Here is a 54,808-nt window from a genome sequence, read left to right on the forward strand (position 1 = left end):
CGGATCAGCTTGTCCGCCCAACGGCCTTGCTGGCGCGCCGCAATCGTTGCCAGTGGCACCGCTATCAACAAAGCGAGCACCACGCTGCCCAGCACCAGCACCAGCGTCGGCTCGATCCGGGTGACGATCAGTTTGAGGGCGTCGACCTTGTACAGCAGCGATTGGCCGAGGTCGCCCTTGAGCAGGTTTTTCAGGAAGTAAAAGTATTGCAGCCACAAGGGCTGGTCGAGGCCGAACTGGGCGCGGATCTTCAGCAGCGCATCCGGCGTGCTGCGCGAACCCAGCAAGGCACGCGCCGGGTCGCCAGGAATCGAGCGCACCAACACGAAGGTGATCAGGCTGATGCCCAGCAGCACCGGCAGCAATTGCAGGGGCCGGGACAACACAAAACGGTAGCGCGCCAGGTCCATGCGTCAGCCTCGGTGGCGAGCGAGAAAGTCCAGCAGCACCGGGAAGTACGCCTGTGGCTCCTCGTAAAAAGGCATATGACTGCTGTTGGGGAACACATGCAACTCGGCGTGGGGGGCTGCAAGTTTCATGCGCATCGCACAGGCGGGGGTGAGTTCATCATGCTGGCCGGTGGTGATCAGGATCGGCATCGTGAACTCGGCCATTTCCTTGAGGCGGTTCCAGTCCTTGAGGTTACCGATATAGAGGAACTCGTTGGGGCCTTGCATGGTTTCGTAAGGCCCCATGTTCCAGTCACCCAGGGAGCGCTTGACGGGCTCTGGCCATTCGTCGAGCCGGCACACGTGGCGGTAGTTGAGCAAGGTGATGGCGGCCTGGTACTGCGGGTGGTCGAGGGTGCCCATGGCTTCGTGGCGTTGCATCATGGCCACGGTTTCGCTGCCCAGGGCGCCGCGCAGACGCTCCAGTTCCTGGGACAGGTGGGGAATGTCGCCGACGGTGTTTTCCAGGATCAGGCTTTTGAGCGCACCGGGATAATGCACGGCATATTCGATCCCCAGCCAACCGCCCCAGGAATGCCCGAGCAGATGCACGCGGCCCAGGCCCAGCGCCTGGCGCACGGTCTCGACTTCTTCGACATAACGGCGGATTTCCCACAGTGAGGCATCGGTCGGTCTGGCTGATGCGCCCGTGCCAAGCTGGTCGAATGCAACCACTCGCAGGTTATGTGCTTTGAGCCAGCCATGGGCGTCGCGCAGATAGTCACACGGCAGGCCCGGCCCGCCGTTGAGACACAGCAGCACCTCATCGCCTTCGCCAAAGCTGTAGACCACGAGGTTATGGCCGTCGACTTGCACGTTGTACTGCTGGTCGGGGGCAATTTCACGCCACATGCATACATTCCTTGTGTTGTATCGGCCTGGCGGGTAGCGGCCGTTTATCAGGTCAACACTACCGAGGATGCCGTGCGTCCATAACCTAGTATTTCTTATAGGTTTGGCCTGGCAGTCCTTCGCCGGGGCGTGGCATTCTACTTGCAGCAAGTCGAGATTCAAATGAATTCGGGAGCAGAACGGATGCTGGCCAAGCTGACCGCCTTCAATAATCGCCTCATACCGGGCAGGAGCCTGGATGAACAGATGGACAATACGTTTATCCTTGCCCAACAACTGGGCTTCGATGCCCTGGTGTATGACTACACCCCGGTGCCCATCGACCTCAACGGCGCACTGATCACGCCCTCGCTGTTGCAACTGCGCAACACACCGAGCGATTGGCACGCCTTATGGTGCAGCGAAGGGTTTTACCAGATCGACCCGGTGCAACACCTGGCGCTGAGCACAGTGTCGCCGTTTGTCTGGTCCTATGAGGCCAAGACTGAGACGGCCCTGCAAAAGATCATCGACCCCTGCCACGCCCCCGTTTCTTCTTATCTGCATGAGCGTCAGCTGACCTGCGGCGTCAGCGTGCCGATTCATCTGCCCCGGGGCGGCTTCGCCTCGCTGACCGGGTTGCGCACCGGCAAGGCGCGCACGGTATTGAAGGACGCCCAACATACGCTGGCCGATTTCAGCCTGATTACCCATGCCCTCCAGGAAGCGGCTTACCCGCTGTTCAGCAAGGAGGTGCGGGCTTATCCGCACATACGCCTGACCAAGCGCGAGCGCGAATGCCTGAAATGGGCGGCTGAAGGCCTGACCGCCGCCGAAATCGCCACGCAATTGAGCCGCTCCCTAGCGGTGGTCACTCTGCACCTGGCCTCGGCCATGCACAAACTGGGCGCCAAGAACCGTGTTCAGGCCGTGGTTCGCGCCACCCACTACCGCTTGCTGGAAGGTTGAGCTTTCGGCAAAAACCTATCTGTTTTGCTAGTTACCTAAACTTTTTGTTCAGACTATCGTAACCCTGATCCTTTTTTTCAGAGCAGGGTACGAAATGGAATTCATCGAAAAAGTTCGCGAAGGCTACGCGCCCTTTGGCGCCTATCAGACCTGGTATCGCGTCACCGGCGACCTGACCACAGGCCGCACGCCCTTGGTGATCATCCATGGCGGCCCGGGCTGCACCCACGATTACGTCGACGCCTTCAAGGACGTCGCCGCCAGCGGCCACGCGGTCATCCACTACGACCAGTTGGGCAACGGCCGCTCCACGCACTTACCGGAAAAAGACCCGTCGTTCTGGACCATCGGCCTGTTCCTCGACGAGTTGAACAACCTGCTGGACCACCTGCAAATCAGTGAGAACTACGCGATCCTCGGTCAATCCTGGGGCGGCATGCTCGGCAGCGAACACGCAATCTTGCAACCCAAGGGCCTGCGCGCGTTTATCCCTGCCAACTCCCCCACCTGCATGCGCACCTGGGTCAGCGAAGCCAACCGCCTGCGCAAGCTGTTGCCTGAAGGCGTGCATGAAACCCTGCTAAAGCACGAGCAGGCCGGCACCTACCAAGACCCGCAATACCTGGCGACCTCACGGATTTTCTATGACCAGCATGTGTGCCGGGTCAACCCGTGGCCCGAAGAAGTGGCACGCACCTTCGCCCAGGTGGATGCCGACCCGACGGTGTACCACGCCATGAGCGGCCCGACCGAATTCCACGTGATTGGCAGCTTGAAGGACTGGAATGTGATCGGCCGCCTGTCAGCCATCAAGGTGCCAACCCTGGTGATTTCCGGTCGACATGACGAAGCCACACCGTTGGTGGTCAAGCCATTCCTGGATGAGATAGCGGACGTGCGCTGGGCACTGTTTGAAGACTCCAGTCACATGCCCCATGTGGAAGAGCGCCAGGCGTGCATGGGGACGGTGGTGAAGTTTCTGGATGAGGCGTGTTCGTTGCCGCACAAAGCCCTCAAGGCCGGCTGAAATCCGCCCTCTGTAGGAGCGAGCTTGCTCGCGAAAAACTATCAGACGCCGTGTTTATTCAGGAAGCACGCGTCATCGTTGACGTTTTTCGCGAGCAAGCTCGCTCCTACCTGTTTAAACCTCAGTGGTTTCGGGTTTTGCGGCTTTCTTTGAGGTATCTGCTACCAGGGGAATTTCCTTGCCCTCGGCATCAAACAACTTCCCACCCCGGTAGTAATCCCCATCGCGCAACGCAGCCACGTCGCGAAAGCACAAGCTGCGCTCAGTCCCCGCCACAAACACTGACTGCTGGTCCGAGTTGCCGGCGGTGAAGTGGTTGAACGCCAGGTTCAGCAATATCGCCATGATTGCCGACGAGCTGATGCCCGAGTGGAAGATGGTCGCGAACCAGCTTGGAAACTGATCGTAGAAGCTCGGCGCGGCGATGGGGATCATGCCGAAGCCGATAGACGTGGCAACGATGATCAGGTTCATGTTGTTGCGGTAATCCACCTTCGACAGCGTGCGAATCCCACTGGCCGCCACCGTGCCGAACAACACAATCCCGGCGCCGCCCAACACGGAGGTGGGCACGGCCGCGATCACCCGCCCCATGAACGGCAACAGGCCGAGCACCACCAGGAACACCCCGCCAGTGGCCACCACAAACCGACTCTTGACCCCTGTCACCGCCACCAGGCCGACGTTCTGGGCGAATGCGCTCTGGGTAAACGAACCGAAGATCGGCGCAAACATGCTCGACAACATGTCGGCACGCAGGCCGTTGCCCAGGCGCTTGGAGTCCACCTTGGTGTCGATGATCTCACCCACCGCCAGGATGTCCGCCGACGTTTCCACCAGCGTCACCATCACCACGATGCACATGGAAATGATCGCCGCCACATGGAAGGTGGGCATGCCGAAGTGAAAGGGTGTGGGGAAACCGAACATCGGCCCCTGCATGACGCCAGAGAAGTCCGCCATGCCGAGCAGCACCGCGATCACGGTGCCGATCACCATGGCCAGCAGGATCGACAAGCGAGAGATCGTTGCGCTGCCGATCTTGCTCAGCAGCAGCACCAGCACCAGGGTCAGCGCGGCCAGGCCGATGTTGGACATGCTGCCAAAATCTGCCGCCCGGCTGTTGCCACCCATGGCCCAGCGCGCCGCTACAGGCATCAGGGTCAGGCCGATGGTGGTAATCACAATGCCCGTCACCAGCGGCGGAAAAAACTTGGTGATCCTTGAGAACACCGGGGTAATCAACAAACCGATAAAGGACGCGGCCATCACCGCCCCGAGAATCGCTGGCACACCACCGGCACCGTCGCTGCCGACAATCGCCACCATGGTCGCCACCCCCGCGAACGACACGCCCTGCACCAGCGGCAACTGACAGCCGAAGAACGGCAGGCCCAGGGTTTGCAAAAGCGTGGCCAGGCCACCGGCAAACAGCGATGCAGCGATCAGCAGACCGATATCCGCCGGCGACAACCCGGCGGCCTGGCCGACGATCAACGGCACGGCGACGATGCCGCCATACATGGTGAGCACATGCTGCAGGCCGTAAGCCATGTTGGCGGCGACGCCCAGATTTTCATCTTCGGGCCGCTGCGGTGACGCCTTCGGGATAGTCATGGTGAGGGGTTCTCTGTTTTTGTTGTGCGCTCACTGTATGCAATGCTCAGACTGTATGTCCATAGAGTTGTATACAATCAATCGAACAAGATACCCTCCAACGGCGTTACAAAAACAATCCGGCCGTCACGAGCCAGAACGCCAAAGGACAAAAATAATGAAAAAGGCACTACAGGGCGCCACCGTCGCATTGACCCTTCTCGGCGGCGGGGAGGCTGTTGCGGTGGAATGGATGAACAACAGCGTCGGGTTCCGCTACGGGCAGCACTTCACCAACCCGAACAACCCCGACGACTTCAGCAAGCGCATCTACAGTTTTACCCACGCCAGCGGCTACCGTTACGGCAGCAATTTCCTCAACCTCGACGTATTCCTGTCCGACAGCAGCGACCCGCGCAAAGGCACCGACCACGGTGGCAGCGAGGTGTACGCCGTGTACCGGCATCAGCTGTATGCCTCACGCGTGTTCGACTTGCCGCCGGGCACGGGGCTGATCAAGGATTACGCGCTGACCCTGGGCTTCGACGCCAACCGCAACAACAACTTCGCTTCCGCCAAGAAGCGCGCCTTGGTGATTGGCCCTACGTTGAAGTTCAACACTGTCGGCGTGCTGGACCTGAGCCTGATGTACTACAAGGAAAAGAACCACACCGGCATTCCCGGCGCGCAAGAGTCGAACCACACCTTCGACGCTACCTACATGCTCAACCTGACCTGGATGCGACCGTTCGAGGTGGGCAACCATGCGGCGAAATTCCAGGGGTTCATTAACTACGTCGGGGAAAAAGGCGAGGACTACCATGGCCGCGATACGGCAGCGGAGGCCTTGATGCGTACAGCGCTGATGGTGGCGGTGCGACCAGGTAAAAGCGTGAAGCCGAACCTGTATCTGGGGGTGGGGTATGAGTACTGGCATAACAAGTTCGGGGTGGACGGCGGCCGTGGCAGCCGCACCTCAACACCGACGCTGAACATGGAAGTGACGTTCTGACTGAAGAAGCAGGCTTTTTGTAGGAGCGAGCTTGCTCGCGAAAAACTCACCGACGCCGCGTTCATTCAGAAAGCCCGCGTTATCGTTGACGTTTTTCGCGAGCAAGCTCGCTCCTACCAGTTTGATCGTATTGTCAGCTCAGGCGTTGGCCAGTTCGGAAGAGTTGCCCTTCGGCCGTGCCAGCCAATAGCCCAACACCGCCAGTGGCGCCGTCGCCAGCATCACAATCACCGTGATCAACAGTGGTTGCTCGATCATCGACGACACCAACAGGCTGGCCACGAAGCACAAGCCCAATTGCAGGGTATTTTGCAGGGCCGCCGCCTTGCCGGAATTTTCCGCAAAGGGCATCAGCGCATTCGCCACCACAATCGGGTAGCTGGCGCCGTTGCACAGCGCCATCAGACAGAACGGGATCAACAAGGTGGTCAGGGTCGGCACACTCAAGGTGGCCACCAGGTACAACGCCACCATGCTCAAGCAATAGGCGACCAGCAACCATGGCAGCAGGGTTTTACCCGGCAGGCGCTGCAAGGCGCTGCGGCAACTGTAGCCGCCAACGAGAAACGCCAGGGTCGGCAGCACGTAGCTGAGGCCAATGTCATTCGGGCTGTAACCCATGCCACCGAGGATGAACGGCGAGGCGGTCAGCCAAGCGAAGAAGCTGGCCGAACAGGCGGCGAAGATCATCACATTGCCGGTAAACACCCGAGAAGTGAGCAATTGCCCAAACCCCAGGCGCACCGGGCTGCCCTTGTGCTCCGAACGCTTGGGCACATTGCGCAGGAACAAGGTCGGCAACAACAGCAACAACGACACCACCAGCAACACGCCGAAGATCGCCTGCCAGCCAAAGTGATTCAGCACCATGGCGCCCAACAGCGGTGCCAGGGCCGGCGATAGCGACATCAACGGCATGATGCTGGCGAAGACGCGGTGAGCCTTGTCGGCCGGGTAGCGATCAATCACCAAGGCCTGCCAACTGACGGCGGCGGCACACACGCCAATCGCCTGCATAAAGCGCAGGGCCAGCAGTTGCGGCGCGCTCTGAACCCAGAACATGCCCAGGCAACCGAGCACAAACAGGCTCAGGCCCGCGATCAGAATCGGCTTGCGCCCCAGGCGGTCCGAGAGCGGCCCCCACAGCAACTGCCCCAGCGCAAAGCCGGCAAGGAAAATACTCAAGCTGGCGCCCACCGCGCCAGCACCAATGTTCAACTGCTCGCCCATGGCGCCAAACGCCGGCAAGTACATGTCCATGGCGAGATAACCGAGCATGCTCAGCCCCGCCAGATACCAGGTAAAACCAAAAGAATTTTTCATCGAAGCCTTGTAGATACTGCCATCAAACTATTTGCTGACTGTCGCCCATTATGAGGCTGACAATATCTGTGTGAAGCGATAATAATTGGACACTCTTATCAATAATTTTGAAGGCAGTACCTATGTGGTCGGAATATTCCCTGGATGTGGTGGACGCCGTCGCCCGTCACAGCAGCTTCAGCGCCGCCGCCCAGGAACTGCACCGTGTACCGTCGGCCATCAGCTACACCGTGCGTCAGCTCGAAGAATGGTTGGCCGTGCCGCTGTTTGTGCGTCGGCATCGCGACGTGGAACTGACCCCTGCCGGCCGCCTGTTTATCGACGAAGCCCGCGGCGTGATGAAAAAAATGCTCGGCACCCGGCGCCTGTGCCAACAGGTGGCCAATGGTTGGAGCGGCCAGTTGAAGGTGGCCGTGGACTCCATCGTCAAACCCCAGCGCTGCCGGCAATTGGTGCTCGACTTCTATCGGCAGTTTCCCGAAGTGGAATTGCTGCTCGAATACGAGGTGTACAACGGCGTGTGGGATGCGTTGGCCGATGAACGCACCGACATCGTGATCGGCGCCACCAGCGCGGTGCCGGTGGCCAGCCACTTCAGCTTCCGCGACATGGGCCTGTTGAACTGGCTGTGCGTGGTCAGCGCCCGGCACCCGCTGGCGGCGGTGGAAGGTTTGCTCAGTGATGACCAACTGCGCCCCTTTGCCTCGCTGTGCATGACCGACACCTCCCGCAACCTGCCCAAGCGCGACACCTGGACCCTGGATAACCAGCGCCGCCTGGTGGTGCCCAACTGGGCGTCGGCCCTGGATTGCCTGCGCGATGGCCTGTGTGTAGGGATGGCGCCGGCCCATCAGGTGTTGCCATGGATCGAGCGCGGGGAGTTGGTGGCGCTGCAATTGAGCCGGCCATTTCCGGCCAGCCCGTCGTGTGTGGCGTGGGCGCAGAACAAACTGTCGCCGGCCATGGCGTGGTTGTTGGAGTACTTGGGGGACACCGAAACGATGAACCAGGAATGGCTGAATGGCCCCTCTTTCTGATCACTCCCACGCTGCTGATTGCTGATCGTTCCCACGCTCTGCGTGGGAATGCTGCCCTGGACGCTCCGCGTCCGCTCTTAACGCGTGACGCGGAGCGTCACAGGAGGCGTTCCCACGCATAGCGTGGGAACGAGCATCGTCTTTCAGTCCAGTAGGCGGGTGATGGCTCGCACGATCATCTCCACTTCCTTGCGCTCCAGCGTCAGTGGCGGCAACAGGCGAATGACCTTGCCCCGCGTGACGTTGATCAACAGCCCATGCTCCTGCGCTGCCCGTTGGGCCAGGTCGCGGTAAGGGCTGGCCAGTTCAATGCCGATCATCAAGCCCTTGCCACGAATCGCCCGCACCTGCGGATGTTCCTCCAACTCCATCCGCAACCGCGCCAGTAAGTGTTCTCCCTGGCACGCAGCGTTCTCGAGCAAGCCTTGCTCCTGGATAATCTCCAGCACCGTACACCCGACGCGACACGCCAGCGGGTTGCCGCCAAAGGTGCTGCCATGGCTGCCTGGGGTGAACAGCTCAGCGACGGCAGCGCGGGCCAGGCAGGCGCCGATGGGCACGCCATTGCCCAGGCCTTTGGCCAGGGTCATCACGTCCGGCACGATGCCTTCGTGCTGGAAAGCAAACCAGGTGCCGGTGCGCCCGATGCCGGTCTGGATTTCGTCGAGCATCATCAGCCAGCCGTGGCGCGTGCAGTGATCGCGCATGGCTTTCAGGTAGCCTGGTGGCGCCACCAACACACCACTTTCACCTTGGATTGGTTCAAGCAGTACCGCCGCGATGCGTGTACCGAACTGCGCGGTGACCGCCTCCAGAGCCGCCATGTCGCCAAACCCAATCTTGATGAAATCGCCGGGCAATCGCTGGAACCCCAGGCGCACCGAAGGCCCGTCGCTGGCAGCCATGGTGCCTAGCGTGCGGCCGTGGAAGGCGTTCTCCATCACGACCACCAACGGCTGTTCGATGCCTTTTTTCCAGCCATGCAAACGCGCCAGCTTCAGCGCCGTCTCGTTGGCCTCGGCGCCGGAATTGTTGAAGAACGCGCGGTCCAGCCCGGACAGTTGGGCCAGGCGCCGGGCCAATTGTTGTTGCCAGTCGATGCTGTAGAGGTTGGAGGTGTGCAGCAGCAAGCCGGCCTGTTCGCTGATGGCCGCCACTAACCTGGGGTGGGAATGACCAACATTGGTCACCGCCACGCCGGCCACGGCGTCCAGGTATTCGCGGCCCTGTTGGTCCCACAGGCGCGTGCCCAGGCCGCGGGTGAAGCTCAGGGCCAGGGGTTGATAAGTGCTCATCAGGCAGGCGGCGGTCATGGTGGCGGCTCCAGTGCATCGTTGGGGTGGATCAAGTATGGTTAACCACCCTCGCTGGATAAACGCAGAATTGCTGCAATAACTTTAAACCAGGGCTTGATAATGGATCTGTTCCAGGCAATGTCGGTGTACGTGAAAGTCGTCGAGACCGGCAGCATGACCGCCGCCGCGCAGGAATGCGGGATTTCGACCACCATGGTGGGCAACCATCTGCGAGCGCTGGAACAACGGCTTGGCGTCAGCTTGCTCAAACGCACCACGCGCAAACAAAACCTCACCGAATTTGGCGGGCAGTATTATCAGCGCTGCCTGGAAGTGCTGGGGCTGGTGGCCGACTCCGAGCTGCTGGCCGAGCAGGTCCACAGCGAAACCCCCAAAGGCAGCCTGCGCATAACCGCGCCCCCGGTGTTCGGCACCGAACGCCTGGTGCCGGCCTTGAGTGAGTTTTCCCAGCGCTACCCACTTATCGACCTGTACGTGGTGATGAGCAATGAGCGCATGGACCTGGTCGACAGCGGTTTTGACGTGGCGATCCGTCTCGGCGAACTGGAAAGCTCCAGCCTGATCGCCCGGCCTCTGCAGGCCTATACCCTTACCCTTTGCGCCTCCCCTGCCTACCTGGCGCGACGCGGCACACCGCACACCCCGGATGACCTGCAGCAGCATGACTGCCTGGCATTCGCCTACCCCGCGAACGACAACTGGCGCGATACCGATAAACTCTGGCGCATGACCGGCGATGAAGGTGAAGTGGAGGTGCCGGTGTCTGGCTCATTGACCATCAACAGCTCCCAAGGCTTGCGCCAGGCCGCCATCAACGGCATGGGCATCAGCATGTTGGCCGATGCCCTGGTGCAACCGGACCTGGAGAGCGGCAAGCTGGTGGCCTTGCTGACCACCTATAAACTGCCCAGCCGCCCCATGCACCTGATGTATCGCCAAGACCGCTACCGCCTGCCCAAGCTGCGGGCGTTCGTCGACTTTGTAATGGAGAAATGGGCGCGCTAGAACGCCACGCCCAACTCACGCAAACGCGCAGCGGTGCGCTCGGCCGATACGTGATGAATGCCCTGCCAGCCCAACGCAATGGCAGCCTCGATGTTGCCGGCGACGTCGTCGATAAACACCACTTCACTGGCCTGGACATCCGGCAGGTGCGCACGCACTTGGGTGAGGCTGGCGTGGTAGATCGCCGGGTCAGGCTTGATCAACTTCACCTCGCCGGACACCAGAATGTCGCGAAAACGCGTCAGGAATGGATAGTTGGCCCGGGCGTAAGGGAAGGTTTCAGATGACCAGTTGGTGAGCCCGAACAGCGGCATCTCAACCTGATGCAACGCTTCGAGAATCGCCACGCCCTCGGGTAATTCAGCCCGCAGCATTTCGGGCCAGCGCTCGTAATAAGCCTGGATCAGGGTCGTGTGTTCGGGGTATTGGGCAACCAGGGTGCAGGTGGCTTCAGCCAGGGAGCGCCCGGCATCTTGCTCGGTGTTCCAGTCCTGGGTACAGATGGTGTCGAGGAACCACTGGCGCTCGACGTCGTCGGCAATCAGCTTGCGGTACAGGTGCTGCGGGCTCCAGTCGAACAGGACACCGCCGAAATCAAAAACTACTGCACGAATCGTCATCAGATCCTCCGTTAGCGTGGCTTGATAGCTGCTGGAGTCTGACAGATCTGAAAGAGGGAGGCGGCCGCCGAGATGTAAGAAGTGTCTGAAAAGACAGGTGGGAGGAGGCATGGCCTCATTGAGCGAACGCAATGCTCAAAACAACGAAGATCAAATGTGGGAGCTGGCTTGCCTGCGAAAGCGGTCGTACAGCCTCAGATGCTGCGACTGACACACCGCCTTCGCGGGCAAGCCCGCTCCCACAGGGGATTTGCGTTAACTGACTGGCATCAGGGCAAGCCCGCTCCCACATTTTTTACCGCGTTTTAAGCCTGGATCAGGCCGTTGATTTTGACGGTCGGGTTCACATCCGCGTCGTAATCCACGCCGTCGACCTCAAAGCCAAACAAGCGCAGGAACTCGGCCTTGTAACCGGCAAAATCGCTGATCTCGTTGACGTTGTCGTCGGTCACCTGGTTCCACAGCGCGGCCACGGCATCCTGGACCTTCGGCTCCAGCTCGGCCAGGTCGGCACGCAGGCGGCCATCGGCGTCGAGTTTCGGCTCGCTGCCGTACAGGCTGTCCTTGAACAGGCCGTAGACCTGCTCGATGCAGCCTTCATGGGTGCCCTGCTCTTTCATCACCTTGAACAGCAGCGACAGATACAGCGGCATGATCGGGATCGCCGAGCTGGCCTGGGTGACCACGGCCTTGAGCACCGACACACGGGCGTCGCCCTTGAGCGCAGCGAGGTTTTCGCGCAGGGTCAAAACTTTCTTGTCCAAGTCTTTCTTGGCTTCGCCGATGGAGCCGTTCCAGTAGATGTCCTGGGTCAGCTTCTCACCGAGGTAGGTGAACGCGGTGGTCTTGGCGCCTTCGGCCAATACATCGGCGTCACGCAGGGCGTCGATCCACAGCTGCCAGTCTTCGCCGCCCATGACCTTCACGGTACCGTCGATTTCTTCCTGGGTCGCAGGCTCAAGCGTGGTGTCGACCACCACGCCCTTGTCGGTGTTGATCCCGCGCAGGGTCACGGCCTTGCCGATTGGCTTGAGGGTGGAGGTGTGCACCACGCCTTGCGGGTCGGTACGGCGTGGCGCGGCCAGGCTGTAGACCACCAGGTCGATCTTGCCCAGGTCTTTCTTGATGGTCTCGATGGTCAGGCGCTTGATCTCGTCGGAGAACGCGTCGCCGTTGATGCTCTTGGCGTACAGGCCTTTTTCCACGGCAAACTTCTCGAACGCCGCGCTGTTGTACCAGCCGGCGGAGCTCAGCTTGCCTTCTTCGCCTTCTTTCTCAAAAAACACGCCCAGGGTGTCGGCGCCACAGCCAAACGCAGCACTGATGCGCGCGGCCAGGCCGTAGCCGGTGGAGGCACCGAGGACCAGTACCTTTTTAGGGCCGCCCTCGATGACGCCGTTTTTGGTTACGTAGTCGATCTGCTCTTTGACGTTCGCTTCACAGCCAACAGGGTGAGCGGTCACACAGATAAAGCCACGAACCCGCGGTTTGATGATCATAAAAATTTCTGCCTCTTCCAAGGTGCCGAAGGCCAATAGTGGCCATTCAACTTCAATCGTACCGGTCTATGACGCCTGAAAAACCGAAGCGTCACGATAGTCGCAAATCTTCTGTTCTCAAAATTCAATCCACAAAACGTCGGAGCCTGCACGGCAACGGTTACAAATTGTGCAGCAGCTTCACAATTTCACCCTATTTAAAAACGCCTGCCGGCTCCATAAACCCCTATGATGACGAGATTGTTTCAATATGTTTCGGCTTTGGAGCCTCGTTTCATGAGCAAAAATGCTGTCGGCAAGAAGCTGGTATCCCTGGCGTGGGTACTCGGCGTTCTGCTATTGATCTATTGTTTCCCGCGCAGTTGCCTGGTGTTTCTGCTGTTGGTGGTGTGCTGCGGCGTTTATGACTTCCTGCGTAACGGCCTGTACGACCGCGACACCATCAAGAAGTATTTTATCGGCAACGGTCGTAATACCTGGGTGCTGGCACCGTTCAACACCCTGCTCGACCTGCTCAGCAGCCGCAACCGGCATGTCTACACCATGAACGACCTGCCACCGGCCTGGCGCGAAGACCTGCAACAGGTGATCGACGACGCCATGGCCCGCAAGGATGAAATCATCAGCTACCTGGACGAGCGCATGGCCGAGAAGAAACGCGGCATGTTGTTCTTCCAGTGGTACGGTCGCCCGATCGAAACCACCCTGGATATCCCGCAGCTGCGCAAGAAACTGCCGTTCGTGAAAACCATCGGCGTCTCGGTGTTCAACGAGAACCGCTCGACCTCGTTCCACTTCGGCCCCCTGCGCATGATGTTCCGTGTGCTCTACAACATGGCGCCGGCACCGCACCATGAGGGCGTGTACATCCAGGTGGGCAAGCACAAGCACTACTGGCACGACGACCCGCTGTTTATCTTCGATGACACGCTGATGCACGCCTCCTTCAACAAAAACGACGCCAAACGCTACTGCCTGTTCATTGATATTGTGCGCCCGACCCTGCTGCCCTCGGTGCTCAACGCCGTGATCGCAGGGTTTGCCGGCCTGGTCTTTACCCTGCGTCGGGTTTTCTACAAAAACTGGAAGCTGATTCAGTAAGTTCTGCGGCATGATGGTATTGGACGGCATTTGCGCTGGGCCTTGCGCCTGAGGTAAATAACCGTCTCGTGCGACCTTAATTGGCGCTCACCATTCTCAAGCCATCGCCCCCTAGCGGGCGCGGTGGCTATGCTTTCAAGGAATCAGAATGCCCCAACGTCAAGTCATCAACGCCTCCGTCAGCCCCAAGGGCAGCCTCGAAACCCTGTCCCAACGTGAAGTGCAGCAACTGAGCGAAGCCGGTACCGGCAGCATCTACACCCTGTTCCGCCAATGCGCCCTGGCGATTCTCAATACCGGCGCGCATATCGACAACGCCAAGACCATCCTCGACGCCTACAAAGACTTCGAAGTGCGTATTCACCAGCAGGACCGCGGCGTACGCCTGGAACTGCTCAACGCCCCCGCCGATGCCTTCGTCGATGGCGAAATGATTGCCAGCACCCGCGAAATGCTGTTCAGCGCCCTGCGCGACATCGTCTACACCGAGAACGAGCTGGATAGCCAGCGTATCGACCTGAGCAACTCCCAAGGCATCACCGATTACGTGTTCCACCTGCTGCGTAACGCCCGTACGCTGCGCCCGGGTGTCGAGCCGAAGATCGTGGTGTGCTGGGGCGGCCATTCGATCAACACCGAAGAATACAAATACACCAAGAAAGTCGGGCACGAACTGGGCCTGCGCAGCCTCGACGTGTGCACCGGTTGCGGCCCCGGCGTGATGAAAGGCCCGATGAAGGGCGCAACCATTTCCCACGCCAAGCAGCGCATCACCAATGGCCGTTACCTGGGCTTGACCGAACCAGGCATCATCGCTGCCGAAGCGCCGAACCCCATCGTCAACGAGCTGGTGATTTTGCCGGACATCGAAAAGCGCCTGGAAGCCTTCGTGCGTGTGGGCCACGGCATCATCATCTTCCCCGGCGGCGCAGGCACGGCCGAGGAGTTCCTGTACCTGCTCGGCATCCTCATGCACCCGGACAACCGCGACCTGCCGTTCCCGGTGGTGCTCACCGGGCCGAAACATGCCGCGCCTTACCTGGAACAATTACACGCGTTCGTCGGCGCCACCTTGGGCGAAGCGGCGCAGAAGCATTACCAGATCATCATCGACGACCCGGCTGAAGTGGCCCGCCAGATGACCACCGGCCTCAAGGCGGTGAAGCAATTCCGCCGCGAGCGTAACGACGCGTTCCACTTCAACTGGCTGCTGAAGATCGACGAAGGCTTCCAGCGCCCGTTCGACCCCACCCACGAAAACATGGCCAGCCTGCAACTCAACCACGCGCTGCCGGCCCATGAACTGGCGGCCAACCTGCGCCGGGCGTTCTCGGGGATCGTGGCGGGTAACGTCAAAGACAAGGGTATTCGCCTGATCGAGGAGAACGGCCCGTATGAGATCCACGGCGACCCGGCGATCATGAAACCGTTGGATGAATTATTGAAGGCGTTCGTGGCCCAGCACCGCATGAAACTGCCGGGCGGAGCGGCGTATGTGCCGTGCTATCGCGTGGTGCAATAAGCCAGCGGCGGTCGGTCATAGTTTATATTCGTTTGGGACATAGCAACGCGTGTGAGGAACAAGAGTTCGGACTAGGGTTTTACTATTCCGACTCATTCACCTCAGCGAGCGACCTATGGACCAACGGATATTGTCCTCCGTCATTCCTTACCTTAAGGTAAGGAATATCACGTTGGAGATCTTCACTATGGCCACCGCCACACTCACTTCAAAAGGGCAAATCACCATCCCAGTCCAGGTCAGGACAGCCCTGGGCCTGGAAACAGGCGACCGGGTGGAATTCGTCGAAATGGAAGACGGCAAGTTTTCCATGATTGCCGCGAGCAAAACCGTCAAGGACCTCAAGGGTTTGATCCGCAAGCCTGCCCATGCCGTGTCTATCGAAGACATGAACCGCGCCATCGCGGCCCAGGGAGCAACAGCTGGATGATCGGCCTGGATACCAACGTGCTGGTGCGTTACGTGACCCAGGACGACCCGGTTCAATCAGCCAAGGCGTCCCAGCTCATCGAATCACTCACCGCCGCCTCGCCAGGCTTTGTCAGCCTGGTGACGCTTACGGAGCTGGTGTGGGTGTTGCAGTCCTGCTACCAGTCGGCCAAAAGCGAGGTGGTGATGGTGTTGGAAACCTTGTTGCACACGCGGGAACTGACCGTCGAGCACGCCGATATCATCTGGCAGGCATTGCGCAAGTTCAGCGCAGGCAAAGCCGACTTTGCCGACTGCCTGGTTGAACGCTGTGGCCATGCGGCGGGGTGCGAGTACACCGCCACCTTTGATCTGAACGCGGCCAAGGCAGCGGGAATGAAACGGCTCGGCTAGCCCGCTTTGTTTGTGTAGGAGCGAGCTTGCTCGCGAAAAACTCACAGGCACCGCGCGCAACCTGAATGCCCGCGTAACCGTTGACGTTTTTCGCGAGCAAGCTCGCTCCTACAGAGGAAAGGGTGAGGAGGTTTGGTCAGCGAACCCAGCCACCGACCTGCCAATGGTAGCCATCATTACGCTGCACCCAGTGCGGATGCACGTAGCGATAGCCCTGGCGCACCGGCTCCCAATGGCCGTGCACCGCCACATAGCGCCCGCCTTCCCAACGCCAGTAACCGCGTGACCAGATATAACCCTCGCGTACCGCCGGTTCGACTTCTATCACCTGCACCGGAGGCGGCTGCGGCGCCACCACCTCAACATACTCACGTTGCACCGGCCTGCGTTCATGTACTACACGCTCTTGTACACACCCGGACGCCGCCACCACCATGGCGGCCAATGCTGCATAACGTAACAACATACAAAACCCTCGGGCGCGAACGCCCTGCACCTGCATCAGAAAGTAATCCGCCTTTATTCCAGCCGGGCTCCTGCATGGGCTTTGATTATTTTTAACAGGAAATGTCTGTCAGATTGCTGAACCCACCGGCCTCAAGTCGAACGGGCACTGCTGGCGCTGCATCTGCATGAACAGGTGAGAGAGCTCGCGCGTTTAAACCGAGCCAAAACGTTGTAATACGGCGTCGACAAACCGCCGCAACTTAGCCGTGCGCTGCCGATTCGCGGTGTAGACCAAATGCATTGATCGACTTGGCGCGTCAAAGTCCGGCAGCACCCGCACTAACTGGCCCTCGGCCAGTGCCCTGCGCAAGAAGTCTTCAGGGCCGAGCACGATACCGAAACCATCCAGCGCCGCCGACATCAGCGCCCTGCTTTCGTTGATCTGCAAACGGCTGCTTACCTGCACCCTGTGCGGGACCGCACCTTGGTAAAACACCCATTCACGATCTGCCGGGCGCGACCAGAAGGCATAGCCCAGGCATTCGTGATGCTCAAGGTCTGCCGGCGTCATCGGTGTGCCCCGCGCCTGCAAATAGGACGGTGCCGCACAGACAACCAGGCGATACGGCGCCAGCGGCCGGGCGGTCAGGCCAGTGGTCCCCAAGGGGCCGATACGAAAGGCCGCCTCATAGCCCTCCTCTACCAGGTCGACGAAACGATCCGTAAGGTGCAGATCGATTTGCACATCCGGGTTGTCACGCAAGAATCCGGTGATCAACGGCATCAGGCTGTAGGAGCCGAACGTCACCGGAGCGGTGATTTTCAGCTTGCCACGCGGGGTGTCGTTCATGATTTGCGCAAGGGAATCCGCCGCCTTAGTCTCCGTCAGGATGTGCTTGCAACGTTCGTAGTAAGCGCTCCCCAACTCCGTAAGGCTTTGCCTTCGCGTAGTACGGTTAAGCAAGCGCGCGCCCAAGCGTTGTTCCAAGGCGGTGACATGCTTGGCCACCATTTGCGGTGACATATTCAAGCGCTCAGCGGCACGCACGTAGGAACCGAGCTCAGCAGCCATCACAAAGGCATTCATGCTTGATAAACGATCCATCATTCCCTACCCCTAGTAACAACAGCCGCGCCACAACTGCGATTTATCACCAAATGGTTGCCAATCATCATAGCCACTTCGTACTTCCATCGGAGCAAGCACATGAAGATTGGCGTAATTGGAGCAGGTTTCATTGGGCGTGCTGTGGCACAACTGGCCTTGGCCGCCGGGCATGAGGTGATGCTGAGCAATTCCCGCGGCCCGCACACCATGAGCAGCGTGGTAAGCGGCATACTCGGTGTGCAAGTTGGCAGCGCAGACGATGCCGCACGGTTCGGCGATGTGGTGCTAGTGGCGATTCCCTTTCAACACTACCGCAGCGTGCCCGCGCAATGGCTGGAGGGTAAAACGGTGATGGATGCCAACAATTACTACCCCGACCGCGATGGGCATATCCCAGAGCTGGACCGCTTTGAAACGACTACCAGCCGCTTGCTGGCCGACCATTTGACACATTCACACGTGGTGAAAGTGTTTAACGCGATCTTCGCCCCCGACCTGACGCAAGACGCCCGCCCTCACGGTGCACCTGATCGGCGGGCGCTGCCCGTCGCGGCGGATGACGCCACCGCGAAGGCCGTCGTGACCCAGCTGCTCGATGAGTTGGGGTTCGATGCCGTCGACGCTGGTGAGCTGGATGAAAGCTGGCGATTCGAGCGGGCCAAACCGGCGTACTGCGTGCGCCTGGACCAGGCTGGCTTGAAGGCTGCGCTGGCGGCGGCCGAGCGTGCGGTTGAGCTGCCCCCGGTGGAGCGACACCCGCCGCTCTCCTGAACATTTCCCCACAAAAAAGCCCGCTGACCGTCACCGGTTCAGCGGGCTTTTTCGTGGGTGAGGCTTACAGCGCCAGGTCAGAAACCGGCTTGCTTGGCTCAGCCGCAGGCTTGGCAGCCTCGGTAGCCTGTGGAGCGGCCAATTGCGGGATCGCTGGCGGTGGTGTCAGTTGCAGCACACCGGCAGTGTAGGCCCATTCCTTGGCAACCGCTTCAGGGCTGTCGTTCAGCTTGGTGCCGTAGCTTGGCACGATCTGGTGCAGTTTTTCCTGCCAGGCCGGGCTTGCTACCTTGTCCTTGAACACTTTTTGCAGCACGGTCAGCATGATCGGAGCCGCGGTGGACGCGCCTGGCGATGCACCCAACAGGCCTGCGATGGTGTTGTCGGCAGAGCTGACCACTTCGGTACCCAGCTTCAGCACGCCGCCTTGCTCTTCATCACGCTTGATGATCTGCACGCGCTGGCCGGCTTGCCACAGGCGCCAGTCGGACTGCTTGGCGTTCGGGAAGTACTCTTGCAGCGCCTTGAAACGGTCATCATCAGACAGCATCAGTTGGCCGGCGAGGTACTCGACCAGTGGGTATTCACGAATACCCACTTTGGTCATAGGCCAGATGTTGTGGGTGGTGGTGCTGGTCAGCAGGTCCAGGTACGAGCCTTCTTTCAGGAACTTGGTCGAGAAGGTGGCGAATGGGCCAAACAGAATCACACGCTTGCCATCCAGCACGCGGGTGTCCAGGTGCGGAACCGACATCGGTGGCGAACCTACCGAAGCCTTACCGTAGGCCTTGGCCAGGTGCTGCTCGGCGATGGTCGGGTTCTCGGTCACCAGGAACGAACCACCGACTGGGAAGCCTGCGTATTCCTTGCCTTCAGGAATGCCCGACTTCTGCAGCAAGTGCAGGGCACCGCCGCCGGCGCCGATGAACACGAACTTGGCGTCGGTTTCAGTCTTGGTGCCGTCTTTGAGGTTTTTGTAGCTCACACGCCACGAACCGTCGGCGTTCTTAGTGATGTCCTGCACTTCGCTCGACAGCTTCAAGTCAAACTTCGGCGTAGTTTGCAGGTGAGCGACGAACTGGCGGGTGATCTCGCCGAAGTTAACGTCGGTACCGATCGGGCTCCAGGTGGCCGCGATTTTCTGGCTCGGGTCACGCCCTTCCATCATCAACGGAACCCACTTGGCGATCTGCGCCGGGTCTTCGGAGTACTGCATGCCGGCGAACAGCGGGCTGGCCTTCAGGGCTTCGTAGCGTTTTTTCAGGAACTTGATGTTGTCATCGCCCCACACAAAGCTCATGTGCGGAGTGGAGTTGATGAACGAACGCGGGTTCTTCAACACGCCCTGCTGAACCTGCCAGGACCAGAACTGACGGGAGATCTGGAACGCTTCGTTGATCTCGACCGCTTTCGGGATCTCAACGTTGCCGTTCTTGTCTTCCGGGGTGTAGTTCAGCTCAGCCAGGGCCGAGTGACCGGTACCGGCGTTGTTCCAGCCGTTGGAGCTTTCTTCGGCCACGCCATCGAGGCGCTCGACCATCTCCATCGACCAATCCGGTTCCAGCTCATTGAGCCAGACACCCAGGGTTGCACTCATGATGCCGCCGCCGATCAGCAGCACATCGACTTTCTTTGCCTCTTCCGCGTGAACGGACGTGATCCCCATCGACAAAGCCAGCCCCAGCAGGGCAGTGTTTACTTTTTTAAACATCAATAGCACCTATGATAAAACGCCATCCGCCCTACCGCCTCCGATCATGAGTAACCCTCGTTCACGCTACGTCAGGCAACGTACCGCGGGGTCTGCACAGTCACATAAAGGCTGCAGGGTGGGCACACAAGGCCGATGGATCGACCTCACTGTTATGTCCCTTCTGCGCTGACTTCTTATCATTATTGGCTTCAGCTACCTGGGCGACAGCCAACCGCTGGGACGTATACGGGTGTACGCACCAGGGAAAGACTAGCCCAAGACGGCGCGCAGAATATCACGCTAAACAGCGTTTATGCGCCGTTTGGCCAATTGACAGGCCTAAATCCCGGCTTTTAATGCGCCCCTGTCAAGCCTGGCAGCCGCGACCTGCGGTCACAGGCGTGGAACTCTGCCGAAAATGGCGGTTCTAGACACCTTCGTCGCGGCTTGCGTAGCATCGGCGACTGTCCTTCGTGCACACCTTTCACACAGAGTTACCCATGACTATCCAGCAATCATCCGGGCAGGTACTGCCCGCGCGCAGCGCCGCCAAAATGGAAGCGGCCATGGCCGTGGGCGCCTTCGCGATCGGCACCGGCGAATTCGCCATCATGGGCCTGATGCCCGACATCGCCCAGAACCTGAGCCTGAGCGAACCCCAGGTGGGCCACGCCATCAGCGCCTACGCCCTGGGCGTGATGGTCGGCGCCCCACTGCTGGCCATCCTCGGCGCCAAGTTGCTGCGCAAACACATGCTGCTGTTGCTGATGGGCCTGTACGCCCTGGGCAACTTCGCCACCGCCTTCACCCCGACCTTCGGCTCGCTGGTGGCCTTCCGCTTTATCAGCGGCCTGCCCCACGGCGCCTACTTCGGCATCGCCGCCGTGGTCGCCTCCAGCATGGTGCCCACCGACAAACGCGCCGGCGCCGTGGCCCGCGTAATGATGGGCCTGACCCTGGCCATGCTGCTCGGCAACCCCATTGCCACCTTCCTCGGCCAACACCTGGGTTGGCGCTCGGCGTTCGCCCTGGTCAGCGTGATCGCCCTGCTCACCATCGCCCTGGTCTGGCAATTCGTGCCCCACCGCCACGACGAACAACGCAGCGACCCGCGCAAGGAACTGCGCGCCTTCACCAAACCCCAGGTGTGGATGGCCCTGTCCATCGGCGCAATTGGCTTTGCCGGCATGTTCTGCGTATTCAGCTACCTGGCGCCGACCATGCTGGAAGTGACCAAAGTCTCGCCGCAGTGGATCCCCTTCGGCCTCGCCGCCTTTGGCGTGGGCGGCATCATCGGCAACATTGCCGGTGGCAAGCTGTTTGATCGCATGCAGTTTCGGGCGGTGGGTTTGATATTGGTATGGTCGATGGCGGTGTTGTTGTTCTTCCCCTTCGCTGCGTCTTCGCTGTGGGGCGTGCTGCTGAGCATGGGGCTGGTGGGCACCATGGTCGCATTGGCGGCGCCGTTGCAGATTCGCTTGATGGACATCGCCCACGAAGCGCCGAGCTTGGCGGCAGCGTCCAACCATGCGGCGTTTAACCTGGCGAATGCGCTGGGACCGTGGTTTGGGGGGATGGCGATTACGGCAGGGTTGGGTTGGACCAGTACCGGCTACATCGGTGCTGCTACAGCGCTGGTGGGGCTGGGCCTCTACCTGATTGCCCGGCGGATGAAAGGCGGCCATTAACGCCCTACTGGATCAAACTGTGGGAGGGCTTCTTGTAGGAGCGAGCTTGCTCGCGAAAAACTCACAGACGCCGCGTTTCTTCAGGAAGCCCGCGTTATCGTTGACGTTTTTCGCGAGCAAGCTCGCTCCTACAGAAGGCGATGACGCTTAACTGACAGGTATTAGTGCTTGCCCCCCACCCCATCAATCATCATGCAACAGCCCCGAACCATACTCCCCATAACTACTCCCCAGCCCACTGCCACCAAAATTCATTTTCGCGGCTTTGTTGGGGCTATGGTCGCCAAATGCCTGGCACCCGCCTGAAAAGCACGGGTCGCTGTTGGTCACGCGCGATGAAGATGAACAAGCGCTTAACAACAACGTGCCGGTGATCATCACGACTTTGACGAGGTTCGAGATCATGGTTTCAGTTCCCTATGGGCTGGAGGCGCTGGGGTCCTCTCTCAGTAGGGGATCGTAGACCTCAACAGCGCAGGGAATTATGAAACTTTGCTGGGTGACAGCATGAGTTCAGGTTGCCGCCTTAGGGCAAGGCGGCAGGGTTGGTTGTCAGGCTTTGACTGGGGCCGTTACAGGCGCAACCTGCTCCTGGGCTCGGTCAACGAGTAGCGAACTCAACTCGATTAACTGCTGAATGCCCAGGGCGATGGCGCGTTGGGAGTCGTCGAGGTCGAACGCCAAGGTGGCGGCCATTTCGTTGGCGGATGCGAGGTTTTCGGCGGCATTGGCCAGGAGGGTTTCGGGGTCGATGGTCGGGTTTACGAGGAATAGGTTGTTGCTTGGGAGTTCAACAGGCGCAGCGTCGTCGGATGGGGGCAAGTGATGATGGATTGCTCGCTGGGCTGCGGCTTGAAGCTTGGCATCCACGGACGATGCGGTTTGATCAGTTGAAGAACTGTTTGTGTTGTTGTGCATGGGCGAAGCTCCAAATATTTTCGGGAGTTAAAACGCCTTAGCAGTTCGGACTTCCACCTCCGGCCACTGGGTTTACATACAGCAGCTTGAGAAGGTTAGCGGTGGTAGGTCTGACAGGCAAGCCGAGAAAAGTGTCGGAAGGTTCCTATGGAATATCATAGTCTGGCTTTGCCATATGTACTGCCGTAAAGATCTTCAAAAATAAAGCTCTGAACACTTCACTCCGATTGGCATCAAATCCAAGGAGCCGAACATGTTGAACCAGGATACCGAATACGAAAAACTAACGAGAGAGGTATACGAAGAAATCCTTAGAACTGATGGATTCGATACAATCTTAGTAAAACACAATGTAAACCTCGCTGGAAAATCGACACAAAAGCATCAGCTAGATGTTTATTGGGAATTCAAAGTCGCAGGACTGGTTCATCGCGTTGCCGTTGAGTGTAAAAACTATACATCTACAATAACGGTTGGCAAGGTGAGAGATTTCGCAGCAGCTCTTGATGATATAGGTAATATACAAGGAATATTCATAACAAAAACCGGATATCAAAAAGGTGCAAAGGTATTCGCAGACCATAAAGGCATAGCATTGAAAATGCTTAGAGAACCTACAGCCGAAGATCTAGAATTAGCACTTGGCATTAAAACCATACATACTGCAGGCACAATGTACTATTTAGATAATGTGCGCCCAGCATTAAAATTTGATCTCAACTGGATTGAATCAAATACAACACTGAGAGAAGGTGACTCCATCGAAATATCAGGAATGACGGATAAAATCACAATAGTTGATGAATCCGGCAACATTATCGTTAAATGGTCCAAACTGCAAAATGAACTCGCAGAAAACTCAGGAAAATTTGAAGAGTTTGAAAACCGCATAAAGGTATATAACTTTACGAACCACTATATAATCTGGCCAGACTGTACACACGGCAAGTTAAAGCTAGAAAAATCGCCTTCAAATATAATATACGCGCCATCAAAACAACATCAAGGTTCGAAGGGAAAATCGCAGCAAAGGCTGTATTGAAAGACATAAAGACAGGCGAAATACATCTTCACCAAAGAAAAGTGACAGTCGAGTCCCATACAGAGCGGGAAGACTCATCCAAAAGTACTTTGAGAGGGGGACATCTGAGTCAGACCACAATACCTCCCACAGTGGACTTAGAGAAGAAAAACGAATGAGTCACGACCTGCTGATTCAACCCAGCGCTCCACGGTGTAAGATGCACCCACAAGCTCTTAGACACTTGTCCTACACAGTTAATTCGTTTATTTACTTAAATGATTTCGCGCTATAATTCCGAGGACTTTAGATTAACTAACTGCTCACGCGGGACATTAGTAGAAAACTCACTCACAACTAAATAGTCGAAATAAAAGCTCAGGAACCCTCAAGAATTTCACGTCTTTCCCGCACCACGAAACCCTTCAAATTTTTCAAGCACAACTCAGCTTCAACAGTAGGAATAAGTTTTTTAAACTCTACGTGATACTTCTTAATCACTGCATTGCTAACGGCAACATAATTCTGTAGTTTTTCATATTCACTCTCCACAGAGCGATACAGCTCTTCAACGCGGCAAAAGGTCCTTGCAGCATCAACACCTTTTGCTATCAAACCATCTAAGTGACCAGACAATTCACTATCAAAATAAACATCTACAACCCCCAAAACCACACGAAGCTCAACTTCAACCTCTTTACACTTAAAATACCACTCCAACGATTTCTCTCTAGTTGACTCATACTCAACTCGATAGCTCTCTTTTACCCCTTCAAAAAAAGCCTCTTCCTTAGCTTCAATATAAAGAAAAATGGCCTCATTAACACCCGACGACAAGTGCGCGATATGATAATTCTCAATTTGCTCCACGTACTTATAAATAAGAGAAATTGCAGTCTTGTAGGTATCAAGCCTAAGATCAAACTCTTCCTTCAGCCACACCTCACGCTGCTGCCCCTTCCAAATTAAGTTCTTATAACCTTCCAAATCAACAAGATATTGCGTCCTCACGCGTTCAACTTGATGAGTAATACCTGCAACATCTTCTTTCGTAGCGAGATTTTCACCTTTCTTTTTGATATAACCGGGCAAATAAAACTTAAACAATAAAAACTGAAATACAACAAATACCAAGAAAACCAGCCCTAAAAACCTATTTAAAAAACCACTCAAAAACTCAATATAAATCACCACACCCCTCCAAAAAAACGCCTATTAAATTCTGTTCCGTAAAAATATACAGACAGTCCATCACCGATGGCTGTCATGACTCGGATATCCCTAAACCTTTCGGAAGACCTGTCCAACTCTGTCGCCAACTTGGCCAAAACCATCGTCAACCTGGAGCTGGGGTCCAAGCTGCCGGAGGATACCATTGAAGACCTGACGGAAGATAACAAGGGGGAATTCATTGGGGTCACCGCGTACTACCGCGACAGAGGGACCGGTAAAGGCAGTGAAAGCAGAGGTCAGAGCAAGCCTCGACGATTACGGTAGTTATATGCTATGGAGAAGACGGCGAAACGGGCAGTGGATCGAGAGTGGAACAGACTTGAGGTCAAAAATATCCAGGAAGGTTTGCCTTTAAAATAGCTAAAGTCACCTGCTCTGGACCACGAACCCAAATTTCATACGCCATCACCAACCCAGTAATTTGATTCGCAACGACTGCCTTATGGAGGTATTCGTAGCCCTGTACTCGGACGAAAAATCTAAGCATTTCATCGCTCAACGTAAAAAACTCATCGTGCTCTAAATCTAAAGCGTCTGAGGACTCAAGCAGCTTTCGATAGTAGAAGGCGATCTCGTCTTGGTCGTCCCCCCCTTGAGCACCTATCGGCAGCGTCATATCCGGCCGGCCGTTAAATCCTTCGTGTGCAACCTTGTGGCATTCGAAACACAGCGTAATTCCGTTGCCGAGTTCATATCGCGCCTGCGAAAACAAAGTCCGTCTAAAAACATGATGCGCTTGGACCCGATCGTCAGAATTACAGACGACACACTGGTGAGCATCTCTAGCTCTGACAAACCTACTCCAAAGCGCCAAACACCATCTGTCTGAGCGGTTGTTATCAATTGCTCTATATAGCCTATCTCTAAGCCTGATTAACTGTTCCTTGTCGATAACAGGAACTCCTGAACTACTCATCAGCCTCTCCTTGATTATCGTGGATTGATTGCGCCGGCCAGCTTAGTACCGCGTGGCTCCAACTCACGAAATATTCCTGTTGAAACAACACCAAAAGACAGCACAAACGGACAGATTTATTTATACCATCGCTGAGAAAAAGCTAATCACAAGACAGCAAAAAGCCGCGTCATCCGCGGCTTTTTTGCCTTAGGCCTTCAGTTCATCCGGTGTATGCGTCTTAAGCCAATCAGCCAAGGCGGCATTCATTCGCGTTTGCCAGCCTGGCCCAGAAGCCCTGAATCGCTCCAGCACGTCAGCATCAAAACGAACATTAACGTGCTCTTTAGTGGCTACCGACTTTGGCCGCCCGCGCTTGGGTTTGAGCATTTCCTTCGCCTGAGCTTTGCCAAACAATCCCACAAGCACCTCGCTGGCTGGCTTGGCCTTAGCAAAGTCTTCAGCCGACCACTCAGGGTTCGCTGTATCGACCTTCTCAGGGCTGGGTTTCTTGGTCATAATTTTTGACCTCCCGTTTGTTGGCTTTACGAAAGCTGATGACGTGGACCGCGTCCCCCCGTGGGGTGAACACTACGACATGCAGCCGATCCCCTATGTATCCCATCGCTCGATAACGACACTCACCGTAGTCGAATCGATCATCTTCCACGATCAAGGCCGTAGACCATTCAAAGTCCCGCACTAACGCAAACGGGAGTCCGCGTTCTTCAACGTTACGAGCGTCTTTGGCTGGGTCATAGGTAATATGCATGTGATTATCGTATCCACAATAAATAATCAACACAAGCTGCGCGTCGAAAGCCTACCGAGCATGCACTCGGGTTACCACCGATGATTGGCTGGCTGGGCTTGAGAACCCGCCAAGTACCTGACAAGCATCCCTGATAAACTGTGCCCCATTCGCCTCGCTGACTCAGATCCCCCATGTCCCTACAAACCGCCCCACTCTCCCGCCGCTTTTCAGTCGCCCCCATGATGGATTGGAGCTACTAGTTCTGCACCCATTGAAATACAAGCCGTCCAGTAGATCCTTGATAGCTTCGTACCATTTTTGTACCACCAGTCTTAGCCGTGGCGGCTCGCATTTTGCGTTAGCGCTAAGGATCTCTGACTTCCGCTTCGCGCTACAATTTTAAGATGTCCGAACGGTATGACAAGGAGCTACAGATGACTAGCGATTACTCATTGGCAGATGCGTTGGATCGGATCTACTCCAATCAGCTTGCGTTGGAGGCTGCCGTGATGGAGTTAACCCTCTGGGCAGAGCGGCAGAACGCGTTAGAGATCGGTAATAACGTACGAGGGGCTCTGGAGACCATTGGAGAAAATGCCGGGCATATCAGGCAATGCCTGGCGCGCTTGAGAGGGCCTGCAACGGGATAAGCTGTCATCCCAGTGGAGATAGCTCCTGGCTTTGACCTATCCTTCAACAGAAGCTAGTGAAAGCAATCACATTTGGCTATGATCACGCCGGCGCGCCAGCAGGTCAGGTGCAAAAAAGTGATCCCATTGCTATGCGCTGCACAGCAGATTTGAGATTTTGAGAGTTTGCGCTTCACGTTAATCCAACTGGTGAAATACCGAATTTAGCTTTTGAGCGGCCAATCTGACAGGGCATAAAATATATGGACATATTTGAGTTTTCTGGATCCATCAGAATGAAAGGGCACCCCTTACCAGCACTTGACGCCTCCCCGACCACGAAAGTTCGAATTCGGCACTAATATGAAAATAAAAATTGAAAACTTCGGACCAGTTAAAGAATTCACTTTCGATACACAAAAAAAGTTTCACCTCATCGTGGGCAACAACAACGTAGGAAAATCCTACGTACTAACTATCTATTATTTTATAGTTAAGAGCTTACTGGAGTTCGGTTCATTGGGGCCTCTAAATAGAAGAATGTTTCTATATGAGTTTGCTGACGACGAGGAAGAAACCCCTAAGCAAGAAATTATAGATTTTAAAAACCTCATAAAAGATAAAAAATCTAGATCTCTCAACGCTTCAAATTTCTACCGTCACCTTGCAAAGGAATTCTTACAACAAAGTGTTGGAGAAGACTTTTCAAAAAAGGTCAAAAGCTCTTATTCCGAACATAACTCAATATCCAATAGCTTTTCCGACTCCAACATTGCAAAAGTAACCGTAGACTTAGGAAACGTCAGCTTTTCACTTGAAGGAAATATTGACGAATTCAAAATAACCAATATTAACTTCAATCATGGCGTGATATTAAGATACTCAAAACAAAATCGAAGCACCACGATTATTGGTAAAGACCTTGTAATATATGCATCAACCGCCGAAGACGCCGACGCTATAATTAACAAATTTAGGTCAGTGTGTGTCCGCAGGGTGATTCAGTCACTTATTGATGCTGTAGAAAATATTCTAGATATAGATTATTTGCCCGCATCACGATCAGGTCTATATCAAGCACTTTCCGCTTTTGGACAGATCATCGCTGAGCTTTCTAAAAGTCGTTCATTCCTCACATCTAAAATTGAGCTACCGGGAATTTCCGGTCAACTCAGCGACTACTTTATTCGCCTTACTAATATCGTGGCGATAGATAGGAACGTTCAACGCTTTGAAGACCTCGCTGCAAATATCGAAACAGATGTTCTAAATGGCCGAATAGAATTCGACTTTGAAGAAAAGAAATTATTTTATATACCAAATGGAACAACTCTAAGGCTTGATATTTCTTCGACATCTTCTATGGTGTCTGAAACAGCGCCAATTGTTGCGTATATCCGACATGTAATAGCATGGAATACTGACGAGCCCTCAATCAGAAATCGAGTTAGAAGGCGTAATAAAACAACGCCAATCGAGTTTAAAAAGATACTCATCGTCGAAGAACCTGAAGCACATCTACATCCCGAAAATCAGATAAAAATGACTAGGTTTTATGCGGAGCTAGCTCAGCTAGGCGTGTCCGTAATTATGACCTCACACAGTAACTACGTCTTCAACAAGGCTAGTAACCTAGTGATCGAAGGAATCTTACCTAGTGAAGATGTACAGTGCGACTTATTCGTGATGAGTGATAAAGGTAGTATAGGCATACCGCAGTTGGTTGACGATTTTGGTATAAACGACGAGAATTTCGGTGATGCCTCGGAAGACTTAATTAATGAGCGTATGGAATTGCTTATGGGTGAAAGCTCTGAAGACAAGGATGACTGCAATTGATCCCGAGCATATATGCTGACACCTCAATACAACAAATCATCAGACACACTTTATCTGAACAAGGTATGGAGGTCGAGATAGGAAGCAGCTTACTTCTGGCGAACGGGGATTTAGATACTGAAAATATTGTAATACTGAAACCAGATGATTTTTACTGCACACCTTACTTTGCGGCCCCGCCCAAGTCGGTAGATGGGATAGCGATCGTTAAAGCCGCCAGTGGCAAGTATCACTTCTACATTGTAGAATTAAAATCTTCAAGATTTAAAAACATAAAAAAATCAGATATCCAAGCTAAATTCGATACTATTTTCCAAAGATTCTTCTCTCCGGATTTTCAACATATCTTTGTTGATATGGATTACGAATTAGAAACGTTAAATTTATGGCTTGTATGCGACCCTTTGCAAATGCGCGCAAAATGCCAAGACCATGAACAGTTTCTCGAAAAAGTTAGAATCATAGCAGATCGATTGAGTGGGCTTTTAAATGACTATGCAGCAACATTTAAACCTTTTTCATTCAAGCATCACACGGCAATGATCCGACCGCTCTTGTCTCCACCGACAATTGAACTAGATGGCTACGTAGATCTACTAGCATAAACAATATCTAGCTCAGTAAAAGCTCGCCACTGGCGAGCTTTTTATTAAGAAAATTAATATCAGTGCATCCTTCCTCCGTACGGTCCGTTACTCAATAGACTTGAAAACCTGCAAGATTGGTTCCGGAACACATTTGTCTTTAGGCGATACGCCCTATTGAACTCGTAAACGTTATAGCCAGGCGCGCTTACTTCTATAGAGATAAAAGCATTACCCATGCGCAGTTAAAACGCCTCATGAGGTTCGGAAGTCTCTGTGCAATCATAAATCCCCTAGTAGAAAAATTGTGACTGTGCGGAAGTGCGTGGGGCCTGACTGCGCGTTGACGTAATTCGCTGCCGCAGATACACCGTTCAGGGTGTTCTGCTTTTTTATGTCGCCCCCTGGGAAGCGGGTTAGGAGGGTTAGTTTTTTGCTGTACGCCATTAAATTTTTGTTTTCTAAGGCTTTTCTAAATGATGGCATGGTTAGCTTTTTGGTTAGGCCTGGTTATTTCCTAACCTTTATCAATGTTAAATATTTAATATATTAATTCCTTTAAAAACAGCTGGTTACGAAAATATAACCTTTAACCTAACCCAACCTAACCCATCAAAGTTAGGTCTCAACCCCAATAAATACGGACCTTCCAAGCCAAAAGCCCCCATTCAAAAAAAAACTAACCTTTTTCCCGAGGCACATACTGATTTCAGCCGTCCGTCGCTGCTATGAGCATTGCGTAAACATCCACCCTCGCAGGGTTCCGCAGGTTTCCGCCCTCTCCAAAACGCCAATCAAGCGCCCAGTCTGAGCCAATTTGAGTGGTCCGCAGGTGTGCAGAAAAACCCACCTATTTAGCCCGCAGGCGAGGTGGGGGGACGACGGCGCGCGCTAGGTGCAGACCATCCTACAGACAGCATGTGTCACGTCACTCCCCCAGCCTGATGTGGCACACCAGCTCCCCGCCCCCAGTTCCGCCTACAGCTCGTCGGCTCAAATCGCGGCGCATTTAAACCTCGATTACTGTACGCACATACAGTCATTGAGATTCCCGCTATGAACGTTGACATGGACACCGATGATTGGCTCGGTTGCCCCACTCCACTTGAGATGTACCAGCACCAATGCTCAATCCTCGTAGATGAGCTGGTGGAGACAGAGCGCATGCTGCGTCGAGCGCGGGAGAATATCGCTGGCTTGGTGCAGATGAATGACCTGCTGATGGCAGGCAAGGCGGATGCGGAAGAGAAGTTGGCAGCAGCTGAAGAAAAGATCAGCATGCTGGAACAGCAGTACTCGTTTGCCTCAGTGCAAAGCGTGAAGATTATTACCGGGCAACGAGACCATTTGCTCAGGGAGAATCAGCGACTGCTCATCGAGCTTAGCGTTTACAAGCAGCCATTAGCCTAACTCGTCGGCATAGGCCGCTACTGCTTCCTTAGTCAGCTCCCGCCACTCACCTTCGTTGATCAGTCCCTTGTGCTTGAGGTCGTCGGCCAGGGCGAGCCGCGTTTCGTATCGCTCCTCGGGGGTGGCCGATATAAATGCGGGATCGTTGCGCATTGCAAACCACGCCTCCATTGCGTTCACCTGTTCAATGTTGATCGCCATGACGAATACCTCGGGCCAATGTCTACAGTGTAGAGATTGGCCGGGGAAAGGCTGTTCATCGGCGACGACGAGCGGAGATGCTTATGTGCGGGAGACTTTCGCAGTACCGGGGAATCCACGACTTCGTTGCAGCGCTGAGTATGCCCAATGCTCTGGCGAACTCCGTGGGTGATCAGCCGATAGAGCGCTACAACGTCGCACCGACAACTGCGGTTGCGCTGCTGCACCTGCAGGGCGACCTGCTACACGCTGATCCGGTGCGCTGGGGCTGGAGGCCGCATTGGGCGAAAGACCGCGCCGCGCCGATCAATGCCCGCGTGGAGAAGGTAGCCCACGGCCCGTTCTTCCGGGCGATCTGGCCACATCGTGCAATCACGCCTATCGACAACTGGTTTGAGTGGGTAGATGAAGGCGGACCCAAAAAGCAGCCCTACCTGATCCGTCGGCGGGATGGTGCGCCGATACTCTGTGCGTCCATTGGCCAGATGCCTGACACCGATGAAGGACCAGGCGAGCATGACGGCTTCGTGATTATCACCGCCGATAGTGCCGGCGGCATGGTGGATATTCACGACCGAAGGCCCGTGGTGTTAACCCCGGACCTGGCCCGCGAATGGTTGGACCCGGCAACGCCCAAGGAACGCGCCGAGCAGATGGTGTTGCACCAGGGCGAACCCGCCGAGGCCTTTGAGTGGTTCAAGGTCGACGTCGCGGTGGGCAACGTCAGAAACAAAGGCCCCAGTTTGATCCAGCCGGTGAACTAAAAAAGTCCGCCGAAGGCGTTGGGCTCCCAGTTCATGATCACCAGTTCGCCACTGACTTCGGCCTTCGCCTGGCGTTGATTGGCCGTGCTGTATCGAATATCCACCGTTTCGAAGTGGAACCCCTCAAACACCCGCCTGATATCGGGGTGATCGTTGATGCTCACCATCACCTTGCCCTTGCAACGCCGCATGAACTCAGCCATCCGCTCGTAGTTTTCGAAGGGGAAGTCCACGCCATAGCCGGCGGTCTGCCAATACGGTGGATCCATGTAATGGAAGGTATGTGGCCGGTCATAGCGCTCCGCGCACTCAAGCCACCCTAGATTCTCGACGTAGGTACCAGACAGCCGCTGCCAAGCTGCAGACAGGTTCTCCTCGATCCGCAGCAGATTGATGGCCGGCCCCGTTGTGGCGGTACCGAACGTCTGCCCACTGACCTTACCTGCGAAAGCGTGGTGCTGCAGGTAGAAAAACCGTGCCGCGCGCTGGATATCGGTAAGGGTTTCCGGCCGGGTCATCTTCTGCCACTCAAACACCTGCCTGGAGCTGAGCGCCCACTTGAACTGGCGCACGAACTCTTCCAGGTGGTTCTGCACGACGCGGTACAGCGTCACCAGATCGCCGTTGATATCGTTGAGAACTTCAACCGGCGCAGCCTGGGGACGCATGAAGTAAAGCGCGGCGCCGCCAGCGAAGACCTCGACATAGCATTCATGGGGTGGAAACAGTGGAATTAGACGATCTGCCAGGCGGCGCTTGCCGCCCATCCACGGGATAATTGGTGTGCTCATAAGTGATCCTTGTTTTGAAAATTGGATTCGCTTAGGCTTCGCACCCCCTGCGCAGTGGGGCGAGGCCTTGGTTGGAGCACTCGGCACTTTCGAGTGATTCAGCGTCGAGCGGGTGTTAGCGCACCAGCTCGTCGCCTCGTTTACTGCGCAGGGGGTTTTATGCCCCCACGGGAATTTCATAGGGTTTGAAGCGCACGACCTCTTCCCCAAGCCACTCATTCACCTGCGCCATACGCGCCTGAATCGGCTCCAGTTCATTGGCCGCGTAGATCTGCGCCGCTTCTCTGATCGATCCAAACCCACCCGCGTTTTGCGGCACAATGCCCATCAGCTGCGGCGGAATACGCAAGCTGGCCAGCACGTCGTCGCGGGTCTGATTTTTGATCGAGTTGAATTCATCCTTGGCTGTGACTTCGCTGACCGGGATGATTTGCAGCCCGTCTTTTTTTCCGTTGGGCGAATACACAAACAGGTTGCGGAAGTTGCCAGGCCCCTTGGAGTCCTTCAGTGCCTTGCGCAGGGAATCGACGTCCGATTCGTTCTGTGCAGCGTCGGTCATGTAGAGGATGAAACCGGCATGACTGCCGTTTTCGTAATACTTGCGACGAAAAAGCGTGGCCGATTCATTCAGCAGCGCCGACTGCAGCGCGCTGATCCATTCGGGCAGGCCGTACACCTCCTGATGCAGATCCGCCTCCCGCAGATGAAAAACAGTGCCTGGTTCAAATTCGTGCTCTTCCTTCCAGCCCTGAACCATGAACTGCCGGCCGTCCTTGCCCTGGCGCATGTACTTTGCCAGCGGCGGCACCAGCTCACGCACCGGGCCGAGCATCGAACGTCGTCCTTCCAGATAACCATTGCCCAGGCAAAGAAAATCCAGCGCGAACTGTTCAAACGCAGCGCGCGACAGCAGCCGGTGCGGGATAAAGGTCTTGCTCAACAGGTTGCGCTTGAACATCAACCCCGAGTGCAGATGCACGCTGGAACCCACGGACCGTGCCAGGCCATCCAACGACAGCGGCGGCTCGTACCAGCGTCCGTTAAACCAGCACTCCAGATAGTCGAACACCTCCCGACCGCTCAGCACAGGTGACGGATCGCCGAAGCTGAACGCCTCCATCTTGCTGTCACTGCGCGGGATAAATTCCTGCGTTACCACTGCGGGAGCCTGGGCGAGGTGCTTGTTGTTTCTGCGGCGGTTCGACATCAAAAAATCTCCATCCGCCCGGTGTTGGCAGAGGTCTGCCCCTCCAGCGGTTCGTTGTGCAATGCGTGAAAGAGCGCCCACGCCAGGTCGGCGTGGCCGGTGTTGTCGTTGCGGCCGGCGGTGTACGTGAATTGGCGACCGCCTGCGGTGATGGTCTTGCGGATCGCCATCAACGATTGCGCCATGTCGGTCCAGCCGGCGTCGAACTCCAGACGGCCCCGGTGGATCACGTCGTAAGCCTTCAGCACCAGACGGGTCTTGACCTCTGGCGAATAACTGAAGGTGGTAACGTTGGGGAAGAACTGGCGCACCAGCTGCGCCACGCCGCTGCCCAGGCCAGTAACGTCGATCCCGATGTACGTCACCCAGTAGCGGTCGCAGACGGCTTTAATCACGCTGGCCTGCGCCGCGAAGTCCATCCCACGGAACTGGTGACGTTCCAGCACCCGGAACTTGCCGCCTGGTACCAGCGGCGGCGCAACCACCACCAGGCCGGAGCAGTCACCGGTTTCCGCAGGGTCATAACCCACCCACACCTGGCGATCCCCGAATGGACGCATGGCAAACGGCTTGTAGTCCTCGGCCCACTCAACCCAGCTGTCGACCATGCACGGCTGCAGTACCGTCAGCGGAAAGATGCTCGCGCCGTCGTCAACGAACTCGCACATCAGCAGGTTGGCGAACGCTTCGGGGCTGTACTCGCGGCGCAGCTCCTCAATGTCGAACAGGTCGCAACCGCCCTGCTCCGCGTCGAGAATGGTGACGATTTGGCGCCACAACCGGTCCTCGCAGAATCGCCCTTGCTGGAGCGCGCCATGGGAAACATCGACCTTGGTGTGTTGCGCCGCTGGCTTGCCTTTGTTGAAGCGTTCGCCAGTCCAGAACGTATAGGCCTCGTGGGCCATGGTCGACGGCGTCGAGAAGTAGGTTTTGCGCCACTTCTTATGCATCGCCATGCCGGAGGCGACCTTGTTCAGCTCCTCAAATTTGAACGTCCAGAAGAACTCATCGAAGTAGAAATTACCGTGGTAGCCCTGGGCCGTGCGTGCGTTGGTACCGAGAAAAAACAGTTCGGCGCCATTCGGCAAGACGATGGGATCGCCGGTCAGCTCAACACCAATAACCTCGCGGGCAAATGCTTGGATGTATCCCCGAAACAGATAAGCCTGGTTCTTCGAAGCCGACAGGAATATCTGATTGCGCCCGGTCTCCAGCGCATCAATGAACGCCTCGCGGGCAAAGTAGTAAGTCGCCCCGATCTGCCGGCTTTTGAGGATGACGCGGGTGCGCTGATTGCCCGCCCGGTGCCAGTCTTTCTGGTAGTCGAAACACCCACCGATAAACGCTTCGCGCAGCAGCTCGATCTGGTCTTCGCTGATGTCGTTTTTCGGCGTCTTCTTCTTCGGCCCCTCGTTGCGCTTGGCAAGGTTAGGGTTGAGTTCGGTTTCGGTACCGCCACCTTGGAAACGCTGAATGCGCGCCTGGCGCTCCAGCTGGCGGTGCAGAAGATCAATCTCCTTGAAGTCGCCGCCGCTCTTACCTTCCTTGAGGATCAGTTGCACCAAACGCGCTTCCAGCGCACCGCCGATCCGCTCGACGTTGTCGGCCCGGTCCCACTCGTCGCGAGCCTTCCAGCTGTGTAGCGTTTTTTCCTTTTCGCCCGTAGCCTCGGCAATCTCGCAGATACGCCAACCCATCCAATAGAGGAACTTGGATTGGCGTCTGGGATCGATGGGGAGCAGTTCGGTCGTAGTCATGGCCGCGATGCTGCCGCTCTGGCCTGCGACTCAGTAGCGCCGCCCCTTGTAATCCCGCCCTCTACAATGCCGTCCCGTTGCCGCAACTCGCGCGCGTCACGACCATGCCCCTCATTGCAACGCACTTAGCGCCCAACGCATTGAGGATTCCCGGCATGAAGAAATTTCGCAGTAATTGGTTCCGTGTCGCCGTCGAGGGCGCTACCTCGGACAAGCGCACCATCAAACGCAGTTGGCTGGAACAAGCGGCGAAAAACTTCAACCCTTCCACATACGGCGCCCGAATCTGGCTGGAGCACTTCCGTAGCTTGCTGCCAGACAGCCCGTTCAAAGCCTACGGCGACGTGCTCGCGGTCAAGACCGAAGAAGTAGAAATCAACGGTCAGAAAAAGCTGGCCCTGTTTGCCCAGGTCGAGCCAACACCCGACCTGATCGCCATGAACAAGGCCAAGCAGAAGATCTACACCTCGATTGAAATTGACGACAGCTTCTCGGATACCGGCGAGGCGTACATCGTCGGCCTGGCGGTGACCGACTCTCCTGCCAGCCTGGGCACCGACGTACTGTCTTTCTCTGCGCAGAAGCCCGAATCCAGCCCCTTCAAAGACCGCCACTACTCGGCGACGTCGATGTTCACCGAGGCAGTGGAGATCGAGCTGCAGTTTGAAGAAGTCGAAGACAAGCCCGGCCTAGGCGCCCAGCTTTTCAGCAAGGTCCAGGCGTTGCTGGGCGGCAAACAGGCAAAGGACGATGCAGAGTTCGCCCAGATCGGCCAGGCCGTTGAAGCGATTGCCGACCACGTCAAAGACCTGCCAGATCAACTCGCCGCCGAGAAGAAATTCTCCGGCGAACTGAACACCAAGGTCGAGCAGCTCAGCAAAGACCTGGTCGAGCTGAAAACGACCCTCGGCAACACACAAGACCACTCCCAAACCCAGCGCCCACCGGTAACCGGCGGCGGCAAACAAGCCCTGGCTGAATTCTGACCTGCGGCCTCAACCGCCCAGCCCACTATCGGAGACACCCATGCGTAACGACACTCGAAAACTCTTCACTGGCTACCTTGCCCAGGTGGCACAGATCAACGGCGTGGAATCGGCCACCGCCACGTTCAGCGTGGACCCGACTATCCAGCAGCGCCTGGAAACCAAGATTCAGGAATCCAGCGAGTTCCTGACCAAAGTCAACGTCATCGGCGTCGACGAACAGGAAGGCGAAAAGGTCGGCTTAGGCGTCGGCGGCACCGTTGCCAGTCGTACCAACACCAAGGTCAAGAAGCGTGAGCCAAGCAGCATTGGCACTCTGTCCAGCGACAAGTACCGAGCTGAGCAGACCGACTTTGACACCTACGTCAGTTACAAGCAGCTCGACGCTTGGGCGAAGTTCCCGGACTTCCAGACTCGCCTGGCCAGCGCAATTGCCCAACGTCAGGCGCTCGACCGTATCCAAATCGGTTTCTACGGTACTTCGGCCGCTGAACAAACCGACCGCACCGCGCACCCGTTGCTGGAAGACGTCAACATCGGTTGGCTCCAGCAATACCGCACTCACGCGCCTGACCGCGTACTGAAAGAAGGCGCCGTCGCCGGCAAGATCACCATCGGTAAAACCGGCGACTTCAAAAACATCGACGCCCTGGTCTATGACGCCATTCAGTTGCTCGACCCTTGGTACCGCCGTAACCCTGGTTTGGTGGTACTGACAGGCCGAGAGTTGGTGCACGACAAGTTCCTGGCCCTGGTCAACAAGGACCAAGACGCAACCAATACCCTGGCGAGCGACCTGATCATCTCGCAGCGCCGCGTCGGTGGCCTACCGCTGTACGAGGTTCCTTACATCCCTGAAGGCACCATCCTCATCACCACGTTCGCCAACCTGTCGGTGTACTGGCAGATCGGTGGGCGCCGCCGCTACCTCAAGGAAGAGCCGGAGTGGAACCGTGTCAGCAACTTCGAATCGTCGAACGAGGCTTACGTGGTTGAGGAATACGGCCTGGGTTGCCTGCTGGAAAACATCACCCCAGTCGAAGAAGCCGGCAGCGAGGGTTAACCCCATGGCACTCAGCATCGCCCAAGCCCACCAACGCCGCGCACGCGCGGCCATGGAGGCGGCAAAAACAGCACCGCAGCAATCCATGGCTGGTGCCACGGCCTACGAGCATCAGTTGAATCAGCTGCTGCAAGACCGCTTGCGCTTGAAGGCCATCCAGTCCAACGAAGGCAAGGCTGCGCTCAAGCTGCAGCTGCTGCCTGAGTACATCCCGTATGTCGAGGGCGTGCTCCAAGCTGGCAACGGCGCTCAGGACGACGTTATGACCACTGTCATGGTCTGGCGCGTCGATGTTGAGGACTACAGCGGCGCGCTGGACATCGCCGACTACGTCCTCAAGCACAAGCTGATCATGCCGGACCGCTTCGAGCGCACCACCGGTTGCCTGGTCGCGGAAGAAATCGCTACAGCCGCGCTGAAAGCGCAGAAGGCCAACGGCAGTTTCGACTTAGCGATCCTGCACCGCACGGTTGAACTGACCGAAGCCGAGGACATGCCCGACCAAGCCCGCGCCAAGCTGTTCCTGGCAACTGGCCGCGCCACCTTGCACGGCATCAGCGCCGAAGAGCCTGGTCAGCCTGGACACATTCAGGCCGGTATCGACCTGCTCAAGCGCGCCATCGAGCTACACGACGGCTGCGGCGGTAAGAAAGATTTGGACGGCGCCGAACGCCTCCTGAAAAAACACGCTGCCACTGGCAGCTAACCGAGCGTCCCCACGCACCCCGCCGGCTCGGGGCGGATCGGCCAGGCCGCTCCTCCTGAACGTGAAGCCCCGACCACCGGCGACCTATTTTCGAGTGCAGTCTCATGAGCGCATTTGTTGCCAGCGGCACCGTCGCCAGCGGCCACATAAACACCGACCCGTTCTGGCCGTCGATTGATCTGGACAACCTGCGCGCCACTCTGCGCATCGACTCCAGTGTCACCCCGGCCCGCCTGGAAACCGCCGTGATCGCCGCAGCCATCAACCTCAACCGCGAACTGAGTGACTGGCGCACTGCTCAACAGGCGGCTGGCTACGCCACACTGGCAGACGTCCCAGGTGATCGGATCAAGGACGTATCGGTAAAGGCCCACCTCTATCGTCGTGCCATCGAAGCCGGTACCGGTGCCGAGGTGTGCGAGCGTTACCGCGACTACAGCGCCACCAACTCCGGCAATGCCAAGGCCGAAGAGACTGCACCCACCATCGACGACTACCGCCGCGACCTGCGCTGGGCAGTCCGTGATTTTCTCGAAAAAAACCGCACCACTGTGGAGCTGATCTGATGCCAGTCACCATCCGCGCCAATCAAAACGAGACCGTCGACGCGCTGTGCTGGCGGTATTACGGCCGAACCGCGGGCGTCACCGAAGCGGTGCTACAGGCGAACCCCGGATTGGCTGATCACGGCCCCATCTTGCCGCACGGCCTCCCCGTCAACATGCCCGAAGCCCAGACCAGCGCGCCCCAGCGGCAGATGGTGAACCTATGGGACTGATCCCCTGCAACCAAGGAAACCCACACCATGGCTGATCCGACTTCCAGCGCCGTGACCGGCCTGCTTATGGGCCTGGGCCTGGCAACCGTGACGCCGATTATCGACGGCGAGGCGCTGTTTGGCGCAATCCTCGGCGCATGGCTGGTGACCAGCACCAAGCATGACCTCAAGGTCTGGCAGCGGCTGGGCTCGCTGTTTCTGTCGGCCGGCGTGGGCTATCTGTTCGCGCCGATGGCCCTGCAAGCCCTCCCGTTCATCACCCGCGGCGGCGGTGCATTTGTCTGCGCCTTGGTGGTCATCCCGATCAGCATCAAGCTGATGGTGTGGGTGGAAAAAGCGGACATCTGGGACATCTGGCGTCGCATCCGAGGGGGCAGCTGACATGCCAAACATCGAACTGGCCGTGCAACTGATCACGGCAATCGCCTACTTGCTGAGCGCCTTCCGGTTGGCCTGCTACACCCGAGGCGCATCCCGGTACCGGCGCAGCATCTCACTACTCGCCAGCCTGTTCGGCTCCGCGCTGTGCATCTGCGGTCTGGAAATTCTGCTGTACCGCCAGCCCACCAGCCTCTGGCAAGCCGTCTCCATCGTATTGCTCTGCACCCTGATTTTCCGTTCACGCGGCAACGTCGCCGCCCTGCTGAGGCCCAGCGCATGACCACCACCCTTCGCCATGGCGACCGCTCGCAGGCGGTGCTTATCCTGCAAAAGAACCTCAACAGACACGGCACCAAACTGGTGCCCGACGGCCACTATGGTGACGCTACAGAGACGGCCGTCCGTGCGTACCAGGTGAAAGTTGGTCTGGTAGCCGATGGCGTTGCCGGAACCAAGACCCAGGCCAGCCTGGCCGGCGGTGACTGCGCCCAGTTGCTTCGCAACAGCGACCTCGTCGTCGCAGCCGAACGCCTGGACGTGCCGCTGGCAAGCATCTACGCGGTCAACGAGGTCGAGTCCAAGGGCAAAGGCTTCCTTGACAATGGCAAGCCGGTCATCCTGTTCGAACGGCACGTTATGTACCGCCAGCTCGCCAAGGTTCGACACACGGGCGATGACCCCGCAGAGATCAAGCGCCATGCCGACGAACTCGCCGCGACCAACCCCGCCCTGGTCAACCCGAAGGCCGGTGGTTATATCGGCGGTACCGCCGAGCACCAACGCCTGGCCATGGCCCGCCTGATCGACGACACAGCCGCACTTGAATCCTCATCCTGGGGCGCTTTCCAGATCATGGGATATCACTGGGAGCGCCTTGGCTACGCGAGCGTACACGACTTCGTGGCAGCAATGAGTGTCGGCGAATCGCAGCAGTTCGACGCTTTCACGCGCTTCATTGAAACCGACCCGGTGCTGCACAAGGCGCTGAAAGCCCGCAAATGGGCCGAGTTTGCTCGGCTCTACAACGGGCCGGATTACCTGCGGAATCTTTACGACACCAAGCTGCAGCGCGCCTACGAGCGGCACGCTGGCTGTGAGTGCGGACAAGGGGTGGCGGCATGATTGACTTCGATGCAGTGAAGAAACTCCGCGTGCGGGACGGGGATCTGCTGGTGGTCCCGGAATCGACCGAACAAGACGACATGGTACGCCTGGCCGAGTGCATCCAGCTGATGAACAACGCCAGGGCCGTGATCGTACGCGGCCCGATCAAGCAACTCGACGCCGCAGCCATGAACAAACTCGGCTGGTACCGCGCGTGAGCCCCCTGCGCCAGGCCCTGTACGGCATTGCCCTGCTCGGTGCCCTGGCGCTGCTGATCTGGGGCCAGCAACAGCGCATTGACACCGCCCAAAGCCAAGCAGACCTGGCAAAGAGTGCAGCCAAGACGGCCCGCGAAGACGCCGACCGCAATCTGGCGACCGCCACCACGCTCACCGCCACCCTGAAGCAAGAGCGCGAAAACCAGTCAGCTCTGCGCGCCCAGCAGGATCAACTGCGCCAGGCCCTGGCAAAGCGCGCACGAACCATAGAGGAACTGAAACTTGAAAACGCCGAACTACGCAACTGGGCTATTCAGCCTCTGCCTGACGCTGCTCGCCGGCTGCGCGAGCGCCCCGCCCTCACCGGCGCCGCAGCTTACCGTGACTGGCTGTCCGGCCGTGGTGCCGTGCCAGCTGCCGGCGACAAGCCCAGCCAATAACGGCGACCTACTCACCGACGAAGACCGCGCCGAAGCCGCCTGGGCCGATTGCGCCGCCCAGGTCGACATGGTTTACAAACACCAGCGGGCCAACCCATGAACAAACCTGAGAGCCTCCGCGCTCACCTGCTGGCCACCGTTGCCGAGCTGCAGCACAACCCCGACCTGTTGCTGATCTTCATCGACAACGGCAAGGTCCGCTGCACCGCTGCGGCAACCCTTTCTTTTGAGTACAGCTACGATCTGCAGATCATCTTTACCGCCTTCGCGGGGCACCCTGACAGCGTGATGCTGCCCGTGCTGGGGTGGATCAGCATCAACCAACCGGAGCTGCTCGAAAACTACGAAAAAATGCAAACCGGTATTCAGTTCGAAGCCGACATTCTTGATAAAGACAAGGTAGATCTCGGCCTCACATTGCGCCTGACAGAGCGGGTGGTGGTAGGCACGGATGCTCAAGGCAACACGACCGTGAAGCATGCCGGCGAGCCGCAGCGAGTGGCGGGTTACCTCGATCCGAATTGGGTGCCAGGTTCCCAGGGCAACGCCAGCGAATGGGTAGTGCCTGATGACAAATAAGCTGGAAGCCCTGGAGACCTGGGCGTCCGGCCTGCTGGAGCAACTTCAGCCAGCCGCCCGCAATCAACTCGCCCGCTCCATCGGCCAGGAACTGCGGCGCAGCCAGCAAAAGCGGGTGTTGACACAACAAAACCCGGATGGCAGCAAGTTCGCGCCACGGAAAAAGCGAGACTTGCGCGGCAAGCAAGGCCGCATCCGGCGCAAGGTTGAGATGTTCAAAAAGCTGCGCACCGCGACTTATATGAAAGCCCGAGGCGACAGCAACGCCGTGACCGTGGGTTTCACCGGGCGGATCTCCCGCATCGCCAGGGTTCACCAGTTCGGATTGAAAGACCGCGCGGAACGCGGCGCGCCCGAAGTTCGCTACGAACAACGTGAAGTATTGGGCTTTACGGACGAAGACCTTGACTGGATCCGAGACACGCTGATAAATCATTTAAGCTCATAGCTGATACGCTCCTAAAAGCTCACCCGACATATAAGTGTTCGGCATCAATTTTATCTTTATAGACTTGATGCAGCGAAACCAGGTAGGCGAAACCTATCGGAGTAATCTCATAGCTAACCTTTATGTATTGCTCTTGTTTTTGAGCTGCGATATTTATAGTTTTTGTAGCAAACTCGATCTTACGCTTTGCAAGTCTTTGACTGACTAAAATATCACCCAACGAGTTTTCAAGGACATGCTCATTATGATAACCATGCATAAAAATATGAATATTTATAGTTTGCATATCATTCGTAAACCTAACCTGATCATCAAACTGCGGATAGCCAATTTCCTCTTTAACTAAACGCCGAAATATCCCACCTAGAATTTTAGATTTTTCTTCTGAGTCGGCCTTCTCAAGAACATCAAGCAAAACGTTAATAAATTCCTTCTTCTTCCCTTCCTTTTCAAGAGTCTCTGAAAAAGCCTCCCAATCTTCACTTGAAAAGCTACCAGCTGACTCAACAAAAGCCTCTACCTTCTTTTTAAATTTGCCCTCTTTGAATTGCAGATAGGTTTTTATAGTCGCCACCCCTGTCGATATCACAGGAATTTGCTTTAATACTTCACTTTCAACACATGAGTCCAATAACGTTTCCGCATAATCTGCCAGCGGTAGATTTTTAACTGCATCTTTCGCCCTTGCAATTTTCCCTTTCTTCTCGTCAGTCATACCTGCTCCTTTTGGGTGAGATAAACAATTGGTTTCGAGTATAGGTCTATACGTTATCTTCGTTGAGAAAATAGCCGACTTGTAAGAAGCATCACTACAACCCAGCGCGGCTGCGCTCACGCACGCGTGGCGCCACCATCGGCGCCATGAACGACTTAGCCGCCCTCGCCCGCCTGCTCGAAAACCTCATCCGCTTCGGCGTTATCGCCGCCGTGCAGATGGAGCCCCCGCGCGTGCAAGTAACAACCGGAAAGCTGACCACGGCCTGGCTTCCCTGGATCGCATTGCGCGCCGGAGCTGACCGCGAATGGGACCCGCCCACTATCGGCGAACAGGTGATCCTGCTCAGCCCATCGGGCCAGCTCGCCAACGGGATCGCCGTGACTGGCGTATTCAGTGACCTCGTCCCGGCCAACGGCAACCGCCCAGGCCTCCACCGTCGTACCTACTCCGACGGCACGGTGATCGAATACGACAGCGTGGCCCACCACCTCAACGCCACGTTGGCCGACGGCGGCACCACCGACTTGATCAGCACCGGCGGCATCAACCTGGTCGGCGACATCACGCACAAAGGCGACTACAACCAAACCGGCAATCACACCGTCACCGGTCGGGTTGACGTGTCGATTGACGTGGTTGCAGCAGGCGTCAGCTTGGTCACACACCCGCACGGCGGCGTCAAGGCCGGCGGCGACCAGTCGGGAGTGCCCATCCCATTATGAACCGACATACCGGCGGCGCCATCAGCGAGCGCGAGCACATCAGTCAGGCAATCACCGACATTCTCACCACCCGCATTGGCACGCGTGTAATGCGCCGCGAATACGGCAGCCTGGTGCCCGAGCTGGTGGATCACCCCTTCAACGACGTCAACCGTCTGCGCGTTTACGCCGCCACGGTCATGGCGCTTATGCGCTGGGAAACCCGCATCAGCCTGAGCCGCGTGCAGTTCGCGGGAGCGAAAATGCAGGGCCAGGCCTCGATTGATCTGGAGGGCACTGTGGTGGACACCAATGAGCCGCTGAGCCTCAGCGTGCCCCTGCAGCTGGGAGGCAGTGTATGAACAGTTTCGCTGCCATCGACCTCAGCCAACTGCCGCCGCCGCAGATCGTCGAGCAGATCGACTTCGAACAGATCCTGGCCGAGCGAAAGGCGTACATGATCAGCCTCTGGCCGGCCGACGAGCAGGCCCAGATAGCGGCACGCTTGGAGATAGAGTCGGAGCCGCTCACCAAGCTGCTGCAGGAAAACACCTACCGCGAGACCGTATGGCGTCAGCGAGTCAACGAAGCATCGCTTGCCAACCTGCTCGCCACCGCGCGTGGCACTGACCTGGAACAGCTGGCCGGCAACTTCAACGTCAAGCGCCTCGTGATTCAGCAAGGCAAAGCCAATGCCGTGCCGCCTATCCCTACGTTGATGGAGAGCGACGACAGCCTGCGCGAACGTGCGCAGATGGCTTGGGAAGGGTTGAGCACTGCCGGCCCGCGCAACAGCTACATCTTCCACGCCAGAGCAGCGGACGGTCGCGTAGCCGACGCCACAGCCGAAAGCCCCTCGCCTGCCGTCGCCGTGGTCACGGTTCAGTCATTGCTGGGCGATGGCACAGCGCCCCCCGAGCTGCTTGCCGTCGTCAACGCTTACCTGAGCGACGATGACCGCCGGCCGGTGGCTGACCGTCTCACCGTCCAGGGCGCGCAGATCCTGAATTACCAGGTCAAGGCCAAGCTCTATTTGCTGTCGAGCGGTCCAGAGTCGGAACCTATCCTGGCTGCCGCACACCAGCGCCTGCTGGCCTACGTTCATCAACGGCGCCGCTTGGGCATGGAGGTCTCGGAGTCGGCCTTACACGCCGCTCTCCACGTCGAAGGCGTGCGCAAAGTCGAGCTGGAGGGCTGGGTAGATATTGTCGCGACCAAAGCTCAAGCCCCCTACTGCACCGGCATCACATTGAGCCGAGGCATTGAGTAATGGGCGTGCAGCAGCTGTTACCGGGAAACGCGACGTCGCTTGAGCGTCAGGCGGCTCAGGCGCTCGCACAGATCCAGCGTGTACCTATCCCTTTGCGACAGCTCTGCAATCCGAACACCTGCCCCGTCGACCTGCTGCCCTATTTGGCTTGGGCTTTCTCTGTTGACCGTTGGGACAGCAGATGGACTGAAGCCGCGAAACGCGCGGCGATCCGTTCATCCCACTACATCCATTCGCGCAAAGGCACCATCGGCGCTCTGCGTCGCGTCGTGGAACCGCTCGGTTACTTGATTGAAGTCCTGGAGTGGTGGCAAACCACTCCAGAAGGCGTACCCGGCACTTTCGCCTTGAAGGTCGGCGTGTTGGAAACCGGAATCACCGAAGAGATGTACCTGGAATTGACTTGGCTGATCGACGACGCCAAGCCACTCACCCGTCATCTGACCGGCCTGGCCATCAGCCTCGAAACAACCGGGGGCATGAACATTTTCGCCAGTACCTACGACGGCGATGAGATCGACATCTACCCCCCAGTCTTTCGCGACATCGTCACCACGGGCGTTATCGGCGCACCTGGGCGCGAACACACCATCGACACCCTCGACATCTATCCGCCGATACCAGGCGCTATTGGCCTTGCGTGCTACATCGGCGTCGCGGGTCGTGAACATTCCATCGACACACTGGATATCTACCCATGATCGATCCATTCAACGCTCAGTTTTTTGCGATCCTCACCGTTATCGGTGAAGCCAAGCAGGCCAATGCGGACGCGCTCGGCATCCCCTGGAAACTCACCGAAATGGGTGTCGGTGACGCAAACGAAACCAGCCCAATACCCGACCGCAATCAAAAAAAGCTGATCAACGAGCGTCGCCGCCGGCCGCTGAACAGGCTGATGATTGACCCGGCCAACAAAAATATTCTGATCGCTGAACAGATCATCCCGGCAGAAGAAGGCGGTTGGTGGATCAATGAAATCGGACTCTACGACGCTGACGGCGACCTGGTCGCCGTGGCGAACTGCGCGCCTACCTACAAATCCCTGATGTCCCAAGGCTCCGGTCGGACGCAGGTGATACGTATGAATTTCATCGTATCCAGCGCGGCGAATGTGGTGCTGATGATCGATCCGGCGGTGGTGCTTGCCACACGCAAGTTCGTGACGGACTCCATCACTGACGCCATCAATCAGCAGGATGTGAAGCAGTCGGTGCTGGTAGCGACCACTGGCCCAGTAGTCCTGGCCGGTGCGCAAACCATTGACGGCGTGGCAGTCCCGGTAGGTTCGCGGGTACTGGTGAAGGACCAGGCCCAGGGCAAAGACAATGGCTTGTACCTCACCACCGCCGAAATCTGGACCCGTACAGCGGATGCCGATATCGGCGCGGAGGTGACACCTGGTTTGTTGGTTCACGTTGAGCGCGGCGCAGCAAATGGCGACACGCTCTGGCACCTGGTCACTGACGCGCCCATCGTCCTGGGCACGACGCCTCTAACGTTCCAGTGGGCAGGAGGGCAGAACGCGCCAACTCCGCCGGTTAATGACCGCTCTAAACGGGTAACCAACACCGAGGCAGTGCGAAACCAAATCGAGAGCGCGCTCCAGCAGTACCCGGTGCACGTCTTCCGCAAGAACCGGCTGATCAATGGCGCGTTCCAGATTTGGCAGCGAGGCAAGTCAGGCGTCGTTGGAAAAGCCAACGGTGATCCCGAAAGCTTGTTCGGCCCGGACCGCTGGATGATTTACAGTCCAAAGAACGCCACCTGTAATTGGAGCCAACTGCCGCTCGAGCAGGACGCCAATATCAACGAAGCAAAGTTTGCCCTGAGACTCTCGCGGCAAGGTGAAGGCAATGGCTGGAATCTCAGTCAGCGCATCGAGAACGTCGAAACATTGGCCGGCGGGAAGGTCACCGTCTCGTTTTATATGAAAACCAGCGTTCCACATACGTGTGCGGTGATTCTTCGCCAGAACTTCGGGGTCAACTCAACCGAGCCGAACGTCGATGTCGGCACATCGGTGGAGTTGACGACGGTATACAAAAAATACGTCGTTACCCTCGACCTGGGCGGCGTTGTGAACAAGAACAAGGGCGTCGCGAACGACTTCCTGGAAGTTATCTTGGCCAGCGGAGGAACCGGTGCCTACTACACGGACATTACCAACGTCCAGATCGAGTCCGGCAGCGTGGCGACGCCTTACGATTACAGGACGCATCAGGAGGAGTACCGCGCATGCCTGCGCTACTTCGAAAAGTCTTTCCTGCAGGATCACCCGTTGAAATCCAACAACGGCCCGGGGACCTGTATTGCCACCTTCACGCAATCCGCAGCAGCACAGGCCTCGCAGTCAGCCCTGCGTATGGACTTCCGAGAAGTGAAGCGCGTTGTTCCTACGCTGAAGCTGTTTTCACCTGGTGAAAGCTCGTCGGAGATCTGGGCACAGTCGGCCGTAAAACCCTGCACTCTGACGAATATCCAAAGCTTGTGGTCGACAGGCTTTTCGCTTTCATGCCTACCACCGGCAGGGTCTATCCCTGGCTATACCCTACAAATCGAGTGGACCGCCGACGCGGAACTTTGAGGTGACGACTATGAATGCAACCGTGTACAGATTCACCCCAGCCGGCGTCCGTCGAATGAGTGACCATGTGTTCATCCCGGAAGATATGGGCAACAAGGACTGGGTGGCGTACTTGGAGTGGGTAGCCGATGGTGGGCAAACATTGCCCAAGTCGACCGTTGAAGAAGCGGCCAATGAAGAGCGGCGATGGCGAGACCTGGAACTTCAAGGTGTCGCGTGGCTGCGTGAACGCCACCGGGATCAGGCCGAGCTGGGTTCAGACACAACGATCAGTGCCGACCAATACAGCGAACTGCTGACCTACATGCAGCAACTGCGCGACTGGCCCCAATCTGTCAGCTTTCCTGATGCCAGCAAGCGCCCAGTACCGCCAGACTGGATCAAGGACCAGGTTCAATAAAACTCCCCCTGTAAACGCGGCCCCTACAAGGTGCCGCGCTCGCCCAGCCGGCGCGCGCGCGGCAACCTCTGCACTGTCATTCCATCACAGCGCAGGCATAACCCATGGCCGATTATCTCCACGGCGTGCGGGTCATCGAACTCAACGACGGCACCCGCCCCATTCGCACTATTCCCACCGCAGTTATCGGCATGGTTTGCACGGCTGAAGATGCGGACCCACTCGTTTTCCCTCTGGACACGCCCGTCCTGCTCACCAACGTGCAGACCGCCGTCGGTAAAGCCGGCGTGAAGGGCACCCTGGCCGCGAGCCTGCAAGGCATCGCCGACCAGACAAAGCCCTACGTCATCGTGGTGCGGGTCAAGGAAGGCGCCGACGAAGCGGCCACCACCAGCGCCCTGATCGGCGGCACTACCCCGACCGGCCAGTATACCGGCATGAAAGCTCTGCTCGCCGCCAAGTCCCGCGTGGGCATGGCACCGCGCATTCTCGGCGTGCCTGGCCTGGACAGTTTACCGGTGGCCACCGCCCTCGGTGCCATTGCCAAAGACCTTCGCGCGTTCGCCTACGTCAGCGCCTGGGGCTGCAAAACCAAGGAAGAGGTGGTCGCTTACCGCGCGAACTTCGGCGCCCGCGAAATGATGGTGATTTGGCCCGACTTCCAGAACTGGGACACCATCGCCAACAAGACCACCACCGCCTCAGCTGTGGCCCGTGCGCTTGGCCTGCGCGCCAAGATCGATCAGGAGACGGGCTGGCATAAAACCCTGTCCAACGTGGCCGTCAGCGGCGTGACCGGTATCAGCGCCGACGTGTTCTGGGATCTACAAAACCCGGCCACGGACGCCAACTACCTGAACAGCAACGACGTCACCACCCTGATCAACGCCAACGGCTTCCGCTTCTGGGGTAGTCGCACCTGCAGCGATGACCCGCTGTTCGCCTTCGAAAACTACACCCGCACCGCACAAATCATCGCCGACACCATGGGCGAAGCGCACATGTGGGCTATCGACAGGCCTATGCACGCCTCTCTGGTACGCGACCTGGTCGAAGGCGTGAACGCCAAGATGCGCGAGCTGAAGTCCCAGGGCTACTTGATCGGCGGCAGCTGCTGGTATCCCGACGACGTCAACACCAAGGACACCCTCAAGGCCGGCAAGCTCTGGGTTGATTACGACTACACCCCCGTGCCACCGCTTGAAGACCTCACCTTCCGCCAGCGAATCACCGACCGTTACCTGATCGACTTCGCCAAGGGCATCAACAGCTAAACCGGGCCTCCCCGCGAGGGGAGTTCACCCTGACCCCGTATCCCGGAGAACACCGCCATGGCAATGCCACGCAAGCTTAAAAACCTCAACCTGTTCAATGACGGCAACAGCTACCTCGGCTTGGTGAAGTCCCTCACCCTGCCCTCCCTCGGCCGCAAGATGGAAGCCTATCGCGGCGGTGGCATGAATGGCCCGGTCAAAGCTGACCTGGGCATGTCCGACGACGGCATCCAGTTCGAATGGAAGACCGGCGGCCTCGATCTGATCTCTCTGCGCCAGTTCGGCGCCGTCAGTGCTAACAGCGTAGCCCTGCGCTTCTCTGGCCCTTACCAGCAAGACGACACCAACGAAGTCAGCAACGTGGAAGTGGTCGTCCGTGGCCGCCACGAAACCATCGAGATGGGTGACGCCCAGCCCGGTGAGGACACCGAGCACTCCATGACCACCACCTGCAGCTACTACAAGCTGACCGTGGACGGCGAAGAAATCATCGAAATCGACCTGCTCAACTTCGTCGAGAAGGTCAACGGCGTGGACATGCTGGAGAAACACCGCACCGCCATGGGCATCTGACCCACCCCTCAATCGAGCCTCACCCTTTAATCACCAGGAGCAACTCCCATGAAGAACGAAACCACCGAACAGCCCGACGTGCAGCAACTGGCCGACAACAACACCGTCGACCTCGACACGCCAATCCGTCGCGGCACCACCAGCATTGACAGCATCACCCTGCGCAAGCCGAACTCCGGCGAGTTGCGCGGCGTGAGCCTGGTGGAGCTGCTGCAAATGGACGTCGGCAGTCTCATCAAGGTTCTGCCCCGCATCAGCTCGCCGAGCATCACCGCCGTGGAAGTCGCCGGCATGGACCCGGCCGACCTGCTGGCCTTGAGCAGCAAAATCTCTGGTTTTTTGTTGCAGAAGTCGGCGATGACGGATGCATCCCTCGTCGCGTAGAGGACGCCATGGCCGATCTGGCCGTGGTTTTTCACTGGGCACCGGCTGATATGGATCAGTTGGGCCTGCAAGACCTGATGGACTGGCGCGAGCGCGCCAGGGTGCGGAGTTCCAACGATGGGGAATGATCTGAGACTTCAGGTGCTGCTCAGCGCCATTGATAAGGCCACAGGTCCCCTGAACAAAATCACGGGCGGTAGTAAGGAAACCGCCCGTGCTCTCAAAGCCGCCCGTGACCGCCTGAAAGAACTCAACACCCAGCAACGCGACGTCGGCGCCTGGCGCGAACTGCAGGCGGCAACCCGCGCGACATCCGAGGCGCTCGCCGCCAACAACACCAAGGTAGGCGAACTCGCCCGCGAGACGGCCAAAGTCCGGCAGCAGCTCGCGCCGACCCAGGCGCTGTTCGACAAATCCCGACAGAAGGTTGACGCGCTCAAAACCAGCCAGACCGACCTCAAGCGCGAACTCACCGGGACACGCAATGCCCTGGGCTTGATGAGCGACGAACACCGCCAATCGGCCAGCCAGATCGTCGCGCTCAACGCCGTAATGCAAAAGGGCAATGCCCTGACCCGAGCGCAGCACGACGAATACACGCGCCTCACAGCCGCCCAGCGGGAGCGCAAAACGCAGCTGGACCAGCTCGCAGCCAAGGAAAAGACCCTGGCTGACCGGTTCACCCTGAACAACGCCCAGTTGCGCACCAGTCGTGCGGGCCATGCCAGTCTGCGCGACGAGATCCGCCGCCTGGAAACCCCGTTCAAGGACCAGCTCGCGCTGCTAAAACAGCACACCGCCGAGTCGAAACGCTTGGGCGAGCAGTACGGCCAGCAGCAAGTAAAACTCGGCAACCTCGGCGTGCAGCTTAAAAACGCCGGCATCAGCACCAATGCCCTGGGCGCACACGAGTTGAAGCTCAAGCGCGATATCGACACCGCCACCCAGGCCATGAAATTGCAGATGGACCACCTGGATGCGTTGAAGCGCAAGCAGGACAGCCTGGCTAAGGCCCGAGCCACCTACGATAAAACTCAGAGTTTGGCCGGCAGTATTGCTGTTTCTGGTGCCGCCGGGCTTGGCGCGGGCTACGCCGCCAGCCGCCCAGTCGTGTCGGCAATCAAAGCCTTTGCCCCGAATGAGGACTCTGCCACGCAGCTCAAGGTGTCGATGATGGACGACACCGGTAAGGTTTCCGCCGACTTCCAGAAGATCACGGACTTGGCCACCAAGCTTGGCGACCGGCTGCCAGGTACCACGGCCGACTTCCAGAACATGATGACGATGCTTCGACGGCAGGGCATCAGTGCCAAGAGCATCCTGGGCGGCACCGGGGAGGCAGCAGCATATCTCGGTGTGCAAATGAAAATGGAAGCCACTGAGGCGGCTGAGTTTGCCGCCAAAATGCAGGACGCCACGCGAACTACTGAAAAAGACATGATGGGGCTCATGGACACCATCCAGCGCGGTTTCTATGCCGGTATGGAACCAAGCAACATGATTCAAGGCTTCAGCAAAATCTCACCTGTCATGGATGTCATCAAGAAGTCGGGCATTGACGCGGCTAAAGAACTCGCACCACTGCTCATCATGATGGACCAGGCCAGCATGGACGGCAGCTCAGCGGGTAACGCTTTTCGTAAAATTTTTCAGGCAGGTTTGAATCAAGACAAAGTCGATAAAGCCAACAGCATCGCAGCAGGCGCAAATAAGGGCGTCTCTCTCAAATTCACGGATGACAAAGGCAACTTTGCTGGACTGGAGAACCTGTACGCGCAAGTCGAAAAGCTAAAGGTTCTGAACGATACCGATCGTACAGCCGTCATCAGTAAGCTCTTTGGCGACGACGCTGAAACAATGACCACCTTGAACACCATGATGAACAAGGGGCTGGCCGGCTATCAGGAAATTCAAGAAAAGCTGAGAGTCCAGGCCGATCTGCGTACCCGCGTCAACGAACAGCTCGGCACCCTCACCAACGTCATGGAAGCCGCTGAGGGTAGCTTCACCAACGCCATGGCTGAATTCGGTGCAGCAGTTGCCCCCGACTTGAAAGACCTGATCAATACAGCCGGTGAAATCGCAAACAGGATTGGCACCTGGGCACGGGAAAATCCGAAGCTGGCCGGGGGCTTGGTTAAAGTCGTCGCCGCCGTAGCAGCGGCGGCTCTGGTGTTCGGTACGTTGGCGTTGACCATGGCAAGCATGCTCGGCCCCTTCGCAGTACTGCGGTATGGCATGGCGTTGTTTGGCATTCGCTTGGGCAGCATCAAAGCTCAGTTGATCGGTACCCGTATTGCTGCCACAGGCGCCGGTACCGAGGTCGGCCGGATGGGCCGAATCTGGAAGACAGTCACAGCCAGTCGTGCCGCTGGCGGCATGATGAGCGTTATCCCTACGCTAGTCAGCTCCGCGCGGATTGCTGCGATCAGCGTATTGCCAATGCTCAGCGGCGCAATTAGCGCGGTAGGCGCAGCCATACTTGCTACACCGGTCGGGTGGCTGATCGCCGCTGTCGCGGGCCTGGTCGCCATTGCAGCGCTGATTTACAAATACTGGAAACCGATTAAAGGATTCTTCCTCGGCTTCTGGCAGGGACTCACTGAAGCCCTGCAGCCGGTCCTTGCCGGGTTTGGTAAGTTCGGCGGGCTGCTGATCAGCCTGGCGAAAGCCGCCTACTCCATCCCGATTATCGGTTTCGCGTTGCGCCTGCTTGGCAGCATTGTCCGCCCGTTGTTCAGCATGATCTCCTCCGGCATCAGTGGAGTGATCGGTTGGTTCACTGACCTGCTGAAACCGGTCGAAGACGTCGGCGGTGCAGCACAGTCGATGGGCCAGCGATTTGGCGCGGCCATTGGCAACATGCTCATGACCCTGCTGCAGAGCATCGGCTCTATCGCAACCGGCGCAGTCAACGTGTGGACCACCATCAAAGCCAGCTTTGACCAGGGCCTCGCCGGCATCCTGCAATTGATCACCAACTTTAGTCCGCTTGGCTTGTTCTACCAGGCGTTCGCCGGGGTGATGAATTACTTCGGCGTAGAGCTGCCGGGGAAATTCACCGAGTTCGGCGGCATGATCGTCAACGGTCTGGTCAATGGCCTGACCGCAGGGCTCGGCGCTGTGAAGGGCGCTATCAGCTCCATCGGTGACTCCAGCATCGGTTGGTTCAAGGAAAAACTAGGCATCCACAGCCCGTCCCGCGTGTTTGCGGAACTGGGCGGCTTCACCATGGAAGGGCTGACAAAAGGCCTGGAGGGTGGACAGAAAGGGCCGCTCAACGCCTTGTCGAGCATGAGCAAACAACTGACCGCCGCCGGCACTCTGGCGCTAAGCGCAACAGCCATGCCGGCGCTGGCTGTCGATGATCGCCCACCGATCAGCAGCGCGGGCACTTCGACGGTTTACGACAGTCACGACACCTACCAAATCACTATCGCTGCTGCGCCTGGCATGGACATGCAAGCCATGGAGAAAAGCCTGCGCGGCATGCTCAACAAGATTGAAAACGAGAAACGCGCCCGTCAGCGCAGCAAGTTATCGGACCGGGATTAATCACCATGATGCTCAGCCTCGGCATGTTCGTGTTCAGCCTATCGACCCTCGCTTACCAGGAACTGCAGCGCCAAACCAATTGGCGCCATGCCAGCAACAGCCGCGTCGGTGCACCGCCCGCGCTGCAATTTGTCGGCCGTGGTGACGACACCATTACCCTCCCCGGCATCATCCTGCCCGAGCTGGCCGGCAGCGTGCTCAGCCTGGACGCCTTGCGGTTGATGGCGAACACCGGCAAGGCCTGGCCGATGGTCGAGGGCACCGGCCGGATTTACGGGTTGTGGGTGATCGAGAGCCTGAGCGAGACCAAAACCGTGTTCTTCAGAGACGGCACGCCACAGCGCATCGAGTTCACCCTTACGCTCAAGCGTACCGATGACGACCGCATCGACCTGCTCGGCGCAGCTACCAGCACCGGGCTCAATATTCTGCGGGGGCTGCTGTGATAGAGGCCGCGCTGTCCAAAGTCACCGGTTACCTCGTGGATACGGCGGAACGCTTCGTCCGGGATGCCGCCTATCCTGTTCCGGCCTTCCGTCTCACGGTGGACGGCAACGATATCGCCATGAAGGTGAGCCCGCGGCTGATGAACCTGGATCTAACCGACAACCGTGGCGTCGAGGCCGACCAGCTCACGATCACATTGAGCGACCATGACGGCATGCTGTCGATACCGCCAAAGGGCGCAGTACTTCGCTTGTGGTTGGGCTGGAGCGACACCGGCCTGGTGGACAAGGGCACCTACACCGTCGACGAGACAGAGCACAGCGGCGCGCCAGATGTGCTCAGCATCCGCGCTCGATC

Annotated in this window: 62 protein-coding genes and 2 pseudogenes (1 of these 64 cut by a window edge); 43 read left to right on the forward strand and 21 right to left on the reverse strand. The window is 57.5% G+C overall.

Annotated elements, in window-relative coordinates:
* A pseudogene (locus APH41_RS14820) lies at window positions 1-410 on the reverse strand (ABC transporter permease); the annotation flags it as partial.
* Window positions 411-413: 3 nt separating this feature from the next.
* Window positions 414-1,301 carry a proline iminopeptidase-family hydrolase gene (locus APH41_RS14825; protein ID WP_034126678.1) on the reverse strand — a complete coding sequence of 296 codons (888 nt, stop codon included), beginning with the start codon at window positions 1,299-1,301 and terminating at the stop codon, window positions 414-416.
* Between the two features lie 183 nt (window positions 1,302-1,484).
* Here APH41_RS14825 and APH41_RS14830 point away from each other — a divergent pair, with 183 nt between their 5' ends.
* Together APH41_RS14830 and APH41_RS14835 are read left to right on the forward strand one after the other, a co-directional pair.
* A complete protein-coding gene (locus APH41_RS14830) occupies window positions 1,485-2,249 on the forward strand; it encodes a LuxR family transcriptional regulator (protein WP_054919787.1) in 765 nt (254 codons plus the stop codon).
* A gap of 94 nt (window positions 2,250-2,343) precedes the next feature.
* Window positions 2,344-3,276, forward strand: a complete 933-nt coding sequence (locus tag APH41_RS14835; RefSeq protein ID WP_054919790.1) for a proline iminopeptidase-family hydrolase — start codon at window positions 2,344-2,346, stop codon at window positions 3,274-3,276.
* A gap of 114 nt (window positions 3,277-3,390) precedes the next feature.
* Here APH41_RS14835 and APH41_RS14840 read toward each other — a convergent pair whose 3' ends face one another.
* A complete protein-coding gene (locus tag APH41_RS14840) occupies window positions 3,391-4,893 on the reverse strand; it encodes a nucleobase:cation symporter-2 family protein (protein ID WP_032892803.1) in 1,503 nt (500 codons plus the stop codon).
* Between the two features lie 157 nt (window positions 4,894-5,050).
* Between APH41_RS14840 and APH41_RS14845 the strand changes: the two genes are divergently transcribed.
* The gene (locus tag APH41_RS14845) at window positions 5,051-5,884 is read left to right on the forward strand and encodes a hypothetical protein (protein ID WP_034126675.1); all 834 of its coding nucleotides are present in this window, start codon (window positions 5,051-5,053) and stop codon (window positions 5,882-5,884) included.
* A gap of 138 nt (window positions 5,885-6,022) precedes the next feature.
* Here the strand turns inward: APH41_RS14845 and punC are convergent, their stop codons facing one another.
* Window positions 6,023-7,207, reverse strand: coding sequence for a purine nucleoside transporter PunC (gene punC, locus APH41_RS14850; protein ID WP_054919792.1), 1,185 nt, complete (start codon window positions 7,205-7,207; stop codon window positions 6,023-6,025).
* A gap of 122 nt (window positions 7,208-7,329) precedes the next feature.
* On the opposite strand from punC, the gene punR reads away from it, so the two are divergent.
* Window positions 7,330-8,244, forward strand: a complete 915-nt coding sequence (punR, locus tag APH41_RS14855) for a DNA-binding transcriptional activator PunR (RefSeq protein WP_054919795.1) — start codon at window positions 7,330-7,332, stop codon at window positions 8,242-8,244.
* Window positions 8,245-8,387: 143 nt separating this feature from the next.
* Here punR and APH41_RS14860 read toward each other — a convergent pair whose 3' ends face one another.
* Window positions 8,388-9,557, reverse strand: coding sequence for an aspartate aminotransferase family protein (locus APH41_RS14860; protein ID WP_054919797.1), 1,170 nt, complete (start codon window positions 9,555-9,557; stop codon window positions 8,388-8,390).
* A 102-nt stretch (window positions 9,558-9,659) separates the two neighbouring features.
* On the opposite strand from APH41_RS14860, the gene APH41_RS14865 reads away from it, so the two are divergent.
* A complete protein-coding gene (locus APH41_RS14865) occupies window positions 9,660-10,565 on the forward strand; it encodes a LysR family transcriptional regulator (protein WP_054919799.1) in 906 nt (301 codons plus the stop codon).
* On the opposite strand, the gene APH41_RS14870 is transcribed toward APH41_RS14865, so the two are convergent.
* Window positions 10,562-11,185 (reverse strand): HAD family phosphatase, encoded by a 624-nt coding sequence (locus APH41_RS14870; protein WP_054919808.1) that lies wholly within the window; start codon window positions 11,183-11,185, stop codon window positions 10,562-10,564. The genes APH41_RS14865 and APH41_RS14870 overlap by 4 nt on opposite strands.
* 305 nt (window positions 11,186-11,490) lie before the next feature.
* A complete protein-coding gene (gene fabV / locus APH41_RS14875) occupies window positions 11,491-12,684 on the reverse strand; it encodes an enoyl-ACP reductase FabV (RefSeq protein ID WP_054898637.1) in 1,194 nt (397 codons plus the stop codon).
* Window positions 12,685-12,960: 276 nt separating this feature from the next.
* Here fabV and APH41_RS14880 point away from each other — a divergent pair, with 276 nt between their 5' ends.
* The 4 genes from APH41_RS14880 to APH41_RS14895 all read left to right on the forward strand — a co-directional run bounded on the left by APH41_RS14880 (window position 12,961) and on the right by APH41_RS14895 (window position 16,129).
* On the forward strand, window positions 12,961-13,785 hold the full coding sequence (locus APH41_RS14880) for an aspartyl/asparaginyl beta-hydroxylase domain-containing protein (protein WP_032900476.1): 825 nt from the start codon (window positions 12,961-12,963) through the stop codon (window positions 13,783-13,785).
* Window positions 13,786-13,933: 148 nt separating this feature from the next.
* Window positions 13,934-15,307 carry a nucleotide 5'-monophosphate nucleosidase PpnN gene (gene ppnN, locus APH41_RS14885; RefSeq protein ID WP_032892811.1) on the forward strand — a complete coding sequence of 458 codons (1,374 nt, stop codon included), beginning with the start codon at window positions 13,934-13,936 and terminating at the stop codon, window positions 15,305-15,307.
* Between the two features lie 115 nt (window positions 15,308-15,422).
* Window positions 15,423-15,737 (forward strand): AbrB/MazE/SpoVT family DNA-binding domain-containing protein, encoded by a 315-nt coding sequence (locus APH41_RS14890; protein ID WP_172415459.1) that lies wholly within the window; start codon window positions 15,423-15,425, stop codon window positions 15,735-15,737.
* Window positions 15,734-16,129: a PIN domain-containing protein gene (locus APH41_RS14895; protein ID WP_054919810.1), complete on the forward strand. Its 396-nt coding sequence runs from the start codon at window positions 15,734-15,736 to the stop codon at window positions 16,127-16,129. The genes APH41_RS14890 and APH41_RS14895 overlap by 4 nt, the downstream gene beginning before the upstream one ends.
* A gap of 136 nt (window positions 16,130-16,265) precedes the next feature.
* On the opposite strand, the gene APH41_RS14900 is transcribed toward APH41_RS14895, so the two are convergent.
* On the reverse strand, window positions 16,266-16,595 hold the full coding sequence (locus tag APH41_RS14900) for a YXWGXW repeat-containing protein (RefSeq protein WP_054920036.1): 330 nt from the start codon (window positions 16,593-16,595) through the stop codon (window positions 16,266-16,268).
* 192 nt (window positions 16,596-16,787) lie between these two features.
* Window positions 16,788-17,684, reverse strand: coding sequence for a LysR family transcriptional regulator (locus APH41_RS14905; RefSeq protein ID WP_054919813.1), 897 nt, complete (start codon window positions 17,682-17,684; stop codon window positions 16,788-16,790).
* A 66-nt stretch (window positions 17,685-17,750) separates the two neighbouring features.
* Between APH41_RS14905 and APH41_RS14910 the strand changes: the two genes are divergently transcribed.
* The gene (locus tag APH41_RS14910; protein WP_254914269.1) at window positions 17,751-18,455 is read left to right on the forward strand and encodes an NADPH-dependent F420 reductase; all 705 of its coding nucleotides are present in this window, start codon (window positions 17,751-17,753) and stop codon (window positions 18,453-18,455) included.
* A gap of 64 nt (window positions 18,456-18,519) precedes the next feature.
* Here the strand turns inward: APH41_RS14910 and mqo are convergent, their stop codons facing one another.
* Window positions 18,520-20,166 carry a malate dehydrogenase (quinone) gene (gene mqo, locus APH41_RS14915; protein WP_034126666.1) on the reverse strand — a complete coding sequence of 549 codons (1,647 nt, stop codon included), beginning with the start codon at window positions 20,164-20,166 and terminating at the stop codon, window positions 18,520-18,522.
* 482 nt (window positions 20,167-20,648) lie between these two features.
* On the opposite strand from mqo, the gene APH41_RS14920 reads away from it, so the two are divergent.
* Window positions 20,649-21,836: an MFS transporter gene (locus tag APH41_RS14920; RefSeq protein ID WP_054919816.1), complete on the forward strand. Its 1,188-nt coding sequence runs from the start codon at window positions 20,649-20,651 to the stop codon at window positions 21,834-21,836.
* A 183-nt stretch (window positions 21,837-22,019) separates the two neighbouring features.
* Here the strand turns inward: APH41_RS14920 and APH41_RS28180 are convergent, their stop codons facing one another.
* Window positions 22,020-22,241: a hypothetical protein gene (locus APH41_RS28180; protein WP_072446759.1), complete on the reverse strand. Its 222-nt coding sequence runs from the start codon at window positions 22,239-22,241 to the stop codon at window positions 22,020-22,022.
* A 147-nt stretch (window positions 22,242-22,388) separates the two neighbouring features.
* A complete protein-coding gene (locus APH41_RS14925; protein ID WP_054919819.1) occupies window positions 22,389-22,754 on the reverse strand; it encodes a DUF6124 family protein in 366 nt (121 codons plus the stop codon).
* A 253-nt stretch (window positions 22,755-23,007) separates the two neighbouring features.
* Between APH41_RS14925 and APH41_RS14930 the strand changes: the two genes are divergently transcribed.
* Window positions 23,008-23,796, forward strand: coding sequence for a restriction endonuclease (locus tag APH41_RS14930; protein WP_054919821.1), 789 nt, complete (start codon window positions 23,008-23,010; stop codon window positions 23,794-23,796).
* A gap of 357 nt (window positions 23,797-24,153) precedes the next feature.
* On the opposite strand, the gene APH41_RS14935 is transcribed toward APH41_RS14930, so the two are convergent.
* The 4 genes from APH41_RS14935 to APH41_RS14955 all read right to left on the reverse strand — a co-directional run bounded on the left by APH41_RS14935 (window position 24,154) and on the right by APH41_RS14955 (window position 26,675).
* Entirely contained in the window at window positions 24,154-24,966 is an 813-nt protein-coding gene (locus tag APH41_RS14935; protein WP_054919823.1) for a hypothetical protein, read from the reverse strand.
* A gap of 367 nt (window positions 24,967-25,333) precedes the next feature.
* A complete protein-coding gene (locus APH41_RS28835; RefSeq protein WP_125919845.1) occupies window positions 25,334-25,924 on the reverse strand; it encodes an HNH endonuclease in 591 nt (196 codons plus the stop codon).
* 189 nt (window positions 25,925-26,113) lie between these two features.
* Entirely contained in the window at window positions 26,114-26,422 is a 309-nt protein-coding gene (locus APH41_RS14950; RefSeq protein ID WP_054919831.1) for a BrnA antitoxin family protein, read from the reverse strand.
* Window positions 26,400-26,675 carry a BrnT family toxin gene (locus tag APH41_RS14955; RefSeq protein ID WP_054919834.1) on the reverse strand — a complete coding sequence of 92 codons (276 nt, stop codon included), beginning with the start codon at window positions 26,673-26,675 and terminating at the stop codon, window positions 26,400-26,402. Before APH41_RS14955 ends, APH41_RS14950 begins: the two co-directional genes overlap by 23 nt.
* A gap of 416 nt (window positions 26,676-27,091) precedes the next feature.
* Between APH41_RS14955 and APH41_RS14960 the strand changes: the two genes are divergently transcribed.
* From APH41_RS14960 to APH41_RS14975, 4 genes are all read left to right on the forward strand, one after another.
* A complete protein-coding gene (locus tag APH41_RS14960) occupies window positions 27,092-27,307 on the forward strand; it encodes a hypothetical protein (RefSeq protein WP_054920038.1) in 216 nt (71 codons plus the stop codon).
* A gap of 342 nt (window positions 27,308-27,649) precedes the next feature.
* Window positions 27,650-29,125 (forward strand): AAA family ATPase, encoded by a 1,476-nt coding sequence (locus tag APH41_RS14965; RefSeq protein WP_054919837.1) that lies wholly within the window; start codon window positions 27,650-27,652, stop codon window positions 29,123-29,125.
* On the forward strand, window positions 29,122-29,730 hold the full coding sequence (locus APH41_RS14970) for a hypothetical protein (RefSeq protein WP_054919839.1): 609 nt from the start codon (window positions 29,122-29,124) through the stop codon (window positions 29,728-29,730). The genes APH41_RS14965 and APH41_RS14970 overlap by 4 nt, the downstream gene beginning before the upstream one ends.
* A 1,035-nt stretch (window positions 29,731-30,765) precedes the next feature.
* On the forward strand, window positions 30,766-31,119 hold the full coding sequence (locus APH41_RS14975; RefSeq protein ID WP_054919842.1) for a hypothetical protein: 354 nt from the start codon (window positions 30,766-30,768) through the stop codon (window positions 31,117-31,119).
* On the opposite strand, the gene APH41_RS14980 is transcribed toward APH41_RS14975, so the two are convergent.
* A complete protein-coding gene (locus tag APH41_RS14980; protein WP_054919845.1) occupies window positions 31,111-31,320 on the reverse strand; it encodes a hypothetical protein in 210 nt (69 codons plus the stop codon). The genes APH41_RS14975 and APH41_RS14980 overlap by 9 nt on opposite strands.
* A gap of 83 nt (window positions 31,321-31,403) precedes the next feature.
* Here APH41_RS14980 and APH41_RS14985 point away from each other — a divergent pair, with 83 nt between their 5' ends.
* Window positions 31,404-32,084 carry an SOS response-associated peptidase family protein gene (locus APH41_RS14985; protein WP_054919848.1) on the forward strand — a complete coding sequence of 227 codons (681 nt, stop codon included), beginning with the start codon at window positions 31,404-31,406 and terminating at the stop codon, window positions 32,082-32,084.
* On the opposite strand, the gene APH41_RS14990 is transcribed toward APH41_RS14985, so the two are convergent.
* From APH41_RS14990 to APH41_RS15000, 3 genes are all read right to left on the reverse strand, one after another.
* A complete protein-coding gene (locus tag APH41_RS14990) occupies window positions 32,081-32,875 on the reverse strand; it encodes a DNA adenine methylase (protein WP_054919850.1) in 795 nt (264 codons plus the stop codon). The two genes, APH41_RS14985 and APH41_RS14990, sit on opposite strands and share 4 nt — an antisense overlap.
* Window positions 32,876-33,032: 157 nt before the next feature.
* A complete protein-coding gene (locus APH41_RS14995; RefSeq protein ID WP_054919852.1) occupies window positions 33,033-34,082 on the reverse strand; it encodes a phage portal protein in 1,050 nt (349 codons plus the stop codon).
* Complete coding sequence (locus tag APH41_RS15000; protein ID WP_054919855.1) at window positions 34,082-35,839, reverse strand: terminase ATPase subunit family protein; 1,758 nt, start codon at window positions 35,837-35,839, stop codon at window positions 34,082-34,084. The genes APH41_RS14995 and APH41_RS15000 overlap by 1 nt, the downstream gene beginning before the upstream one ends.
* Window positions 35,840-35,994: 155 nt before the next feature.
* Between APH41_RS15000 and APH41_RS15005 the strand changes: the two genes are divergently transcribed.
* The 13 genes and pseudogenes from APH41_RS15005 to APH41_RS15060 all read left to right on the forward strand — a co-directional run bounded on the left by APH41_RS15005 (window position 35,995) and on the right by APH41_RS15060 (window position 42,542).
* Window positions 35,995-36,825 (forward strand): GPO family capsid scaffolding protein, encoded by an 831-nt coding sequence (locus tag APH41_RS15005; RefSeq protein WP_054919857.1) that lies wholly within the window; start codon window positions 35,995-35,997, stop codon window positions 36,823-36,825.
* Between the two features lie 40 nt (window positions 36,826-36,865).
* The gene (locus tag APH41_RS15010) at window positions 36,866-37,888 is read left to right on the forward strand and encodes a phage major capsid protein, P2 family (protein ID WP_014717571.1); all 1,023 of its coding nucleotides are present in this window, start codon (window positions 36,866-36,868) and stop codon (window positions 37,886-37,888) included.
* Between the two features lie 4 nt (window positions 37,889-37,892).
* Entirely contained in the window at window positions 37,893-38,594 is a 702-nt protein-coding gene (locus tag APH41_RS15015) for a terminase endonuclease subunit (RefSeq protein WP_054919860.1), read from the forward strand.
* 104 nt (window positions 38,595-38,698) lie between these two features.
* Entirely contained in the window at window positions 38,699-39,160 is a 462-nt protein-coding gene (locus APH41_RS15020) for a head completion/stabilization protein (RefSeq protein WP_054919862.1), read from the forward strand.
* Window positions 39,160-39,372 carry a tail protein X gene (locus tag APH41_RS15025; protein ID WP_044483089.1) on the forward strand — a complete coding sequence of 71 codons (213 nt, stop codon included), beginning with the start codon at window positions 39,160-39,162 and terminating at the stop codon, window positions 39,370-39,372. The genes APH41_RS15020 and APH41_RS15025 overlap by 1 nt, the downstream gene beginning before the upstream one ends.
* 27 nt (window positions 39,373-39,399) lie before the next feature.
* Complete coding sequence (locus tag APH41_RS15030; RefSeq protein ID WP_054919865.1) at window positions 39,400-39,753, forward strand: putative holin; 354 nt, start codon at window positions 39,400-39,402, stop codon at window positions 39,751-39,753.
* Window position 39,754: 1 nt separating this feature from the next.
* Entirely contained in the window at window positions 39,755-40,033 is a 279-nt protein-coding gene (locus tag APH41_RS15035) for a phage holin family protein (RefSeq protein WP_014717567.1), read from the forward strand.
* Complete coding sequence (locus APH41_RS15040; RefSeq protein ID WP_054919867.1) at window positions 40,030-40,875, forward strand: N-acetylmuramidase family protein; 846 nt, start codon at window positions 40,030-40,032, stop codon at window positions 40,873-40,875. Before APH41_RS15035 ends, APH41_RS15040 begins: the two co-directional genes overlap by 4 nt.
* Window positions 40,872-41,075 (forward strand): hypothetical protein, encoded by a 204-nt coding sequence (locus APH41_RS15045; protein ID WP_054919869.1) that lies wholly within the window; start codon window positions 40,872-40,874, stop codon window positions 41,073-41,075. Before APH41_RS15040 ends, APH41_RS15045 begins: the two co-directional genes overlap by 4 nt.
* A complete protein-coding gene (gene lysB / locus APH41_RS29410; RefSeq protein ID WP_054919872.1) occupies window positions 41,072-41,515 on the forward strand; it encodes an Rz-like lysis system protein LysB in 444 nt (147 codons plus the stop codon). The genes APH41_RS15045 and lysB overlap by 4 nt, the downstream gene beginning before the upstream one ends.
* Window positions 41,430-41,615: pseudogene (gene lysC / locus APH41_RS29190) on the forward strand (Rz1-like lysis system protein LysC); the annotation flags it as partial. The gene lysB and the pseudogene lysC, both read left to right, overlap by 86 nt.
* Window positions 41,612-42,094: a phage tail protein gene (locus APH41_RS15055; RefSeq protein WP_054919873.1), complete on the forward strand. Its 483-nt coding sequence runs from the start codon at window positions 41,612-41,614 to the stop codon at window positions 42,092-42,094. The pseudogene lysC and the gene APH41_RS15055, both read left to right, overlap by 4 nt.
* A complete protein-coding gene (locus APH41_RS15060; protein WP_054919876.1) occupies window positions 42,084-42,542 on the forward strand; it encodes a phage virion morphogenesis protein in 459 nt (152 codons plus the stop codon). Before APH41_RS15055 ends, APH41_RS15060 begins: the two co-directional genes overlap by 11 nt.
* Before the next feature lie 19 nt (window positions 42,543-42,561).
* On the opposite strand, the gene APH41_RS15065 is transcribed toward APH41_RS15060, so the two are convergent.
* Window positions 42,562-43,257 (reverse strand): hypothetical protein, encoded by a 696-nt coding sequence (locus APH41_RS15065; protein WP_054919878.1) that lies wholly within the window; start codon window positions 43,255-43,257, stop codon window positions 42,562-42,564.
* Between the two features lie 146 nt (window positions 43,258-43,403).
* Here APH41_RS15065 and APH41_RS15070 point away from each other — a divergent pair, with 146 nt between their 5' ends.
* The 13 genes from APH41_RS15070 to APH41_RS15125 form a co-directional block, all read left to right on the forward strand.
* Window positions 43,404-43,982, forward strand: coding sequence for a phage baseplate assembly protein V (locus tag APH41_RS15070; protein WP_054919881.1), 579 nt, complete (start codon window positions 43,404-43,406; stop codon window positions 43,980-43,982).
* Entirely contained in the window at window positions 43,979-44,323 is a 345-nt protein-coding gene (locus APH41_RS15075) for a GPW/gp25 family protein (RefSeq protein ID WP_054919883.1), read from the forward strand. Before APH41_RS15070 ends, APH41_RS15075 begins: the two co-directional genes overlap by 4 nt.
* Complete coding sequence (locus APH41_RS15080) at window positions 44,320-45,231, forward strand: baseplate assembly protein (RefSeq protein WP_054919886.1); 912 nt, start codon at window positions 44,320-44,322, stop codon at window positions 45,229-45,231. The genes APH41_RS15075 and APH41_RS15080 overlap by 4 nt, the downstream gene beginning before the upstream one ends.
* A complete protein-coding gene (locus APH41_RS15085) occupies window positions 45,231-45,932 on the forward strand; it encodes a phage tail protein I (protein WP_054919889.1) in 702 nt (233 codons plus the stop codon). Before APH41_RS15080 ends, APH41_RS15085 begins: the two co-directional genes overlap by 1 nt.
* Window positions 45,929-47,818 (forward strand): phage tail protein, encoded by a 1,890-nt coding sequence (locus tag APH41_RS15090; protein WP_054919891.1) that lies wholly within the window; start codon window positions 45,929-45,931, stop codon window positions 47,816-47,818. The genes APH41_RS15085 and APH41_RS15090 overlap by 4 nt, the downstream gene beginning before the upstream one ends.
* Before the next feature lie 55 nt (window positions 47,819-47,873).
* The gene (locus APH41_RS15095; protein WP_256220329.1) at window positions 47,874-48,218 is read left to right on the forward strand and encodes a phage tail assembly chaperone; all 345 of its coding nucleotides are present in this window, start codon (window positions 47,874-47,876) and stop codon (window positions 48,216-48,218) included.
* A 104-nt stretch (window positions 48,219-48,322) separates the two neighbouring features.
* On the forward strand, window positions 48,323-49,492 hold the full coding sequence (locus APH41_RS15100; RefSeq protein WP_054919893.1) for a phage tail sheath protein: 1,170 nt from the start codon (window positions 48,323-48,325) through the stop codon (window positions 49,490-49,492).
* A gap of 57 nt (window positions 49,493-49,549) precedes the next feature.
* A complete protein-coding gene (locus APH41_RS15105; RefSeq protein ID WP_014717552.1) occupies window positions 49,550-50,065 on the forward strand; it encodes a phage major tail tube protein in 516 nt (171 codons plus the stop codon).
* 48 nt (window positions 50,066-50,113) lie between these two features.
* Window positions 50,114-50,449 carry a phage tail assembly protein gene (locus APH41_RS15110; protein WP_054919896.1) on the forward strand — a complete coding sequence of 112 codons (336 nt, stop codon included), beginning with the start codon at window positions 50,114-50,116 and terminating at the stop codon, window positions 50,447-50,449.
* An 8-nt stretch (window positions 50,450-50,457) separates the two neighbouring features.
* Window positions 50,458-50,577, forward strand: a complete 120-nt coding sequence (locus tag APH41_RS28185) for a GpE family phage tail protein (protein WP_082430453.1) — start codon at window positions 50,458-50,460, stop codon at window positions 50,575-50,577.
* Window positions 50,567-54,004 (forward strand): phage tail tape measure protein, encoded by a 3,438-nt coding sequence (locus tag APH41_RS15115; protein ID WP_054919898.1) that lies wholly within the window; start codon window positions 50,567-50,569, stop codon window positions 54,002-54,004. Before APH41_RS28185 ends, APH41_RS15115 begins: the two co-directional genes overlap by 11 nt.
* Before the next feature lie 5 nt (window positions 54,005-54,009).
* Complete coding sequence (locus APH41_RS15120) at window positions 54,010-54,450, forward strand: phage tail protein (RefSeq protein WP_054919900.1); 441 nt, start codon at window positions 54,010-54,012, stop codon at window positions 54,448-54,450.
* Window positions 54,447-54,808, forward strand: partial view of a phage late control D family protein gene (locus APH41_RS15125; protein WP_054919902.1) — the start only. The gene runs 910 nt beyond the window's last position; the window shows 362 of its 1,272 coding nt (coding positions 1-362); the start codon lies at window positions 54,447-54,449; the stop codon falls past the right edge of the window. Before APH41_RS15120 ends, APH41_RS15125 begins: the two co-directional genes overlap by 4 nt.

Origin of the sequence: Pseudomonas sp. NBRC 111138 (genome assembly GCF_001320835.1) — a bacterium.
Taxonomy (GTDB): domain Bacteria; phylum Pseudomonadota; class Gammaproteobacteria; order Pseudomonadales; family Pseudomonadaceae; genus Aquipseudomonas; species Aquipseudomonas paracarnis.

Excerpts from the sequence above, each read along its gene's own strand:
- APH41_RS15040 (WP_054919867.1), top strand. The coding sequence starts at position 40,030 with ATGACCACCACCCTTCGCCATGGCGACCGCTCGCAGGCGGTGCTTATC.
- APH41_RS14950 (WP_054919831.1), bottom strand. The coding sequence starts at position 26,422 with ATGACCAAGAAACCCAGCCCTGAGAAGGTCGATACAGCGAACCCTGAG.
- mqo (WP_034126666.1), bottom strand. The coding sequence starts at position 20,166 with ATGTTTAAAAAAGTAAACACTGCCCTGCTGGGGCTGGCTTTGTCGATG.
- APH41_RS14995 (WP_054919852.1), bottom strand. The coding sequence starts at position 34,082 with ATGTCGAACCGCCGCAGAAACAACAAGCACCTCGCCCAGGCTCCCGCA.
- APH41_RS14955 (WP_054919834.1), bottom strand. The coding sequence starts at position 26,675 with ATGCATATTACCTATGACCCAGCCAAAGACGCTCGTAACGTTGAAGAA.
- APH41_RS28835 (WP_125919845.1), bottom strand. The coding sequence starts at position 25,924 with ATGAGTAGTTCAGGAGTTCCTGTTATCGACAAGGAACAGTTAATCAGG.
- APH41_RS15095 (WP_256220329.1), top strand. The coding sequence starts at position 47,874 with ATGAGTGACCATGTGTTCATCCCGGAAGATATGGGCAACAAGGACTGG.
- APH41_RS14840 (WP_032892803.1), bottom strand. The coding sequence starts at position 4,893 with ATGACTATCCCGAAGGCGTCACCGCAGCGGCCCGAAGATGAAAATCTG.
- APH41_RS14925 (WP_054919819.1), bottom strand. The coding sequence starts at position 22,754 with ATGCACAACAACACAAACAGTTCTTCAACTGATCAAACCGCATCGTCC.
- punC (WP_054919792.1), bottom strand. The coding sequence starts at position 7,207 with ATGAAAAATTCTTTTGGTTTTACCTGGTATCTGGCGGGGCTGAGCATG.
- APH41_RS14845 (WP_034126675.1), top strand. The coding sequence starts at position 5,051 with ATGAAAAAGGCACTACAGGGCGCCACCGTCGCATTGACCCTTCTCGGC.
- punR (WP_054919795.1), top strand. The coding sequence starts at position 7,330 with ATGTGGTCGGAATATTCCCTGGATGTGGTGGACGCCGTCGCCCGTCAC.
- APH41_RS14905 (WP_054919813.1), bottom strand. The coding sequence starts at position 17,684 with ATGATGGATCGTTTATCAAGCATGAATGCCTTTGTGATGGCTGCTGAG.
- APH41_RS15065 (WP_054919878.1), bottom strand. The coding sequence starts at position 43,257 with ATGACTGACGAGAAGAAAGGGAAAATTGCAAGGGCGAAAGATGCAGTT.
- APH41_RS15060 (WP_054919876.1), top strand. The coding sequence starts at position 42,084 with ATGACAAATAAGCTGGAAGCCCTGGAGACCTGGGCGTCCGGCCTGCTG.
- APH41_RS15080 (WP_054919886.1), top strand. The coding sequence starts at position 44,320 with ATGAACAGTTTCGCTGCCATCGACCTCAGCCAACTGCCGCCGCCGCAG.
- APH41_RS15000 (WP_054919855.1), bottom strand. The coding sequence starts at position 35,839 with ATGACTACGACCGAACTGCTCCCCATCGATCCCAGACGCCAATCCAAG.
- APH41_RS14835 (WP_054919790.1), top strand. The coding sequence starts at position 2,344 with ATGGAATTCATCGAAAAAGTTCGCGAAGGCTACGCGCCCTTTGGCGCC.
- fabV (WP_054898637.1), bottom strand. The coding sequence starts at position 12,684 with ATGATCATCAAACCGCGGGTTCGTGGCTTTATCTGTGTGACCGCTCAC.
- APH41_RS15110 (WP_054919896.1), top strand. The coding sequence starts at position 50,114 with ATGAAGAACGAAACCACCGAACAGCCCGACGTGCAGCAACTGGCCGAC.
- APH41_RS14980 (WP_054919845.1), bottom strand. The coding sequence starts at position 31,320 with ATGGCGATCAACATTGAACAGGTGAACGCAATGGAGGCGTGGTTTGCA.
- APH41_RS14830 (WP_054919787.1), top strand. The coding sequence starts at position 1,485 with ATGCTGGCCAAGCTGACCGCCTTCAATAATCGCCTCATACCGGGCAGG.
- APH41_RS15005 (WP_054919857.1), top strand. The coding sequence starts at position 35,995 with ATGAAGAAATTTCGCAGTAATTGGTTCCGTGTCGCCGTCGAGGGCGCT.
- APH41_RS15100 (WP_054919893.1), top strand. The coding sequence starts at position 48,323 with ATGGCCGATTATCTCCACGGCGTGCGGGTCATCGAACTCAACGACGGC.
- APH41_RS15075 (WP_054919883.1), top strand. The coding sequence starts at position 43,979 with ATGAACCGACATACCGGCGGCGCCATCAGCGAGCGCGAGCACATCAGT.
- APH41_RS15055 (WP_054919873.1), top strand. The coding sequence starts at position 41,612 with ATGAACAAACCTGAGAGCCTCCGCGCTCACCTGCTGGCCACCGTTGCC.
- APH41_RS15045 (WP_054919869.1), top strand. The coding sequence starts at position 40,872 with ATGATTGACTTCGATGCAGTGAAGAAACTCCGCGTGCGGGACGGGGAT.
- APH41_RS14960 (WP_054920038.1), top strand. The coding sequence starts at position 27,092 with ATGACTAGCGATTACTCATTGGCAGATGCGTTGGATCGGATCTACTCC.
- APH41_RS15085 (WP_054919889.1), top strand. The coding sequence starts at position 45,231 with ATGGGCGTGCAGCAGCTGTTACCGGGAAACGCGACGTCGCTTGAGCGT.
- APH41_RS14870 (WP_054919808.1), bottom strand. The coding sequence starts at position 11,185 with ATGACGATTCGTGCAGTAGTTTTTGATTTCGGCGGTGTCCTGTTCGAC.
- APH41_RS14860 (WP_054919797.1), bottom strand. The coding sequence starts at position 9,557 with ATGACCGCCGCCTGCCTGATGAGCACTTATCAACCCCTGGCCCTGAGC.
- APH41_RS15070 (WP_054919881.1), top strand. The coding sequence starts at position 43,404 with ATGAACGACTTAGCCGCCCTCGCCCGCCTGCTCGAAAACCTCATCCGC.
- APH41_RS15020 (WP_054919862.1), top strand. The coding sequence starts at position 38,699 with ATGAGCGCATTTGTTGCCAGCGGCACCGTCGCCAGCGGCCACATAAAC.
- APH41_RS14920 (WP_054919816.1), top strand. The coding sequence starts at position 20,649 with ATGACTATCCAGCAATCATCCGGGCAGGTACTGCCCGCGCGCAGCGCC.
- APH41_RS14975 (WP_054919842.1), top strand. The coding sequence starts at position 30,766 with ATGAACGTTGACATGGACACCGATGATTGGCTCGGTTGCCCCACTCCA.
- APH41_RS15025 (WP_044483089.1), top strand. The coding sequence starts at position 39,160 with ATGCCAGTCACCATCCGCGCCAATCAAAACGAGACCGTCGACGCGCTG.
- APH41_RS14985 (WP_054919848.1), top strand. The coding sequence starts at position 31,404 with ATGTGCGGGAGACTTTCGCAGTACCGGGGAATCCACGACTTCGTTGCA.
- APH41_RS15120 (WP_054919900.1), top strand. The coding sequence starts at position 54,010 with ATGATGCTCAGCCTCGGCATGTTCGTGTTCAGCCTATCGACCCTCGCT.
- APH41_RS14865 (WP_054919799.1), top strand. The coding sequence starts at position 9,660 with ATGGATCTGTTCCAGGCAATGTCGGTGTACGTGAAAGTCGTCGAGACC.
- APH41_RS14880 (WP_032900476.1), top strand. The coding sequence starts at position 12,961 with ATGAGCAAAAATGCTGTCGGCAAGAAGCTGGTATCCCTGGCGTGGGTA.
- APH41_RS15030 (WP_054919865.1), top strand. The coding sequence starts at position 39,400 with ATGGCTGATCCGACTTCCAGCGCCGTGACCGGCCTGCTTATGGGCCTG.
- APH41_RS15105 (WP_014717552.1), top strand. The coding sequence starts at position 49,550 with ATGGCAATGCCACGCAAGCTTAAAAACCTCAACCTGTTCAATGACGGC.
- APH41_RS28180 (WP_072446759.1), bottom strand. The coding sequence starts at position 22,241 with ATGATCTCGAACCTCGTCAAAGTCGTGATGATCACCGGCACGTTGTTG.
- APH41_RS14965 (WP_054919837.1), top strand. The coding sequence starts at position 27,650 with ATGAAAATAAAAATTGAAAACTTCGGACCAGTTAAAGAATTCACTTTC.
- APH41_RS14900 (WP_054920036.1), bottom strand. The coding sequence starts at position 16,595 with ATGTTGTTACGTTATGCAGCATTGGCCGCCATGGTGGTGGCGGCGTCC.
- APH41_RS14890 (WP_172415459.1), top strand. The coding sequence starts at position 15,423 with ATGGACCAACGGATATTGTCCTCCGTCATTCCTTACCTTAAGGTAAGG.
- APH41_RS15035 (WP_014717567.1), top strand. The coding sequence starts at position 39,755 with ATGCCAAACATCGAACTGGCCGTGCAACTGATCACGGCAATCGCCTAC.
- APH41_RS28185 (WP_082430453.1), top strand. The coding sequence starts at position 50,458 with ATGGCCGATCTGGCCGTGGTTTTTCACTGGGCACCGGCTGATATGGAT.
- APH41_RS15090 (WP_054919891.1), top strand. The coding sequence starts at position 45,929 with ATGATCGATCCATTCAACGCTCAGTTTTTTGCGATCCTCACCGTTATC.
- APH41_RS15015 (WP_054919860.1), top strand. The coding sequence starts at position 37,893 with ATGGCACTCAGCATCGCCCAAGCCCACCAACGCCGCGCACGCGCGGCC.
- APH41_RS14990 (WP_054919850.1), bottom strand. The coding sequence starts at position 32,875 with ATGAGCACACCAATTATCCCGTGGATGGGCGGCAAGCGCCGCCTGGCA.
- ppnN (WP_032892811.1), top strand. The coding sequence starts at position 13,934 with ATGCCCCAACGTCAAGTCATCAACGCCTCCGTCAGCCCCAAGGGCAGC.
- APH41_RS14825 (WP_034126678.1), bottom strand. The coding sequence starts at position 1,301 with ATGTGGCGTGAAATTGCCCCCGACCAGCAGTACAACGTGCAAGTCGAC.
- APH41_RS15010 (WP_014717571.1), top strand. The coding sequence starts at position 36,866 with ATGCGTAACGACACTCGAAAACTCTTCACTGGCTACCTTGCCCAGGTG.
- APH41_RS14895 (WP_054919810.1), top strand. The coding sequence starts at position 15,734 with ATGATCGGCCTGGATACCAACGTGCTGGTGCGTTACGTGACCCAGGAC.
- APH41_RS14930 (WP_054919821.1), top strand. The coding sequence starts at position 23,008 with ATGTTGAACCAGGATACCGAATACGAAAAACTAACGAGAGAGGTATAC.
- APH41_RS15115 (WP_054919898.1), top strand. The coding sequence starts at position 50,567 with ATGGGGAATGATCTGAGACTTCAGGTGCTGCTCAGCGCCATTGATAAG.